At 34.3% G+C, this 57,671-nt stretch carries 57 protein-coding genes, 1 rRNA gene and 1 other annotated feature; of the genes, 46 read left to right on the plus strand and 12 right to left on the minus strand.

All coding sequences use genetic code 11. From position 1 onward, the window contains the following. Positions 1-91 precede the first annotated feature (91 nt). From rrf to B2G86_RS13520, 3 genes are all read left to right on the plus strand, one after another. Positions 92-206: ribosomal RNA gene (gene rrf, locus B2G86_RS08910) — 5S ribosomal RNA — on the plus strand. Positions 207-295: 89 nt separating this feature from the next. Continuing rightward, positions 296-1,222 carry a hypothetical protein gene (locus B2G86_RS13515; RefSeq protein ID WP_241837743.1) on the plus strand — a complete coding sequence of 309 codons (927 nt, stop codon included), beginning with the start codon at positions 296-298 and terminating at the stop codon, positions 1,220-1,222. A gap of 69 nt (positions 1,223-1,291) precedes the next feature. Then, on the plus strand, positions 1,292-2,182 hold the full coding sequence (locus B2G86_RS13520) for an FUSC family protein (protein WP_241837744.1): 891 nt from the start codon (positions 1,292-1,294) through the stop codon (positions 2,180-2,182). A gap of 36 nt (positions 2,183-2,218) precedes the next feature. On the opposite strand, the gene pdxR is transcribed toward B2G86_RS13520, so the two are convergent. Further along, the gene (gene pdxR / locus B2G86_RS08920; RefSeq protein WP_078357753.1) at positions 2,219-3,604 is read right to left on the minus strand and encodes a MocR-like pyridoxine biosynthesis transcription factor PdxR; all 1,386 of its coding nucleotides are present in this window, start codon (positions 3,602-3,604) and stop codon (positions 2,219-2,221) included. A 110-nt stretch (positions 3,605-3,714) separates the two neighbouring features. On the opposite strand from pdxR, the gene pdxS reads away from it, so the two are divergent. Beyond that, positions 3,715-4,602 (plus strand): pyridoxal 5'-phosphate synthase lyase subunit PdxS, encoded by an 888-nt coding sequence (gene pdxS, locus B2G86_RS08925; RefSeq protein WP_078357754.1) that lies wholly within the window; start codon positions 3,715-3,717, stop codon positions 4,600-4,602. Between the two features lies 1 nt (position 4,603). After that, on the plus strand, positions 4,604-5,182 hold the full coding sequence (pdxT, locus tag B2G86_RS08930) for a pyridoxal 5'-phosphate synthase glutaminase subunit PdxT (protein WP_078357755.1): 579 nt from the start codon (positions 4,604-4,606) through the stop codon (positions 5,180-5,182). Positions 5,183-5,947: 765 nt separating this feature from the next. Here the strand turns inward: pdxT and B2G86_RS08935 are convergent. Further along, the gene (locus B2G86_RS08935) at positions 5,948-7,168 is read right to left on the minus strand and encodes a NupC/NupG family nucleoside CNT transporter (RefSeq protein WP_078357756.1); all 1,221 of its coding nucleotides are present in this window, start codon (positions 7,166-7,168) and stop codon (positions 5,948-5,950) included. A 174-nt stretch (positions 7,169-7,342) separates the two neighbouring features. Here B2G86_RS08935 and B2G86_RS08940 point away from each other — a divergent pair, with 174 nt between their 5' ends. The 30 genes from B2G86_RS08940 to tuf all read left to right on the plus strand — a co-directional run bounded on the left by B2G86_RS08940 (position 7,343) and on the right by tuf (position 38,356). Continuing rightward, positions 7,343-7,804, plus strand: coding sequence for a CtsR family transcriptional regulator (locus B2G86_RS08940; RefSeq protein WP_078357757.1), 462 nt, complete (start codon positions 7,343-7,345; stop codon positions 7,802-7,804). 14 nt (positions 7,805-7,818) lie between these two features. After that, positions 7,819-8,355 carry an excinuclease ABC subunit B gene (locus tag B2G86_RS08945; protein WP_078357758.1) on the plus strand — a complete coding sequence of 179 codons (537 nt, stop codon included), beginning with the start codon at positions 7,819-7,821 and terminating at the stop codon, positions 8,353-8,355. Then, complete coding sequence (locus tag B2G86_RS08950; RefSeq protein ID WP_078357759.1) at positions 8,356-9,360, plus strand: protein arginine kinase; 1,005 nt, start codon at positions 8,356-8,358, stop codon at positions 9,358-9,360. Between the two features lie 19 nt (positions 9,361-9,379). Continuing rightward, complete coding sequence (locus B2G86_RS08955) at positions 9,380-11,842, plus strand: ATP-dependent Clp protease ATP-binding subunit (protein WP_078357760.1); 2,463 nt, start codon at positions 9,380-9,382, stop codon at positions 11,840-11,842. Positions 11,843-11,996: 154 nt separating this feature from the next. Continuing rightward, the gene (gene radA, locus B2G86_RS08960) at positions 11,997-13,367 is read left to right on the plus strand and encodes a DNA repair protein RadA (RefSeq protein ID WP_078357761.1); all 1,371 of its coding nucleotides are present in this window, start codon (positions 11,997-11,999) and stop codon (positions 13,365-13,367) included. A 22-nt stretch (positions 13,368-13,389) separates the two neighbouring features. Beyond that, complete coding sequence (locus B2G86_RS08965; RefSeq protein WP_078357762.1) at positions 13,390-14,448, plus strand: PIN/TRAM domain-containing protein; 1,059 nt, start codon at positions 13,390-13,392, stop codon at positions 14,446-14,448. A gap of 1 nt (position 14,449) precedes the next feature. Further along, complete coding sequence (gene ispD / locus B2G86_RS08970) at positions 14,450-15,136, plus strand: 2-C-methyl-D-erythritol 4-phosphate cytidylyltransferase (RefSeq protein WP_078357763.1); 687 nt, start codon at positions 14,450-14,452, stop codon at positions 15,134-15,136. Beyond that, on the plus strand, positions 15,129-15,608 hold the full coding sequence (gene ispF / locus B2G86_RS08975) for a 2-C-methyl-D-erythritol 2,4-cyclodiphosphate synthase (protein WP_078357764.1): 480 nt from the start codon (positions 15,129-15,131) through the stop codon (positions 15,606-15,608). Before ispD ends, ispF begins: the two co-directional genes overlap by 8 nt. Before the next feature lie 15 nt (positions 15,609-15,623). After that, the gene (gene gltX, locus B2G86_RS08980; protein ID WP_078357765.1) at positions 15,624-17,078 is read left to right on the plus strand and encodes a glutamate--tRNA ligase; all 1,455 of its coding nucleotides are present in this window, start codon (positions 15,624-15,626) and stop codon (positions 17,076-17,078) included. A gap of 255 nt (positions 17,079-17,333) precedes the next feature. Beyond that, positions 17,334-17,975, plus strand: a complete 642-nt coding sequence (cysE, locus tag B2G86_RS08985) for a serine O-acetyltransferase (RefSeq protein ID WP_078357766.1) — start codon at positions 17,334-17,336, stop codon at positions 17,973-17,975. Further along, positions 17,959-19,362 carry a cysteine--tRNA ligase gene (gene cysS, locus B2G86_RS08990; RefSeq protein WP_078357767.1) on the plus strand — a complete coding sequence of 468 codons (1,404 nt, stop codon included), beginning with the start codon at positions 17,959-17,961 and terminating at the stop codon, positions 19,360-19,362. The genes cysE and cysS overlap by 17 nt, the downstream gene beginning before the upstream one ends. A gap of 13 nt (positions 19,363-19,375) precedes the next feature. After that, the gene (locus B2G86_RS08995; protein ID WP_237687753.1) at positions 19,376-19,765 is read left to right on the plus strand and encodes a Mini-ribonuclease 3; all 390 of its coding nucleotides are present in this window, start codon (positions 19,376-19,378) and stop codon (positions 19,763-19,765) included. After that, the gene (gene rlmB, locus B2G86_RS09000; RefSeq protein WP_078357769.1) at positions 19,758-20,504 is read left to right on the plus strand and encodes a 23S rRNA (guanosine(2251)-2'-O)-methyltransferase RlmB; all 747 of its coding nucleotides are present in this window, start codon (positions 19,758-19,760) and stop codon (positions 20,502-20,504) included. Before B2G86_RS08995 ends, rlmB begins: the two co-directional genes overlap by 8 nt. Further along, a complete protein-coding gene (locus tag B2G86_RS09005; RefSeq protein ID WP_078357770.1) occupies positions 20,504-21,022 on the plus strand; it encodes an NYN domain-containing protein in 519 nt (172 codons plus the stop codon). The genes rlmB and B2G86_RS09005 overlap by 1 nt, the downstream gene beginning before the upstream one ends. A 79-nt stretch (positions 21,023-21,101) precedes the next feature. Further along, the gene (locus B2G86_RS09010; RefSeq protein ID WP_078357771.1) at positions 21,102-21,716 is read left to right on the plus strand and encodes a hypothetical protein; all 615 of its coding nucleotides are present in this window, start codon (positions 21,102-21,104) and stop codon (positions 21,714-21,716) included. A 50-nt stretch (positions 21,717-21,766) separates the two neighbouring features. Beyond that, a complete protein-coding gene (gene rpmG / locus B2G86_RS09015) occupies positions 21,767-21,907 on the plus strand; it encodes a 50S ribosomal protein L33 (protein WP_078357772.1) in 141 nt (46 codons plus the stop codon). Positions 21,908-21,921: 14 nt separating this feature from the next. Continuing rightward, positions 21,922-22,101: a preprotein translocase subunit SecE gene (secE, locus tag B2G86_RS09020; RefSeq protein ID WP_025904856.1), complete on the plus strand. Its 180-nt coding sequence runs from the start codon at positions 21,922-21,924 to the stop codon at positions 22,099-22,101. Positions 22,102-22,115: 14 nt separating this feature from the next. Then, on the plus strand, positions 22,116-22,664 hold the full coding sequence (gene nusG, locus B2G86_RS09025; RefSeq protein WP_078357773.1) for a transcription termination/antitermination protein NusG: 549 nt from the start codon (positions 22,116-22,118) through the stop codon (positions 22,662-22,664). Between the two features lie 147 nt (positions 22,665-22,811). Beyond that, positions 22,812-23,234, plus strand: a complete 423-nt coding sequence (rplK, locus tag B2G86_RS09030; protein WP_025904858.1) for a 50S ribosomal protein L11 — start codon at positions 22,812-22,814, stop codon at positions 23,232-23,234. 115 nt (positions 23,235-23,349) lie between these two features. Next, complete coding sequence (gene rplA, locus B2G86_RS09035) at positions 23,350-24,042, plus strand: 50S ribosomal protein L1 (RefSeq protein WP_078357774.1); 693 nt, start codon at positions 23,350-23,352, stop codon at positions 24,040-24,042. Positions 24,043-24,083: 41 nt separating this feature from the next. Beyond that, positions 24,084-24,224 (plus strand) — a sequence feature (ribosomal protein L10 leader region). A gap of 43 nt (positions 24,225-24,267) precedes the next feature. After that, positions 24,268-24,774 carry a 50S ribosomal protein L10 gene (gene rplJ / locus B2G86_RS09040; protein WP_078357775.1) on the plus strand — a complete coding sequence of 169 codons (507 nt, stop codon included), beginning with the start codon at positions 24,268-24,270 and terminating at the stop codon, positions 24,772-24,774. Between the two features lie 40 nt (positions 24,775-24,814). Further along, a complete protein-coding gene (gene rplL / locus B2G86_RS09045; protein WP_237687749.1) occupies positions 24,815-25,177 on the plus strand; it encodes a 50S ribosomal protein L7/L12 in 363 nt (120 codons plus the stop codon). Between the two features lie 82 nt (positions 25,178-25,259). Then, on the plus strand, positions 25,260-25,868 hold the full coding sequence (locus tag B2G86_RS09050; protein ID WP_078357777.1) for a class I SAM-dependent methyltransferase: 609 nt from the start codon (positions 25,260-25,262) through the stop codon (positions 25,866-25,868). Positions 25,869-26,074: 206 nt separating this feature from the next. Further along, complete coding sequence (gene rpoB, locus B2G86_RS09055; RefSeq protein WP_078357778.1) at positions 26,075-29,629, plus strand: DNA-directed RNA polymerase subunit beta; 3,555 nt, start codon at positions 26,075-26,077, stop codon at positions 29,627-29,629. A gap of 100 nt (positions 29,630-29,729) precedes the next feature. Further along, entirely contained in the window at positions 29,730-33,347 is a 3,618-nt protein-coding gene (gene rpoC / locus B2G86_RS09060) for a DNA-directed RNA polymerase subunit beta' (RefSeq protein ID WP_078357779.1), read from the plus strand. 135 nt (positions 33,348-33,482) lie between these two features. Then, positions 33,483-33,737 carry a ribosomal L7Ae/L30e/S12e/Gadd45 family protein gene (locus B2G86_RS09065; RefSeq protein ID WP_078357780.1) on the plus strand — a complete coding sequence of 85 codons (255 nt, stop codon included), beginning with the start codon at positions 33,483-33,485 and terminating at the stop codon, positions 33,735-33,737. A 91-nt stretch (positions 33,738-33,828) separates the two neighbouring features. Next, positions 33,829-34,251, plus strand: a complete 423-nt coding sequence (gene rpsL, locus B2G86_RS09070; RefSeq protein WP_078357781.1) for a 30S ribosomal protein S12 — start codon at positions 33,829-33,831, stop codon at positions 34,249-34,251. Positions 34,252-34,336: 85 nt separating this feature from the next. After that, positions 34,337-34,807, plus strand: a complete 471-nt coding sequence (gene rpsG / locus B2G86_RS09075; RefSeq protein ID WP_078357782.1) for a 30S ribosomal protein S7 — start codon at positions 34,337-34,339, stop codon at positions 34,805-34,807. Between the two features lie 142 nt (positions 34,808-34,949). Further along, positions 34,950-37,031 carry an elongation factor G gene (fusA, locus tag B2G86_RS09080; protein ID WP_078357783.1) on the plus strand — a complete coding sequence of 694 codons (2,082 nt, stop codon included), beginning with the start codon at positions 34,950-34,952 and terminating at the stop codon, positions 37,029-37,031. Between the two features lie 134 nt (positions 37,032-37,165). Continuing rightward, entirely contained in the window at positions 37,166-38,356 is a 1,191-nt protein-coding gene (gene tuf, locus B2G86_RS09085) for an elongation factor Tu (RefSeq protein WP_078357784.1), read from the plus strand. Between the two features lie 120 nt (positions 38,357-38,476). On the opposite strand, the gene B2G86_RS09090 is transcribed toward tuf, so the two are convergent. The 3 genes from B2G86_RS09090 to B2G86_RS09100 are packed head-to-tail and all read right to left on the minus strand — an operon-like array spanning position 38,477 to position 42,006. After that, positions 38,477-39,652, minus strand: coding sequence for a M20 metallopeptidase family protein (locus B2G86_RS09090; protein WP_078357785.1), 1,176 nt, complete (start codon positions 39,650-39,652; stop codon positions 38,477-38,479). Then, the gene (locus B2G86_RS09095; RefSeq protein WP_078357786.1) at positions 39,636-40,835 is read right to left on the minus strand and encodes an amidohydrolase; all 1,200 of its coding nucleotides are present in this window, start codon (positions 40,833-40,835) and stop codon (positions 39,636-39,638) included. Before B2G86_RS09095 ends, B2G86_RS09090 begins: the two co-directional genes overlap by 17 nt. A 1-nt stretch (position 40,836) precedes the next feature. Beyond that, entirely contained in the window at positions 40,837-42,006 is a 1,170-nt protein-coding gene (locus B2G86_RS09100; RefSeq protein ID WP_078357787.1) for an amidohydrolase, read from the minus strand. 153 nt (positions 42,007-42,159) lie between these two features. Between B2G86_RS09100 and B2G86_RS09105 the strand changes: the two genes are divergently transcribed. From B2G86_RS09105 to B2G86_RS09120, 4 genes are all read left to right on the plus strand, one after another. Continuing rightward, a complete protein-coding gene (locus B2G86_RS09105; protein WP_078357788.1) occupies positions 42,160-43,347 on the plus strand; it encodes a glycine C-acetyltransferase in 1,188 nt (395 codons plus the stop codon). 298 nt (positions 43,348-43,645) lie between these two features. Next, a complete protein-coding gene (locus B2G86_RS09110) occupies positions 43,646-44,608 on the plus strand; it encodes an L-threonine 3-dehydrogenase (RefSeq protein ID WP_078357789.1) in 963 nt (320 codons plus the stop codon). A 106-nt stretch (positions 44,609-44,714) separates the two neighbouring features. Further along, the gene (locus B2G86_RS09115; protein WP_078357790.1) at positions 44,715-45,809 is read left to right on the plus strand and encodes a branched-chain amino acid aminotransferase; all 1,095 of its coding nucleotides are present in this window, start codon (positions 44,715-44,717) and stop codon (positions 45,807-45,809) included. A 63-nt stretch (positions 45,810-45,872) separates the two neighbouring features. Further along, positions 45,873-46,583: an HAD family hydrolase gene (locus B2G86_RS09120; RefSeq protein ID WP_078357791.1), complete on the plus strand. Its 711-nt coding sequence runs from the start codon at positions 45,873-45,875 to the stop codon at positions 46,581-46,583. A gap of 57 nt (positions 46,584-46,640) precedes the next feature. Here B2G86_RS09120 and B2G86_RS09125 read toward each other — a convergent pair whose 3' ends face one another. Together B2G86_RS09125 and B2G86_RS09130 are read right to left on the minus strand one after the other, a co-directional pair. Further along, the gene (locus tag B2G86_RS09125) at positions 46,641-47,309 is read right to left on the minus strand and encodes a deoxynucleoside kinase (protein ID WP_078357792.1); all 669 of its coding nucleotides are present in this window, start codon (positions 47,307-47,309) and stop codon (positions 46,641-46,643) included. Next, entirely contained in the window at positions 47,299-47,913 is a 615-nt protein-coding gene (locus B2G86_RS09130; protein WP_078357793.1) for a deoxynucleoside kinase, read from the minus strand. Before B2G86_RS09130 ends, B2G86_RS09125 begins: the two co-directional genes overlap by 11 nt. 68 nt (positions 47,914-47,981) lie before the next feature. Between B2G86_RS09130 and tadA the strand changes: the two genes are divergently transcribed. The 3 genes from tadA (at position 47,982) to B2G86_RS09145 (ending at position 50,081) form a co-directional block, all read left to right on the plus strand. Beyond that, a complete protein-coding gene (tadA, locus tag B2G86_RS09135) occupies positions 47,982-48,464 on the plus strand; it encodes a tRNA adenosine(34) deaminase TadA (RefSeq protein ID WP_088369000.1) in 483 nt (160 codons plus the stop codon). Positions 48,465-48,523: 59 nt separating this feature from the next. Continuing rightward, positions 48,524-49,393, plus strand: coding sequence for a Cof-type HAD-IIB family hydrolase (locus B2G86_RS09140; RefSeq protein ID WP_078357794.1), 870 nt, complete (start codon positions 48,524-48,526; stop codon positions 49,391-49,393). 106 nt (positions 49,394-49,499) lie between these two features. Next, complete coding sequence (locus B2G86_RS09145) at positions 49,500-50,081, plus strand: NADPH-dependent FMN reductase (RefSeq protein WP_078357795.1); 582 nt, start codon at positions 49,500-49,502, stop codon at positions 50,079-50,081. Between the two features lie 270 nt (positions 50,082-50,351). On the opposite strand, the gene folE2 is transcribed toward B2G86_RS09145, so the two are convergent. The 4 genes from folE2 to B2G86_RS09165 all read right to left on the minus strand — a co-directional run bounded on the left by folE2 (position 50,352) and on the right by B2G86_RS09165 (position 53,173). After that, complete coding sequence (gene folE2 / locus B2G86_RS09150) at positions 50,352-51,230, minus strand: GTP cyclohydrolase FolE2 (RefSeq protein ID WP_078357796.1); 879 nt, start codon at positions 51,228-51,230, stop codon at positions 50,352-50,354. A gap of 18 nt (positions 51,231-51,248) precedes the next feature. After that, positions 51,249-51,917: a bacillithiol biosynthesis deacetylase BshB2 gene (gene bshB2 / locus B2G86_RS09155; RefSeq protein WP_078357797.1), complete on the minus strand. Its 669-nt coding sequence runs from the start codon at positions 51,915-51,917 to the stop codon at positions 51,249-51,251. 12 nt (positions 51,918-51,929) lie between these two features. Next, positions 51,930-52,289: a YojF family protein gene (locus tag B2G86_RS09160; protein WP_078357798.1), complete on the minus strand. Its 360-nt coding sequence runs from the start codon at positions 52,287-52,289 to the stop codon at positions 51,930-51,932. A gap of 77 nt (positions 52,290-52,366) precedes the next feature. Beyond that, positions 52,367-53,173 (minus strand): MurR/RpiR family transcriptional regulator, encoded by an 807-nt coding sequence (locus tag B2G86_RS09165; protein ID WP_078357799.1) that lies wholly within the window; start codon positions 53,171-53,173, stop codon positions 52,367-52,369. A gap of 123 nt (positions 53,174-53,296) precedes the next feature. Here B2G86_RS09165 and ptsG point away from each other — a divergent pair, with 123 nt between their 5' ends. The 4 genes from ptsG (at position 53,297) to B2G86_RS09185 (ending at position 56,698) form a co-directional block, all read left to right on the plus strand. Continuing rightward, positions 53,297-54,832 carry a glucose-specific PTS transporter subunit IIBC gene (gene ptsG / locus B2G86_RS09170; protein WP_078357800.1) on the plus strand — a complete coding sequence of 512 codons (1,536 nt, stop codon included), beginning with the start codon at positions 53,297-53,299 and terminating at the stop codon, positions 54,830-54,832. A 14-nt stretch (positions 54,833-54,846) separates the two neighbouring features. Next, positions 54,847-55,515 carry an N-acetylmannosamine-6-phosphate 2-epimerase gene (locus tag B2G86_RS09175; protein ID WP_078357801.1) on the plus strand — a complete coding sequence of 223 codons (669 nt, stop codon included), beginning with the start codon at positions 54,847-54,849 and terminating at the stop codon, positions 55,513-55,515. A 3-nt stretch (positions 55,516-55,518) separates the two neighbouring features. Continuing rightward, positions 55,519-56,259 (plus strand): glucosamine-6-phosphate deaminase, encoded by a 741-nt coding sequence (gene nagB, locus B2G86_RS09180; protein WP_078357802.1) that lies wholly within the window; start codon positions 55,519-55,521, stop codon positions 56,257-56,259. 103 nt (positions 56,260-56,362) lie between these two features. Next, a complete protein-coding gene (locus B2G86_RS09185) occupies positions 56,363-56,698 on the plus strand; it encodes a hypothetical protein (protein WP_237687752.1) in 336 nt (111 codons plus the stop codon). A gap of 52 nt (positions 56,699-56,750) precedes the next feature. On the opposite strand, the gene thiD is transcribed toward B2G86_RS09185, so the two are convergent. Continuing rightward, the gene (gene thiD, locus B2G86_RS09190; RefSeq protein ID WP_078357804.1) at positions 56,751-57,581 is read right to left on the minus strand and encodes a bifunctional hydroxymethylpyrimidine kinase/phosphomethylpyrimidine kinase; all 831 of its coding nucleotides are present in this window, start codon (positions 57,579-57,581) and stop codon (positions 56,751-56,753) included. Positions 57,582-57,671 lie beyond the last annotated feature (90 nt).

A 57,671-nucleotide genomic window follows, 5' to 3' on the forward strand; every position in this document is an offset into this window, starting at 1 on the left:
TCAAAATTTTTAACTCGGTTTAACGCCGTAAAATCTGCTTACTATCTAGTTTTGAATGTGCAATACATTCTAATAGTGTTTTTACTATTTGTCTGGTGACGATAGCAAAGAGGTCACACCTGTTCCCATGCCGAACACAGAAGTTAAGCTCTTTAGCGCCGATGGTAGTTGGGCTTACGTTCCGCGAGAGTAGGACGTTGCCGGGCAAATATTTATAAATGGATGCGATGAGCCGCACTCGAGACCTGTTAGGTCTCTTTTTTTTGTTTAAAAATTCTAGGAGGGAGATAATAAAATGAAAAAGTATTTTGAAGTTATGTTTAAAGTAGATAAGAAGAAATTAGGAACCAAAAAAGCCATTTTGCAAGCTATTATTGTGTTTATTATTTTAGCAAGCAGTGTGCTTTTTGGGAGATTTGATCTTGGTCTAACCGCAGTGTTAGGATCCTTTAGTAATATTTATGTATTTAATGGCTCTTATCCCTCTAGAATAAGAAAAGTTATTGTTGTTTCGATTATGTTAAGTGTTTGTTTAATGTTAGGTACATTAACTATTACTATTCCGTTTTTATATGCATTAGTTTTAGGCTTAATTGGTATGATTGCTCACTTTATTTTAAAAGCATTTCAAATACCAGGACCATCTTCAGTGTTCTTTGTTTTGACATACAGTGTTGCTTCAATTATGCCTATTATGCCAGAAGATTTTCTTAATAGAGGTTTACTTGTATTATGTGGGGGACTTGTAAGTACTCTAGTTATTATAGTTGATGCTATTTTTAATCATAAGAAGCCTGAAATAGAAAGTGTATTAAATATTTATAAAAATCTAGCATATTTAACTAAAAATTTTAATGGTAAGACATTTGATGATGCTCGAAGTGACACATTGAGTTCTATACATTACGCAACTAATACATTAACAACAGCTAATGCGTTTTGGAATAAAAATAAAGATTATAATCGCTTGTTGCAGTTAAAAGGTAGAGCTGAAGCAATGTGGTCTAGTTGTTTAGAATTATCATCTAAAGGTTATGAGGTTTTGCCGGTTGAAATAAGCGAATCTTTAGAATACATTTGTAACAGAATTGAAGGAAAGAATACATTGGAATACAGCTCAATTGTTTATGATGGAGATGACGTTTACTTAAGTGAGTTGGCTGATTTGATAAATAATACAGTTAAGATGCTAAACGAATCTGATTTGCAGATAGATAAATAAATTAATTATAAAAAACCTATGTATTCAAGAATTATTCAAGAAAATTTATCTAAAGATTCTCTAGTACTTATGTCATCAATGCAATACGGCATTATACTATTTACTTCAGTAATCATAGCATTTGGTTTAGGCTTTGAAAGAGCTTATTGGATACCAATTTCTTGTTGTTCAGTGTTGTTAGGGTCATCTTCTTTATCAACTATACAAAGAGCACTTCAAAGAACTGTAGGTACAATTTTAGGAATGCTTGGTGCAGTTATAATCTTAGCCTTTGAACCAAATGCATGGACAATCGTTATATTAATGACAATATTAATGGCCACAGCTGAATTGTTAATCGCATTTAATTATACGTTCGCTATAATGTTCATTACACCAAATGTACTATTAATGTCAGCAGCAATAACAAATCAATTTGATACGTATTTAGTTGTCCCAAGAATTACAGATGTTATTATCGGGTCAGCTATAGGTTTAATAGGTGTATTAATAGTAGGAAGAAATCATGCTTCTAAAAAATTACCTAAATCAATAAATAACACTTTAAGATTACAAGCAGATATATTACACACTCTATTTTCATCAAATAAATATCATGATAATATTGTAGGTCCAACGATTATTACAGAAATGCATACAGAAATCATGAATACTAAAGCGATGTATCAAGCTGCTTTAAATGAAATGGATAACGACATAAAAAAAATAGAATATGTATATCCAATCATATTTACTGTAGAACAATTAGCATTTACATTAGAAAGAGCATTTGAGCACGGTAATATTAGTACTTTATCAGATAGAGATATAGGACTTTACTTAACTACTTATGAAAACATATGTAAAAAGGTATTATTTGATACAAGTTATAAACCAATTGAATTGCCATATTTAAAGGAATTCACTAGTATTCGAGCTGAACTAATGAAATTACAAAGTTTAAGTAGCGATAAATCATAAGAGGATGAGACGATTAATTTGTCCCATCCTCTTAATTTACGTTAAACAAGTGATTAATGCATTAATATGATCTTTTGCATCCTCGATATTTATGCCTCCGAAACCTAATACAAAGTTCGGTGTGTTATCTGTTTTTTTGAAATGATAGTGAGAGAGGGGTTTGATATCTATATCAAAGTCTTTTGTTTTATTGATACATTCTTCTAATGTTAACCCATTTATGACAGTTAAAATAAAATGCATGCCGGTCATCTCTCCTGAGATAACAAAAGTTTCTGGATGTTGTCTCAGTTCTTCCAAAATAATGTCTCTTTTATTTCTATATATCTTCCTCATGCGATTAAGATGTCTCTCAAAGTGTCCTTCGTTCATAAACTTACTTAATATATATTGAGTATGTCTTGGTACAGTACCGCCTTCTATATTCGTTTTCTTTTGATATACTGATACCAAACTTTTAGGAAGAACGGCATATGCTACACGTAAAGAAGGTGTGATTGATTTAGAGAAAGTACTAACATAAATTACACTGTCTGAGTTATCTAAACTTTGAAGTGCTGGTATGGGTCTTCCACTATATCTGAATTCTGAGTCATAGTCATCTTCAATTATGTATCGATTGGATTTCTCTGACGCCCATTTTATGAGTTGCGTTCGTCTTTTTAAATCCATTATCACACCAGTTGGAAATTGGTGACTTGGTGTAATGTAGACAACATCATAATCAATCTTCTTAATTTGTTCTATATCTATTCCATTCTCAGTAACGGGTATAAATTCAAATGGAACGTGTTTTCTTTTAAGCAAATTCCTTACTTGTTTATAGAGAGGATCTTCTATCATATATTTAGAGCCTGAAATAATATCAGTGATGATAGATAATAGTTGCTCGGTAGATGACCCTACAATAATTTGTTGTGGTGAACAATTTACACCTCGACTATGGAATATATAATGCCCAATTTCTTTTCTTAAATTAATATCTCCTTGTTTATGACCACTGTCTAAAAGATGAATTTGTTGTTCATCGAATGCTTCTTTCGCATATTTTCTAAAAAGATCATTTGGAAAATGCACTTTATCTATTGCACCTAGTTTAAAATTATATTGATAGCTTATTTCATCTTGCACGTTTTCGTCAGGGACTTTAGATTTATAAGTTACAGGCAAGTTTACAATATCATTTATATAATAGCCTGATCGATTTTTACTGTAAATATAACCTTCATCGCTTAGAAGTTGATATGCATGTTCAATGGTTGTTTGACTAACAGACAAATAGTTACTTAGTTGTCTTTTTGAAGGTAGTTTTTCATCACGTCTCATCACATCATTTATAATATTTTGTTTAATATTTTCATAAAGTTGTTGGTAAATTGGAAGAGAAATATTTCTATTAATATTAAACATAAGCATTTCCATTTTGTTAACCTCAAATCTGACCACTTATTTTTTGGTAAATCTGACTCTTTTACCGGTTCAGAATTTAGTATAACCTACTAATAAGCGATTTAAAAGGAGGAATTTTTAAGATGTCAAAGATTACTGGTTCAGATAAAGTTAAAAGAGGTATGGCAGAAATGCAAAAAGGTGGCGTGATCATGGATGTGGTGAACGCTGAACAAGCTAAGTTAGCTGAAGAAGCTGGTGCTGTTGCTGTAATGGCATTAGAACGAGTTCCATCTGATATTAGAGCTGCTGGTGGCGTAGCAAGAATGGCTGATCCACGTATAGTAGAAGAAGTAATGAATGCAGTTTCAATTCCCGTTATGGCAAAAGGTAGAATCGGTCATATAACAGAAGCACGCGTTCTAGAATCAATGGGCGTGGATTACATAGATGAGTCAGAAGTGTTAACACCTGCTGACGAAGAGTATCACTTAAAAAAAGATGATTTTACAGTACCATTTGTATGTGGTTGCCGTAACTTAGGTGAAGCTGCTCGTAGAATTGGTGAAGGTGCAGCAATGTTACGTACAAAAGGTGAACCGGGTACAGGTAATATTGTAGAAGCTGTTCGTCATATGAGACAAGTTAAATCTGAAGTGCGCAAATTAGTGGTCATGAGTGATGATGAGATTATGACTGAAGCGAAAAATATTGGTGCACCATATGAAATCTTAAAAGAAATTAAAGACTTAGGTCGTCTACCAGTTGTAAACTTTGCTGCAGGAGGCGTTGCAACACCAGCTGATGCGGCATTAATGATGGAGCTTGGAGCTGATGGTGTATTCGTAGGTTCAGGTATTTTTAAATCAGAAGCACCTGAAAAATTTGCAAAAGCTATCGTTCAAGCAACTACACATTATCAAGATTATAAATTGATTGCTGAACTATCAAAAGAATTAGGGCCAGCTATGAAAGGTTTAGATATCAATCAATTATCATTAGAAGAACGTATGCAAGAGCGTGGATGGTAATATGAGAATAGGTGTTTTAGGCTTACAAGGTGCAGTAAGAGAGCATATTAAGCATATAGAACAAGCTGGACATGAAGGTATTATAATTAAGACTGTAAACCAGTTAAATGAAATAGATGGTCTTGTATTACCAGGTGGAGAATCAACGACTATGCGAAGATTAATGGATTTATATCATTTCACTGAAACACTCAGGAATAGTGACTTACCAATGTATGGTACATGTGCAGGACTTATACTGTTAGCGAAGGAAGTAGTAGGTCAGGAAAGTCATTTGAATAAATTAAATGTAGTTGTTGAAAGAAATTCCTTTGGTAGACAGGTGGATAGCTTTGAACAGAAATTAGATGTAGAAGGTATAGAAGAAGCGGTTAATGCTGTCTTTATACGTGCTCCTCATATACAATCAGCTCGTGAAGGAGTAGAAGTATTATCTACAGTTGAAGATAGAATTGTAGCCGTCAGACAAAATCAATACTTAGGTATATCTTTCCACCCAGAACTTACAGATGATTATAAGATTATGAAATATTTCATAGAAGAAATTGTTGAACAGTATCAAGTAAAACAACCACATTAAAATAAAAATCATTTTGGTAACTCTTAGACTTTGTTGGCATTTTTTTGCGCATGCTTTCCTCGGGCATATAAGAGTTGAGTTAAAAGTAGTACTAGGCAAAGTTGCTGATAAGGGTAGCGTTAAAAGCAGTACTGGGCAAAACTGCTGATAAGGTTAGTGTTAAAAGCAGTTCTAGGTAAAATTGCTGATAAGGTTAGTGTTAAAAGCAGTTCTAGGTAAAATTGCTTATAAGGTTAGTGTTAAAAGCAATTCTAGGCAAAACTGCTGATAAGAGTTGAGTTAAAAGCAGTACTAGGCAAAGTTGCTGATAAGGGTAGTGTTAAAAGCAGTACTAGGTAAAATTGCTGATAAGGTTAGTGTTAAAAGCAGTTCTAGGCAAAGTTGCTGATAAGGGTAGTGTTAAAAGCAGTACGAGGTAAAATTGCTGATAAGAGTATCTATAAAAGCAGATTTGATTACAAAATAGAGCTTAAGACATAAATATCCTAAAACTTTAAAAAGAGCAGAAATTCATTATTAAAATTGAATTTCTGCTCTTATTTTTATATAAATAGATATTGTTAGCGATTTTGTAAGTGCTGACGCCTGAGGGAATAGTATGAGTGAGAGACTACAGGCTCGAGCCATACCCCTAGGCAAGCATGCACGAACAAAATCGTAAACTCCATAAAAAAATAAGCATATCACTGTAAACTTTAAAAAATCAGTTCAGTGACATGCTTATTTATTTTGTGTTGGGATTTATGTCCCAACCTCCTTACTTTATTATAAGAAGAATCCAGCGATTGTTGCTGATAAGAATGATACAAGCGTAGCACCGTATAATAATTTTATACCAAAGCGTGCAACGTTATCCCCTTGTTTATCATTTAATGATTTTACAGCACCAGCGATGATACCAATTGATCCAAAGTTTGCAAATGAAACTAAGAATACAGAAATGATACCATTTGCTCTTTCAGAAATATCTGCCTCAGGTAAAATACCCATTGCTACGAATTCGTTTGAAAGAACTTTTGTTGCCATGATACTACCAGATTGTACTGCATCTGCCCATGGAATACCTGCTAAGAAAGCAAATGGTGCAAATACAAATCCAATTAAAGTTTGGAAGTCCCAAGAAACTGAACCACCAGAAACAAATGAGAAGATATTAGATGTAACACCATTTAAAAGACCAATTAATGCTACATAACCGATTAACATAGCTGCAACGATAACAGCTACTTTGAAACCGTCTAAAATATATTCTCCTAACATTTCGAAGAAGGACTGTTTTTCTTCTGATTCTTGAATCATAATGTCATCTTCTTTAGGATCTACTGTATATGGATTAATGATTGAAGCCATAATAAATCCACCAAATAAGTTTAATACAATTGCTGTTACAACATATCTTGGTTCAACCATTGTAAAGTACGCTCCGATAATGGATGCAGAAACTGTTGACATAGCTGAAGCAGTTAATGTGTACATACGATGTTTAGGAATTAAAGGAAGTTGTTTCTTAATTGAAATAAACACTTCTGATTGACCTAAAATCGCAGATGCAACTGCATTATATGATTCTAATTTTCCCATACCATTTATTTTAGAAATAACTAATCCTAAATATTTAATGATAAGCGGTAATACTTTAATATATTGTAAGATACCAATAAGTGCTGAAACAAATACGATTGGCATCAATACATTAAGGAAATAAACTGAAACAGGTTTGTCGGACTTTGGATCAATATTTGCCATACCGTCAAACACAAAATTTATCCCTTCCATAGCTTTTGCTATGATATAACTAAATCCATTCGAAATGCCACCTATGATAGTTAATCCACCTGTTGTTTTTAATAATAAGAAAGCAAATATAAACTGGATTACAATCATTAATCCTATATACTGCCATCTGACACGCATTTTATCTGAACTTACAATCCATGCTAGAAATAGGAATAATAAGATACCGATAATCCCGATAATATAATGCATAATTGACACACCTTTCCCCTAAAATTCTCTCTTTGATAACCTACTTTACATGATAACTCATTTCTTTTGAAAGCGGTATATTTTTTTGAATATTTTTAGAGAAACAAATTAATTGAAATAATAAAGTACAAAACATATAATATAGTCAAAGAAGGTCAAAAGAGGTGATGATTAATGCACAATATGTCGGATATCATTGAGCAATACTTAAAGCAATTGCTGGAAGAGGCTCAAGGTGATGTCGTTGAAATAAAACGTGCGCATATTGCTGAAAAGTTTGATTGTGTACCTTCCCAGTTAAACTATGTTATAAAAACAAGATTTACTAATGAGCACGGTTACGCTATTGAAAGTAAAAGAGGCGGTGGAGGTTATATTCGTATTTCAAAAGTCGAGACGAATAATCAATCAGCATTTATTAGACATTTAATAGATTTGACAGGTGATCAAATATCACAAGCAAATGCATTTAGAATCGTTGACGGATTATTTCAAAATGACTTAATTACGGATAGAGAGAAAAAAATGATTGTTCAAACGCTTCATAGAGATACATTACAAATAGAAATACCATATAGAGACATCATTCGAGCAAATATATTGAAACGTATACTTGCCGTTATACATTATAGTTAAAAAGGAGTGACAGTATGCTTTGTGAAATTTGTGGTAAAGAAGAAGCAACAATTCAATTAACATCGGCTGGTAAGAAACATAAAACTGAACAGTGGATTTGTAAAAACTGTGCTTCAGAACATTTTTATTTCCAAGATGATCAAATGAATGACCAAAATTTAGATCAGGAATTTGTAGTGAATCAATTTTTACAATATCTTGTAGGGAAGCACGGTATTAACTTTAAACAAGTTCAACCACAAGAAGAAAAGCACTGTCCTACTTGTGGTATGACGTTAACTGATATTGCTAAAGTAGGTAAGTTCGGTTGTCATGACTGTTATGAAACATTTAAAGATGATGTACCTCAAATTATTAGAAGAGTTCAAGCAGGAAGTGGTGAACATACAGGTAAAATACCTGTTTCATCAAGAAGTAAAATTCAACTTAAGCAACAAATAGCTGAAAAAGAAAAAATCTTACAAGGTCTAATTGAAGAACAAGCTTTTGAAGATGCTGCTATTGTGAGAGATGAAATTAAAGCTTTGAAAGCAGAAGGTGAGGTCAAGTAGATGGAAGAACATGTTAATGAACATATTAGCGATTGGATGAAAGGTACAGACGATACGCCAATTGTAATGAGTTCCAGAATAAGACTTGCTCGAAACCTTCAAGACGAAGTTCATCCGCTCAAATATGAAGATGACGAAACAGGAAGTCATGTAATTGATAAAGTTAGTAAGGCATTATCAAATTTAAAACTTACAAAGTTATCTGATTTAAGTGAACTTGAGCAAAGTAAGTTAGTATTTAAACATTTAATTAGCCCAGCACTTATGAAACAGAAATTTGGTGCAGTATTATTAAATGAAGATGAATCAACAAGTGTCATGATTAATGAAGAAGACCATGTAAGGATACAAGTAATGGGCAACAATCTTGTGTTAAATGAGCTTTATGACACAGCATCTAAATTAGATGATGAGTTAGACAAACATTTAACTATTTCATATGATGAGCAACATGGATTTTTAACAACATGTCCAACTAACATTGGGACAGGCTTAAGAGCAAGTGTAATGTTGCATTTACCTGGACTCAGCATTATGAAACGTATGAAAAGAATTGGCCAAGCAATAAATCGATTTGGTTATACAATTAGGGGTATATATGGAGAAGGAACTGGTGCCTTAGGTCATGTATATCAAATATCAAATCAATTAACACTCGGTAAGACTGAGGAAGAAATCATTGAAGATTTAACACAAATTGTTGAACAGATTATTAGCGAGGAAGAACAAATTCGACAAAGACTTGATAGATTTAACTATATGGAAACGAAAGATAGAGTACATCGTGCCAAAGGTATCTTAAAGTCAGCTCGGTTAATATCTGTTGAAGAAGCGTCACTTAGGTTAAGTGAAATGAAACTTGGTATCGATTTAGGTCATATCGAGAGCAATAACTTTAATTTTGATAATTTAATGGTTACAATACAAACACCATTCTTTGAAGGTGAAGACTCGAAACAATCAATAGATGAAAAGCGAGCAACCTTTTTAAGAGAACACATATAAAAAAATAGGAGGTTAGTTTATGCTATTTGGTAGATTAACAGAACGTGCACAACGCGTATTAGCACATGCACAAGAAGAAGCAATGAGATTGAATCATTCAAATATAGGAACAGAACATTTATTATTAGGCTTAATGAAAGAACCAGAAGGCATTGCAGCTAAAGTATTAGATGCATTTGGAATTACTGAAGAAAAAGTAACTAAAGAAGTTGAAAATTTAATTGGTCAAGGACAAGAGCAAGTAGGTGCTATTCATTATACACCTAGAGCTAAAAAAGTAATCGAATTGTCTATGGATGAAGCAAGAAAGCTTAATCATACATTTGTAGGAACAGAACATCTTTTATTAGGACTTATTCGTGAAAATGAAGGTGTCGCAGCTCGTGTATTTGCTAACTTAGACTTGAATATCACAAAAGCAAGAGCACAAGTTGTAAAATCTTTAGGTAGTCCAGAGCAAGGATCTAAAAATGCACAAACGACTAAAAACCAAGCAACACCTACTTTAGATAGTTTAGCAAGAGATTTAACAGTTATTGCTGAAGATGGCACTTTAGACCCAGTTATTGGACGTTCAGACGAAATAACAAGAGTTATAGAAGTGTTAAGTAGAAGAACGAAGAACAATCCAGTCCTAATCGGGGAACCTGGTGTAGGTAAGACAGCAATTGTCGAAGGTTTAGCACAAGCTATCGTACAAAATGAAGTGCCTGAAACATTAAAAGGTAAAAGAGTAATGTCACTTGATATGGGTACAGTAGTTGCAGGTACTAAATATCGTGGTGAATTTGAAGAAAGATTGAAAAAAGTAATGGAAGAAATTCATCAAGCTGGTAACATCGTGTTATTCATTGATGAGTTACACACACTTATTGGTGCTGGTGGTGCAGAAGGTGCTATTGATGCATCGAATATCTTGAAACCTGCATTAGCGCGTGGTGAACTTCAATGTATAGGTGCTACAACTTTAGATGAGTATCGTAAATATATTGAAAAAGATGCAGCTTTAGAAAGACGTTTCCAACCAGTTAAAGTTGTTGAGCCAAATACTGAGGATTCAATTTCAATCTTAAAAGGTTTAAGAGATCGCTATGAAGCTCATCACCGTATCAATATTTCAGATGAAGCAATTGAAGCGGCTGTTAATATGAGTGATAGATATATTTCTGATAGATTTTTACCAGACAAAGCAATCGATTTAATTGATGAAGCAAGTTCTAAAGTGAGACTTAGAAATTATACGACACCACCAAGTCTTAAAGAACTTGAGTCAGAATTAGAAACAGTTAAGAAAGAAAAAGATGCAGCTGTACATTCTCAAGAGTTTGAAAATGCTGCTAACTTAAGAGATAAACAAACTAAACTTGAAAAACAGTTAGAAGATACGAAAAACGAATGGAAAAAAGCACAAGGTGAGAAAAACACTTGTGTAACTGCTGAAGACATTGCTGTAGTAGTAGCAAACTGGACAGGTGTTCCAATTACGAAATTGAATGAAACTGAATCAGAACGATTATTAAACTTGGAATCTATACTTCATGGACGTGTAATTGGTCAAAATGATGCAGTCGAATCTATTTCTAAAGCAGTAAGACGTGCAAGAGCAGGATTGAAAGATCCTAAGAGACCTATTGGTAGCTTTATATTCTTAGGCCCAACAGGTGTAGGTAAAACTGAACTTGCCCGCACATTAGCAGATGCAATGTTTGGCGAAGAAGATGCAATGATAAGAGTTGATATGAGTGAGTTTATGGAGAAACACTCTGTCAGTCGATTAGTAGGTTCTCCTCCAGGTTATGTTGGACATGATGATGGTGGCCAATTAACTGAAAATGTAAGACGTAAACCTTACTCAGTGATATTATTTGATGAAATTGAAAAAGCTCATCCAGATGTATTTAATATCTTATTACAAGTGTTGGATGACGGTCACTTAACTGACTCTAAAGGTCGTAAAGTAGACTTTAGAAATACTGTTATTATCATGACTTCAAACGTTGGTGCTCAAGAACTACAAAATGCTAAATTTGTAGGCTTTGGTGCAAAAGAAAGTGGTCCTGATTATGAAACAATTAGAAAAACAATGATGGATGAATTGAAACAACAATTCAGACCAGAATTCTTAAACCGTGTGGATGATATCATTGTATTCCACAAACTAGAAAAATCACATCTTAAAGAAATTGTTGCTAAGATGGCAGGTAACTTAACTAAACGCTTATCTGAACAAGGTATTCACATTACACTTTCAGATTCAGCACAAGATAAAATTGCTGATGAAGGATTTGACCCTGAATATGGTGCAAGACCATTAACTCGTGCTATTCAGAAAAATGTAGAAGATAACTTGAGTGAGTTGATTTTATCTGGTCAAGACTTAGTTGGTAAAGATGTTCTTGTGGATTATAGAGATGACGAATTCAAATTTGATTTATCAGACCATAAAGAAAATGAAGCAAAAGAAGAAACTTCAAAAGCATAAAAATTAAAATATATTTTTAATATTATAATGAGTCCGCAGACTATTAATATCAATAGTTTGCGGACTTTTAAATTTGTTTGAAAGTATATTAATTTGTTTTTACAGTCAGTCAAGTTTAAAATATAACTATTCAATTAATACGGAGGTAACATGGATGGCAAAAAAGAAAGTAGTATTTGAATGTTTAGCCTGCGGATATCAATCTCCTAAATGGATGGGGAAATGTCCAAATTGTGGGACATGGAATCAAATGGAAGAATCTATAGAACATAAAGAAACTAAAGGACCTAAAAATACATTTAAGTCAGATGTTCCGGCTCAGAAAATAGAAAAATTAAAAGATGTTAAAGAAGAAAACACACCTAGAATAAAGACTAAAATTAATGAATTTAATCGTGTATTAGGTGGAGGAGTCGTAGAAGGTTCGCTTGTATTAATAGGTGGTGACCCTGGGATTGGGAAATCTACATTACTATTACAAATTAGTGCTGCATTATCTCAACAAAAAAATGTACTATATGTGTCAGGTGAAGAATCTGTAAGACAGACTAAATTAAGAGCAGAACGTTTAGTAGAAGATTCAGGTGAATTAAATGTTTATGCTGAAACGAATTTAGAGATTATACATAGTATGGTTCAAAAAGTAAAACCAGACTTATTAATTATTGATTCTATTCAAACAGTTTATCATCCTGAAGTAACTTCAGCGCCAGGTTCGGTATCTCAAGTTAGAGAATGTACACAGAATTTAATGCATATTGCTAAACAGATGAATATCGCAACATTTATAGTTGGACATGTAACTAAAGATGGACAAATAGCTGGTCCAAGATTATTGGAACATATGGTTGATACAGTTTTATACTTTGAAGGTGATACGCATCATGCATATCGTATATTAAGAGCAGTTAAAAACCGTTTTGGCTCAACAAACGAAATGGGTATTTTTGAAATGAAACAAACTGGTCTGAATGAAGTAACAAACCCTTCAGAAATGTTTTTAGAAGAAAGAACGAAACACGTATCAGGTTCAACGATTGTTGCTACAATGGAAGGTACGCGACCTATATTAGTTGAGGTGCAAGCACTTGTCACGCCTACAACATTTCATAATCCTAGAAGAATGGCTACTGGCATAGATCATAATAGATTAAGTTTATTAATGGCAGTACTTGAAAAGAAAGAGAATTTTTTATTACAACAACAAGACGCATATATTAAAATTGCTGGAGGCGTAAAGCTAAGTGAGCCTGCAGTAGACTTAAGTATTATAATAGCGATAGCATCAAGTTTCCAAGACAAGCCAACAAAAGGAGACGATTGTTTCGTAGGTGAAGTCGGTTTGACTGGTGAAGTGAGAAGAGTCGCAAGAATTGATCAAAGGGTCCAAGAAGCGGCTAAATTAGGATTTAAACGCATTATAATACCGAAAAATAATATCAAAGGTTTAGAATTTCCTGAAGGCACTGAAGTAATTGGTGTATCAACTACAAGAGAAGCATTGAAAATTGCTTTTAATGCATAATTAACCATAAGGAGGTTACCGTATGAAAATTTTAAAGGGATTAATTATATTATGTTACTTAGTCATAGGTTCCTCACTTGGTATCATGGTAATTCCAGAACTGATTAATGCATTTAGTATTCAACCTGAACAAGTATTAACTAATCCATACATTGATGGCTTAATTGGAGCAGTCGCTGTTTTCTTATTGTTTGGATTTTTAATAGACAAAATAGTATACATGGCCGATCAAGGAGAAAAGTATTTATTAAAAAGGAGTATTCTTGAAATATTTTTCGCTACTGTTGGTGTCATGATTGGTTTAATGATTGCGGTTATGGTTTCATTCATATTAGAAATGATTGGTGCACCAGTCTTGAAACATATTTTACCAATAATTATTGCTGCTTTTTTATGTTATTTAGGTTTTCAGATTGGGTTGCAAAAACGTGAAGAAATACTGCGATTATTTCCAGAAAGTATATCAAATTCATTAACGCGACAAACAACTTCAAGATATGCAAAAATTTTAGACACAAGCGCTATTATAGATGGTCGTATTTTAGATGTTGTAAAATGTCATTTCATAGATGGCGAAATACTTGTTCCACAAGGCGTTATTGAAGAATTGCAAGTAATTGCTGACGCTAAAGATAGTGTTAAGCGAGATAAAGGACAACGTGGGTTAGATATTCTTAATGCACTTAAAGAGACGGATTTTTCAATTTCAATTATTGAACCGACTTCAACACATAAAGATGTTGATGCTTTATTAATTACTTTGGCTAAACGTTATCAAGCTAGTATTATTACAACAGATTATAATTTAAATAAAGTCTGTGCTGTGCAAGGTATAAAAGTGCTTAATGTTAACGATTTGTCTGAAGCTATTAAACCAGTCATACATCAAGGAGATATCTTCGATTTATTGATTACGAAGATTGGTAAAGAAGATGATCAAGGTGTTGGGTATTTAGATGATGGCACAATGGTTGTCATTGAAAAAGGTAGAGAATATATTGGCAAAACAATTGCTGTAGAAGTGATGAGTTTATTACAAACTTCCTCGGGTAGAATCATATTTGCGAAGAAGGTGTCATAATTTGGGATTTACAACGATTATACCAGCTGCTGGACAAGGTAAAAGAATGGGAGCTGAGATAAATAAATTATTCCTAGAAATCAATGGAGAAACAATTATTAGAAGAACGGTTTCAGTTTTCCAAGAAATAGAGGAATGTGAACAAATTTTTATCGCCGCACATCCAGAAGAAGTTCATTTAATGGAAGCACATTTGAAAGACTTTAATAAAGTTGCTGGTGTTATCCCTGGTGGTAAAGAAAGACAGCATAGCATCAATGAAGTATTGAAAGTGTTAATCGATACAGAAGTTGTTATGGTTCATGATGGTGCACGACCATTTATTACACAAGAGAAAGTTAAGCAGCTTTATCAAGAAACTTTAAAAAATAATGCTGTTATTTTAGCTGTACAAGCTAAAGACACAATCAAGAAAGTGATCGATGGTGTTGTAGAAGAAACATATGATCGATCGACTTTGTGGCAAGTACAAACGCCACAATCATTCAGTAGGCATGTCATTTTAAAAGCATATAATTTAGCTGAAGAACATGATTTTGTAGGTACTGATGATGCTTCATTGGTAGAGAGAGCAGGTTATAAAGTACATATTACAAATGGTGATTACGATAATATCAAAATTACAACTCACGAAGACTTGATAATTGCAGATTCAATATTAGAAAGACGAGGTATTTGTGATGTATAGAATAGGTTATGGTTACGATGTTCATGAATTTGACCAAACACGTCCGCTTATTATAGGTGGTATTGAATTAGAACATTCGCATGGGTTAAAGGGACATAGTGATGCTGATGTATTGCTTCATGCAATTACGGATGCTATTCTCGGTGCTGCAAGTCTTGGTGATATAGGTAAACTGTTCCCTGATACCGATCCAACATTTAAAAATGCAGATTCAAAGTTGTTATTAAGAGAAGCTTATAAACAAGTTTTGAAAAAGGGATATAAACTTGGAAATGTAGATGCTACAATTATAGCTGAACAACCAAAATTTAGACCCCACATTGATAGAATGCGAGATGTCATTGCTTCAATATTTGAAGTGTCTATTGAAGATGTAAATGTGAAAGCGACTACTAATGAAAAATTAGGATTTCTAGGAAGAGAAGAAGGCATACAAGCGCAAGCTGTGGTATTATTAACAAGTAAAGAATAAAACAGGAGTGAGACGATGAGTAACAAAGTAAGAGTAAGATACGCGCCAAGTCCGACTGGTTACTTACACATCGGTAACGCAAGAACCGCATTATTTAACTATTTATTTGCTAAACATTATGATGGGGACTTTGTTATACGTATTGAAGATACAGACATAGCCAGAAATTTAGAAGACGGAGAAGCGTCACAATTTTCTAATCTTGAATGGTTAGGTTTAGGTTGGGATGAATCTGTTGATAAAGATGGAGGATACGGTCCATATCGTCAATCAGAACGCGGGCACATATATAAACCACTGATAGAGCAACTATTAGCTGAAGATAAAGCTTATAAATGTTATATGACTTCAGAAGAATTAGAAGCTGAACGTGAAGAACAAATTGCTAGAGGAGAAATGCCTCGATATGGTGGGAAACACGCACATTTAACTAAAGAAGAACAAGAAGCATTTGAAGCTGAAGGCAGACAACCAAGTATTCGTTTCAGAGTACCACAAAATACTGAATACAAATTTGATGATATCGTTAAAGGCGAAGTTGCTTTTGACTCAAATGGTATTGGTGACTGGGTAATCGTTAAAAAAGATGGTATACCAACTTACAACTTTGCTGTTGCAATTGATGATTATTATATGGAAATTTCTCACGTTATTCGTGGTGATGATCATATTTCAAATACACCTAAACAGCTGATGATATATGAAGCGTTAGGCTTTGCACCACCAAAATTTGCACACATGACGTTAATCGTTAATGAAGACCGCAAAAAATTAAGTAAACGTGATGGACAAATTCTACAGTTTATTGAACAATATAAAGATTTAGGTTATTTACCTGAAGCAATCTTTAACTTTATTGGATTATTAGGATGGTCTCCAGAAGGTGAAGAAGAAATCTTCTCTAAAGAAGAATTTATTAAAATATTCGACGAAAAACGTCTTTCTAAATCACCTGCATTCTTTGATAAGAAAAAATTAGAGTGGATTAATAACCAATACATGAAAGAAAAAGATTCTGAAACAGTATTCGAAATGACAATTCCACATATGGTTAAAGCTGGTATGTTATCAGAAAGTCCTTCAGAAGCTGAATTAACTTGGGCAAGAGATTTAGTAGGTTTATATCAACAACAAATGAGCTATGCAGGTGAAATTGTTCCGTTATCTGAACTATTCTTCAGAGAACATCTTGATTTCACAGAGGAAGCGCAAGAAGTCTTAGATGGTGAACAAGTACCAACTGTAATGGCTGAGCTTGCAAAACAACTTGAAACTTTAGAGCCATTTGAACCAGCTGAAATAAAAAAATCTATTAAAGCAGTACAAAAAGAAACAGGAATAAAAGGTAAGCAATTATTTATGCCGATTCGTGTTGCTGTTTCAGGTCAAACACATGGCCCAGAGTTACCTAATACAATTGCATTATTAGGTAGAGATAAAGTACTAGCAAGATTAAAACGTTTCGTTTGATTTTTTTAGAATAAGAATATATTATAAAAATGACTTAAAGGACAAGTAGTTTGGATAATGTGAAATTAGAGAGTACATGGTTGCTGAAAATGTGCCACATTATATAATCGAATGCACCTTTATTACACAAGCATAATATATTGATATTTAAATGAGTGAGCATTTTCTAATGCTAAAAAGAGTGGAACCGTGCAAAAAGGCACCTCTAGCAATTATTGTTAGAGGCGCCTTTTTGTTATCTGAGGGGGGATTTAAATGTTTAAAAGAGTCAAAGATGATATTCAAATGGTATTCGATCAAGACCCAGCAGCAAGATCTTCATTTGAAATCGTTATGACTTACTCAGGACTACATGCTATATGGAGTTATTTAATCGCGAATTGGTTTTTTAAGAAAAAAATGTATTTTATTGCAAGATCGATATCGCAAATATCTCGTTTTTTTACTGGTGTAGAAATTCATCCAGGAGCAACTATAGGTAGTAGATTGTTTATCGACCATGGTATGGGAATTGTAATAGGTGAAACATGTAACATTGGAAATAATGTGACGATATACCAAGGTGTGACACTTGGAGGGACAGGTAAAGAGCGAGGTAAGAGACACCCTGATATAGGTGATAATGTCTTAATTGCTGCAGGAGCAAAAGTACTTGGCAACATAGAAGTAGGAAGTAATGTGAACATTGGAGCGAACTCAGTCGTGTTGAAAGATGTTCCGGATTACTCAACAGTTGTTGGTATACCAGGTAGAATCGTTAAACAAGATGGATTGAAAGTCGGTAAAAACTTTAATCATACGAAGTTACCAGACCCTATATACGAACAATTAAAAGAATTAGAACGTCAACTTGAAAAGACGAAGAATGGAGAGATTGTTGATGATTACGTTATATAATACGTTAACGAGGCAAAAGGAAGAATTTATTCCCATTGAAGAAGGAAAAGTAAAAATGTATGTGTGTGGCCCAACTGTTTATAACTACATTCATATTGGAAATGCGAGAGCGACAGTTGCATTTGATGTAGTAAGAAGATATTTAGAATATCGTGGGTATGATGTTCAATACGTATCTAATTTCACTGATGTTGATGATAAGTTGATCAAGACAGCCAATGAATTAGGTGAAACTGTACCTGAAATTGCAGATCGATTTATAGAAGCATTCTATGAAGATACAGGCGCACTAAACTGTAAACGAGGCACAGCTAACCCTAGAGTTATGGATCATATGGACGATATCATTGCTTTTATAAATGTACTTGTGGAAAAAGGATATGCATATGAAAGTGGCGGAGACGTATATTATCGTACACGACGTTTTGATGGATATGGTAAGTTAAGTCATCAATCCATAGATGATTTAAAAGTTGGTGCAAGAATTGAAACAGGTGAACAAAAAGAAGACGAATTAGATTTCACGCTATGGAAACAAGCTAAACCTGGTGAAATTAAATGGGATAGTCCATGGGGAGCAGGTAGACCAGGGTGGCATATAGAATGTTCTGTAATGGCTCAAGTTCATTTAGGTGATACGATTGATATTCATGCTGGTGGAACAGACTTGCAATTCCCGCATCATGAGAATGAAATAGCACAATCTGAAGCACATAATGATAAGACGTTTGCTAATTATTGGATGCATAATGGATTTGTAAACATAAATAACGAAAAAATGAGTAAATCATTAGGAAACTTTATTTTAGTTCATGACATCATTAAAGAAATTGATCCTGATGTATTAAGATTCTTTATGGTTGGTGCACATTATAGAAACCCAATTAACTATGATTTAGATCTTGTTCAAGCAGCGAATAAAGGTTTAGAGCGAATTCGTAATAGTTATAAATCTTTAGTAGACAGAGAAAAATTCGCACTACAAGATAAAGATGAAACAAATCAATATATGGAAAGCATCAATCAAACGTTGAAAGATTTTGAAACGTATATGGATGATGATTTCAACACTGCTAATGCTATGACTGCATGGTATGATTTGAATAAATTGGCGAATAAATACTTGTTAGAAAATACGACATCAACTCAAACGATTCAACATTTTAAAGAAGTTTATCAAATTTTCAGCGATGTATTGGGCGTGCCTTTAGTTGGTAAAGAGCAAAATGAACTACTAGACGAAGAAATCGAAGCTTTAATCGAAGAACGTAATGAAGCGAGAAAAGCTAAGAACTTCCAAAGAGCTGATGAAATTAGAGATGCTTTAAAAGAACAAAATATTATTCTTGAAGATACAGCACAAGGTGTGAGGTTTAAACGTGGATAAATTAACAGTGAAAATGTTAAATCCTTTATCTTTAGCTTATATGGGAGATTCTATTTTAGACACTTATGTTAGAAAACATATTATCCTTAAAATTAAAGGCAAGCCGAATCGTCTCCATCAATTGTCAAAACAATATGTTTCAGCAAAAGGACAAGCATATGTACTTAATGTATTGATAGAAGAATCATTCTTTAATGAAGAAGAGTTAGAAATCATACAACGTGGTCGAAATGCGAAAAGTCATACTAAAGCTAAAAATACCGACATTCAAACTTATAGAAAAAGTTCGGCAATTGAAGCGGTTATTGGATATTTGTTTTTGATAGATGAAATAGAGCGTCTAGAAGAATTAGTTAATAAAATGATTGAAATTACAGAAGAAAGGGTGAGTACAAATGGATGAATCAGTTATTGTTGGTAGACATGCAGTAAAAGAAGCGATAACTTCAGGGCACACAATTAATAAAGTGCTTATTCAAGAAGGCATCAATAAGAAACAAATCGGTGAGATTTTAAAACTTGCAAAATCTGAAAAAATTGTTGTTCAGACTGTTCCTAAATCAAAAATTGATTATTTAACAGATGTTCCTCATCAAGGTATTGCGGCACAGATTGCACCGTATCCTTATAAGGAATTGGAAGATTTTATTTCAGAAACGAAAGATATTGACCACCAACCTTGTCTATTAATGTTAGATGGTTTGGAAGATCCACATAATTTAGGGTCAATTATGAGAACTGCTGATGCTATCGGTATTGATGGAATTATCATACCGAAAAGAAGGTCAGTTCAATTAAATGCAACTGTAGCTAAAGCATCAACTGGTGCTATTCAACATGTTCCAGTGATTCGAGTTACGAATTTGCCACAAACAATTGAACGTCTTCAAGAAGTAGGATATTGGGTTGCAGGTACGGATGCACAGAATGCAACAGATTATCGTCAAATGGATGCTGGAATGCCGCTATTGATTGTTATTGGTAGTGAAGGTGAAGGCATGAGTCGATTAGTTAAAGAAAAGTGTGATTTTTATATTAAATTACCAATGGTTGGTCATGTTAACAGCCTTAATGCATCAGTTGCAGCAAGTCTATTAATGTATGAAGTTTACCGAAAAAGGCACCCTATAGGTCAGTCGTAATGAAAGATATCTATTTAATTATCGATGGCTATAATTTAATAGGACAGTCAAACGAATTATCTTCAATTGCTCAAGTTTCTTTAGAAGAAGCAAGAGATAAACTGTTAATCACACTTATTAATTACAATACACAACATGATGGTGAAATGATTGTTGTTTTTGATGCTTATGGAGTAGAGGGTACAGAATCTATTGAAATTAAACACGGCGTAAAAGTTGTTTACACAAAAGGTAAAGAAACTGCGGACAGCTACATTGAAAAATTAACATACGAACTATATCGTAAGCACATTACACATATAACCGTCGTAACAAGTGATATGAGTGAGCAACATGCTATTTTCGGTTCAGGAGCATATAGAATTTCTTCAAGAGAAATGTGGTCAACGATTGCTAACCAAGAATCTGTAATTACGAAGCGGTTATCCGAAATAGAAACAAAAACACCTAGAAACAGGTTGGACTTACCAGATGAAGTATTAGAACAATTTGAAAAATGGCGACGAAATCACAAGTAAACTTTATTTTTTGAAGTTTGATTAAAAAGTATAGCGCTCTGTAAAATATGGTCAACACCTATGATAAGGAATGAACATCATGAATGACATATTTACAGATAAGCAACTTCTAAAATGGATTCATGCTATACAACAAGGGAATACAGAAGTGTTTAGCCAGTTGTTAAACGTTTTTGAAAAAGACATTACTAAAAGGTTGAATACTTTAAGTTTAACTCATGAAGATAAAGAAGATATCGCGCAAGTTATCAGATATAAAATATATAAACAAGTACTGACTTTTGATTGCCAACAAGATGATTCTTTTGTGCATTGTGTGAACGTTATTATTAAAAATGCTAAGATTGATTATATACGTAAAATGAAAAGCGAAAAGTATAAACTGCATACAGAGTCGCTCAGTATAGATGAAAATAAAAAAGAAGCGTATAGTTTAGTAGAGCGTATTTATGATACTAAAGCTCAGTCATTTGAAGAGATGCTGTTAACAGAAAGTACACTAATATATTTAATGGAACGAAAAAAGTTAACTAAAATGGAAGAAAGCGTAGTAAAATTAACTTTGCAAGGAAGAACGAAAAAAGAAATCTCAAATGAACTCGATGTACCTGTGAAACATATATATAACGCACAATACCGATTAAAAAAGAAGTTCAATAGAGCTGAATTTAATTCAGCTCTGTTTGACAATTAGGTGTTTTGTTTTGTATATTAATCTAGGATTAGAATGAATTAGGTGATAAGATGAGAAAAGTCCCTTTAAATTGCGAAAAATGCGGAGCTAGGAATTATACAGTCCCAAAAAAAGATACAGATAACCGTTTAGAGCTAAAAAAGTTTTGTAAAACTTGTAATACGCATACATTGCATAAAGAATCCATCTAAAAGGAGGAAAATCAATGGCTAAAAAAGAAAACTTCTTTCAAGGCGTAAAATCAGAAATGCAGAAAACAAGTTGGCCAACAGGCAAAGAACTTGTTAAATATACAACAATAGTAGTGTGCACAGTAATCTTTTTCTTAATCTTTTTCTATGCACTAGATTTAGGAATTACAGAATTAATTAATTTGATTAGATAGTAAGGAGTGGCAAAATGTCAGAAGATACAGGCGCTAAACGATGGTACGCAGTCCACACTTATTCAGGTTATGAAAACAAAGTAAAAACTAACCTTGAAAAACGTGTTGATACAATGAACATGCAAGAACAAATCTTTAGAGTTGTAATTCCAGAAGAGGAAGAAACTTCTATTAAAGATGGTAAAGCCAAAACACAAATTAAGAAGACATTTCCAGGTTATGTATTAGTAGAACTAATTATGACTGATGAATCATGGTATATTGTTAGAAACACACCAGGTGTTACAGGATTTGTTGGATCTGCTGGTGCAGGTTCTAAACCTAATCCATTGTTACATGATGAAGCGAAATTCATTTTAAAACAAATGGGTATGTCAGAAAAAACAGTCGATGTTGAAGTTGAACTAGGAGAACAAGTTCGTGTAACAAGCGGTCCATTCAATAACCAAGTTGGCGAAATAAAAGAAATAGATGTTGAAAAGTATAAACTAACTGTACTTGTTGACATGTTCGGTAGAGAAACGCCGGTTGAAGTAGAATTCGACCAAATTGAAAAGTTGTAAAAAAACACTTGAAATTCCTAATTTTCAATGTTATTATTTAAAGGTCGCGCTCGGACTATGCGCAACCATTTCATTATGAAATGAAGAGTGGGAGGGTAAAATATCATTACCCCATGACCACATCACGATATCAAGGAGGTGCACATCGTGGCTAAAAAAGTAGTTAAAGTAGTTAAATTGCAAATTCCTGCAGGTAAAGCAAACCCAGCACCACCAGTTGGTCCTGCATTAGGTCAAGCCGGTGTGAATATTATGGGATTCTGTAAAGAATTCAACGCTCGTACACAAGAGCAAGCAGGTTTAATCATTCCAGTTGAAATTACAGTATTTGAAGATCGTTCATTTACTTTCATCACTAAGACACCACCTGCAGCAGTATTACTTAAAAAAGCAGCTAAAGTAGAAAAAGGTTCAGGTGAACCTAACAAAACTAAAGTTGCAACAGTAACTCAAGATCAAGTACGTGAAATTGCTAACACTAAAATGCCTGACTTAAACGCGGCATCTGAAGAAGCAGCTATGCGTATCGTTGAAGGTACTGCACGTAGCATGGGTATTGTCGTAGAATAATTAAGTATTGAAGTTTAAGCAGGCGGCTATTTCGCTGTCTGCTATTGCATTGTCTTGATGGCAATGCACGTGGGAGGTAACATTCCGCTAAAACCACTAAAGGAGGAAAAACAATATGGCTAAAAAAGGTAAAAAGTATCAAGAAGCAATTGCTAAAGTTGATCGTACTTCAGCTTACGCTGTAGAAGAAGCAATCAAATTAGCAAAAGAAACAAGTACTGTTAACTTTGATGCATCTGTTGAAGTTGCATTTCGTTTAGGTATTGATACTCGTAAAAATGACCAACAAATCCGTGGTGCTGTAGTATTACCACACGGAACTGGTAAAACTCAACGTGTATTAGTATTCGCTAAAGGCGATAAAATCAAAGAAGCAGAAGAAGCTGGAGCAGATTATGTAGGTGAAGAGTACATTAATAAAATCAACCAAGGTTGGTTCGACTTTGATGTAATCGTTGCTACACCTGATATGATGGGTGAAGTTGGTAAACTTGGTCGTGTATTAGGACCTAAAGGTTTAATGCCAAACCCTAAAACTGGTACAGTTACTATGGATATCAAAAAAGCAGTAGCAGAAATTAAAGCAGGTAAAGTAGAATACCGTGCTGAAAAATCTGGTATTGTTCATGCTTCTATTGGTAAAGTATCATTTGATGAACAACAATTAGTTGATAACTTCAAAACAATTCAAGATACATTAACAAAAGCTAAACCAGCATCATCTAAAGGTACTTACTTCAAGTCTGTTGCTGTTACAACAACAATGGGCCCTGGTATCAAAGTTGATACTTCTAGCTTTAAATTATAATATAAATATATTGACTTCACGTCCAAAACGCGTTATAGTTTTGGATGTGTAATATTTAACCTAAGACAGTAGGAGTTCATTTTTGGACTTAAAAGTTAATCCTACCGAGGCCTAAATTGACTTGAACGTATAAATTTCAAGCACTTTTTGCCGTGGGTAAAAAGTGCTTTTTTGTTGAGATACCTCATCATAAAAGCACGTGATAAATAATATGGAGGTGTAAAGATGTCTAACTCAAAAATCGTTGAAGTGAAACAACAAAAAGTTGATTTAATTACTGAACAATTTAAAAATTCTGTTTCAACAATTGTTGTGGATTACCGTGGTTTAACAGTTGCACAAGTTACTGAATTACGTAAACAATTACGTGAAGCTGGAATCGAATATAAAGTTTACAAAAATACTTTAGTTCGTCGTGCTGCTGAAGCTGCTGGAATCGAAGGTTTAGAAGAATCACTAACTGGTCCTAACGCAATTGCTTTTTCAAATGAAGAAGTAGTTGAACCAGCGAAAATTCTTGCTGACTTCGCTAAACAAAACGAAGCTTTAGAAATCAAAGCAGGTGTTATTGAAGGACAAGTTGTTACTGCAGAAGAAGTTAACACAATCGGTTCATTACCATCAAAAGATGGTCTTGTATCAATGTTACTATCTGTATTACAAGCTCCAGTTCGTAACTTTGCTTATGCAGTTAAAGCTGTTGGAGAACAAAAAGAAGAAAGTGCTGAATAATTCAGCAACAAATAAAATTAATTAATGGAGGATATATATCATGTCTAATGAAAAAATTATCGAAGCAATTAAAGAAATGTCAGTATTAGAATTAAATGACTTAGTAAAAGCTATTGAAGAAGAATTTGGTGTAACAGCAGCAGCTCCTGTAGCAGCAGCTGGCGCAGCTGGTGGAGACGCAGCAGCTGAACAAACTGAATTTGACGTTGAATTAACTTCAGCTGGAGATTCAAAAATTAAAGTTGTTAAAGCAGTTAAAGAAGTAACTGGTTTAGGCTTAAAAGAAGCTAAAGAAATCGTAGACAACGCTCCTAAAGTTGTTAAAGAAGGTTTATCTAAAGAAGACGCTGAAGCTTTAAAAGAAAAATTAGAAGAAGTTGGCGCATCTGTAGAAGTAAAATAATTTCTGTATTAAATCAAAAACCCGTTATTATCATGATAACGGGTTTTTCTTTACTCATTAAATGCGATAAAGAGGTGGCGTAATGAGTCATTATTTTGATAATGATCCAAATGTGAAGTCGGAACGAGAAAATTTCGATTATTTCTATCGCGACAACAAACTCTCACTTCAAACGGATCATGGTGTATTTTCGAAAGGGAAAATAGATTTTGGATCTGATTTGTTGATTTCTACTTTTTTAAATGCAAATCCCCCTGGTCCTAAAAAGAAAATATTGGATGTAGGTTGTGGTTATGGTCCGATAGGTTTAATGTGTGCAAAAGTACTTCCATACAGCGAAATAACGTTAGTGGATGTTAATGAACGTGCATTAGATTTAGCGAAAGATAACCAAAAATCTAATAAAATAAGTAATGCAAATATACAAGTTAGTAATTGTTTAGATGCTGTCTTAGATTTAAAATTCGATTGTGTATTAACAAATCCTCCAATAAGAGCTGGAAAAGAAATTGTGCATCAAATACTTGAACAAAGTAATGACGTATTATCTAGTGGTGGAGAGCTTTGGGTCGTAATTCAAAAGAAACAAGGCATGCCTTCTGCAAAGAAGAAAATGCAAGATCTTTATGGTAATGCAGAAACAATAGAAAAAAGCAAGGGTTATTACATTTTAAAAAGTGTAAAAGCTTGATTTTGCTGTTTTGTTCTGATATAGTAATAGAATGTTAAAAATTATATTCAATAAGTGTGTACTTTTGCGTCGCCCTTAATTGAATGTTAGGAATAAGTCGTACGAAATAGAAAATGGAATCATTGACTTTCCGTTTTCTTTTTGTCTTATTATATTTATTTTGTAAGACGCAAAGTTATATTCACAATATTTGAGGGGTGAATCTGTTGACAGGTCAACTTATCCAGTATGGAAGACATCGTGTTCGTAGAAGTTATGCGAGAATTTCCGAGATTTTAGAACTACCTAACTTAATCGAGATTCAAACGAAATCATATGAATGGTTTCTTAAAGAAGGTTTACTTGAAATGTTCCGAGACATTTCTCCAATTGATGACTTTACAGGTAACCTATCTTTAGAATTCGTAGATTACCGTTTAGGTGAACCGAAGTATGATTTAGAGGAGTCTAAAAACCGTGATGCGACATACGCTGCGCCATTACGTGTTAAAGTCCGTTTAATCAATAAAGAAACAGGCGAAGTAAAAGACCAAGAAGTATTTATGGGTGATTTCCCATTAATGACTGACACAGGTACTTTTGTAATTAATGGTGCAGAACGTGTTATTGTATCTCAACTTGTACGTTCACCTTCCGTTTATTTCAATGAAAAAGTTGATAAAAACGGTAAAGTGAGTTTTGGAACTACTGTAATTCCTAACCGTGGTGCATGGTTGGAGTATGAAACAGATGCAAAAGATGTTCCTTACGTAAGAATAGACAGAACTCGTAAATTACCAATCACAGTATTAGTCCGTGCATTAGGCTTCTCATCAGATCAAGAAATCATTGATTTACTTGGTGACAATGAATACCTTAGAAATGCTTTGAACAAAGATAATACTGAAACAACGGATCAAGCATTGCTTGAAATCTATGAGCGTTTACGTCCAGGAGAACCACCAACAGTAGAAAACGCTAAAAGTTTATTATATTCACGTTTCTTCGACCCAAAACGTTATGACTTAGCAAGCGTTGGTCGTTATAAAATGAACAAAAAATTACACCTTAAACATCGTTTATTCAATCAAACTTTAGCTGAGCCTATTGTTGATGTTGAAACAGGTGAAATTGCAGCTGAAGAAGGTACTGTACTAGACCGTCGTAACTTAGATAAAATTATCGACGTTTTAGAATCTAACGCTAATATTCATGTATATGAATTAAATAGCGGTGTATTAGATGAACCAGTTGAAGTACAAGCTGTTAAAATATATATCCCTGGTGATGAAGAAAAACGTACAACAACAGTAATCGGTAATGCATTCCCTGATGAAGCTGTTAAGTGTATTACGCCAGCAGATATAATTTCTTCATTATCATATTTCTTTAACTTGTTACATGGTGTAGGTTATACAGATGATATTGACCATTTAGGTAACCGTCGTTTACGTTCAGTAGGCGAATTATTACAAAACCAATTCAGAATTGGTTTATCACGTATGGAACGTGTAGTACGTGAACGTATGTCAATTCAAGATACTGATTCAATCACACCTCAACAATTAATAAATATTCGTCCAGTAATTGCATCTATTAAAGAATTCTTTGGTAGCTCTCAATTATCACAATTCATGGACCAAGCAAACCCATTAGCCGAGTTGACGCATAAACGTCGTCTATCAGCTCTTGGACCCGGCGGTTTAACTCGTGAACGTGCTGGTATGGAAGTACGTGACGTTCACTACTCTCACTATGGTCGTATGTGTCCTATCGAGACACCTGAGGGACCAAACATTGGTTTAATTAACTCTTTATCAAGTTATGCGAGAGTAAATGAATTTGGATTTATTGAAACACCTTATCGTAAGGTTAATATAGAAACAAACCAAGTTACTGACAGAATTGACTATTTAACAGCTGACGAAGAAGATAGTTATGTTGTTGCGCAAGCAAACTCAGTATTAGATGAAACTGGTAAATTCGTTGATGATGAAGTACTTTGTCGTTTCCGTGGGGATAATACTACGAAACCGAAAGAACGTATGGATTACATGGACGTTTCACCTAAACAAGTTGTTTCTGCTGCGACAGCATGTATTCCTTTCTTAGAAAACGATGACTCTAACCGTGCGCTTATGGGTGCAAACATGCAACGTCAAGCAGTACCTTTAATGAATCCAGAAGCACCATTTGTTGGTACTGGTATGGAACACGTAACTGCTCGTGACTCCGGTGCAGCTGTTGTTGCGAAATATAAAGGTAGAGTTGAACACGTTGAAGCTAAAGAAATTCTTGTTAGACGTATTGTTGAAGAAAATGGTAAAGAAATTGAAACGGAATTAGACCGTTATCCATTATCTAAATTCAAACGTAGTAACTCTGGTACTTGTTATAACCAACGTCCAATTATTGCTAGTGGCGATATCGTTACTAAAGGTGAAATTTTAGCTGATGGTCCTTCAATGGAACTAGGTGAAATGGCACTTGGTCGTAACGTAGTTGTTGGTTTCATGACTTGGGATGGTTATAACTACGAGGATGCTGTAATCATGAGTGAACGTTTAGTTAAAGATGACGTTTACACTTCAATTCACGTTGAAGAATATGAATCAGAGGCTCGTGATACTAAATTAGGACCTGAAGAAATTACACGTGATATTCCAAACGTTTCTGACAATGCACTTAAAAACTTAGACGATCGAGGTATTATCTATGTTGGTGCAGAAGTTAAAGACGGAGATATTCTAGTTGGTAAAGTAACGCCTAAAGGTGTAACAGAACTAACTGCTGAAGAAAGATTATTACATGCAATCTTTGGTGAAAAAGCTCGTGAAGTTCGTGATACTTCATTACGTGTACCTCATGGTGCAGGTGGTATTGTATTAGATGTTAAAGTGTTCAATAGAGAAGAAGGCGATGATTCATTATCTCCTGGTGTTAACCAATTAGTACGTGTATACATCGTTCAAAAACGTAAAATACATGTCGGAGATAAAATGTGTGGTCGACATGGTAACAAAGGTGTTATTTCTCGTATCTTACCTGAAGAAGATATGCCTTATTTACCAGACGGAACACCAATTGATATCATGTTAAACCCATTAGGTGTACCTTCTCGTATGAATATCGGACAAGTGTTAGAACTTCATCTTGGAATGGCAGCTAAGAATTTAGGTATTCATGTTGCTTCACCAGTATTTGATGGTGCAAACGATGATGATGTTTGGTCAACTATTGAAGAAGCAGGTATGGCTCGTGATGGTAAAACTGTACTTTACGATGGTCGTACTGGTGAACCGTTTGATAACCGTGTATCTGTAGGTGTTATGTATATGCTTAAACTTGCACACATGGTAGATGACAAATTACACGCACGTTCTACTGGACCATACTCACTAGTTACACAACAACCACTTGGCGGTAAAGCTCAGTTTGGTGGACAACGTTTTGGTGAGATGGAGGTATGGGCACTTGAAGCATATGGTGCTGCATATACTTTACAAGAGATTTTAACTTATAAATCTGATGATACTGTAGGTCGTGTTAAAACTTATGAATCCATTGTTAAAGGTGAAAACATCCCTAAACCGGGTGTTCCTGAATCGTTCCGCGTATTAATGAAAGAATTACAAAGTTTAGGTCTAGACGTTAAAGTTATGGACGAACATGATAATGAAATCGAAATGCGTGATTTAGAAGATGAAGAAATGATGGACAAAAAAGTTGATTTAGGTGTTTCACAAGATGCAGCAATAGAAGGACAACAAGTAACTGATTAAAAGTTAATAAAGCGCATTTGGTATTACCTTTGCGCTTTTCATTTGTTATACATTATCAATCAACCGGCACAACTAATTTAAATTGAAGGAGGTAGGCTCCTTGATTGATGTAAATAATTTCCATTACATGAAAATAGGACTTGCTTCACCTGAAAAGATTCGTTCTTGGTCATTTGGTGAAGTGAAGAAACCAGAAACAATTAACTACCGTACGTTAAAACCTGAAAGAGATGGTTTATTCTGTGAGAAAATTTTTGGTCCAACTAAGGACTGGGAATGTAGTTGTGGTAAATATAAAAGAGTACGTTATAAAGGCATGGTTTGTGACAGATGTGGTGTAGAAGTTACTAAATCAAAAGTGCGTCGTGAAAGAATGGGGCACATTGAATTAGCAGCACCAGTTTCTCATATTTGGTACTTCAAAGGTATCCCTAGTCGTATGGGACTATTACTTGATATGTCACCACGTTCACTTGAAGAAGTTATATATTTTGCTTCTTATACAGTAATTGATCCAGGTCCAACTGGATTAGATAAGAAACAATTATTAACTGAAGGTGAATTCCGTGAATACTACGATAAATATCCTGGTAAATTTACAGCAAAAATGGGTGCAGAAGCCATTCGTGATTTACTAAATGATATTGATTTAGAAAAAGAACTGAAAGTGTTACGTGAAGAATTAGAATCAGCAACTGGACAAAGATTAACTAGAGCAATCAAACGTTTAGAAGTTGTTGAATCATTCCGTCACTCTGGTAATGATCCATCATGGATGATTTTAGATGTGTTACCAATTATCCCACCTGAAATTCGTCCAATGGTTCAATTAGATGGTGGCCGTTTTGCTACAAGTGATTTAAATGATTTATACCGTCGTGTCATCAACCGTAATAATCGTTTGAAACGTTTATTAGACTTAGGTGCACCTGGTATTATCGTACAAAATGAAAAGCGTATGTTACAAGAAGCTGTAGATGCGTTAATCGACAATGGTCGTCGTGGTCGTCCTGTTACAGGTCCAGGTAACCGTCCGTTGAAATCACTATCACATATGTTAAAAGGTAAACAAGGTCGTTTCCGTCAAAACTTACTAGGTAAACGTGTTGACTATTCAGGTCGTTCAGTTATCGTAGTAGGACCAAGCCTTAAAATGTACCAATGTGGTTTACCAAAAGAAATGGCGCTTGAATTGTTCAAACCTTTCATTATGAAAGAACTTGTTGAACGTGAAATCGCTACTAACATCAAAAATGCAAAAGGTAAAATCGAAAGAATGGAAGAAGAAGTTTGGGACGTACTTGAAGATGTTATTAAAGAACATCCTGTATTACTAAACCGTGCGCCAACACTTCACCGTTTAGGTATTCAAGCATTTGAACCTACATTGGTAGAAGGTCGTGCGATTAGACTTCATCCACTTGTTACAACAGCTTATAACGCTGACTTTGATGGTGACCAAATGGCTGTCCATGTTCCATTATCAAAAGAAGCACAAGCAGAAGCTCGTATGTTAATGCTTGCGGCACAAAACATTTTAAACCCTAAAGATGGTAAACCAGTTGTTACACCTTCTCAAGATATGGTATTAGGTAACTATTACTTAACTCTAGAGCGTAAAGGTGCAATAGGAGCTGGAGATATCTTTAGTGAAACAGATGAAGTTATTAAAGCTTATGTAAATGGCTATGTACATTTACATTCTCGTATAGCTGTTCATGCAAAATCATTAAAGAACCCAACATTTACTGAAGAACAAAATAGCAAATTATTAATTACATCTGTTGGTAAAGTTATCTTTAATGAAATTATGCCGGAATCATTCCCTTATATAAATGAACCGACTAATTTCAATTTAGAAAAATCAACACCAGATAAATACTTTGTTTCACCTACTGATATTCCAGAAGGTGGCTTGATTGAATACCTAGAAGATGTTGAACTTGTTAAACCATTCAACAAAAAATTCTTAGGTCAAATCATTGCTGAAATCTTCAATAAATTCCATATTACAGATACTTCAATGATGCTAGATAAGATGAAGGATTTAGGATTTAAATACTCATCTCGTGCTGGTATTACAGTTGGTGTTTCTGATATTGTGGTTCTTCCTGAGAAACAAGAAATTATCGGAGAAGCAGAAATTAAAGTAGATAAAGTACAAAAACAATTCAGCCGTGGTTTAATTACTGAAAGCGAACGTTATGCAGCTGTTATCGAGATTTGGACTAGAGCGAAAGATGATATTCAAGCTAAATTAATGATGTCATTAGATAGCTTAAACCCAATCTTTATGATGAGTGACTCAGGAGCGCGTGGTAACGCATCTAACTTCACTCAGTTAGCTGGTATGCGTGGTTTGATGGCCAATCCATCTGGTAGAATTATCGAGTTACCTATTAAATCTTCATTCCGTGAAGGTTTAACAGTACTTGAATACTTCATCTCTACTCACGGTGCTCGTAAAGGTCTTGCCGATACAGCGCTGAAAACTGCCGATTCAGGTTACTTAACACGTCGTCTAGTTGACGTAGCACAAGATGTTATCGTTAGAGAAGAAGATTGTGGTACTGACCGAGGATTACTAGTTTCTGATATAAGAGAAGGTTCAGAACTAATTGAACCATTTATTGAACGTATAGAAGGTCGTTACTCTAAAGAAACGTTACGTCATCCTGAAACGGACGAAGTAATTATTAAAGTGAACGAACTTATTACAGCAGAAATTGCTAAAATAATCGTTGATGCTGGTATTACTGAAATGCATATCCGTTCAGCATTTACTTGTAACACACGTCATGGTGTATGTGAAAAATGTTATGGTAAGAACTTAGCAACTGGTGAACAAGTTGAAGTTGGTGAAGCAGTTGGTACAATTGCTGCACAATCAATCGGTGAACCAGGTACTCAGCTTACAATGCGTACATTCCATACCGGTGGTGTTGCAGGAGCCGATATTACTCAAGGTTTACCTCGTATTCAAGAGTTATTTGAAGCGCGTAATCCTAAAGGTCAAGCGGTAATTTCTGAAATTAACGGTGAAGTAACTGAAATAACAATCGTTAAAGATCGTCAACAAGAAATTAAAGTTAAAGGCGAAAATGAAATCCGTACTTATAACGCTCCTGGTACTTCTCGACTTAAAGTTGAAGAAGGACAATACGTTGAACGTGGTGAAGTCATGACTGAAGGTTCAATTGAGCCTAAAGGATTATTAGCAGTTGCAGGCTTAAATGCTACTCAAAAATATCTACTTAAAGAAGTTCAAAAAGTTTACCGTATGCAAGGTGTTGAAATTTCAGATAAACACGTTGAAGTTATGGTTAGACAAATGCTTCGTAAAGTTAGAATTATTGAAGCAGGGGATACTAAATTATTACCAGGTGCATTAGTTGATATTCATACATTTACTGATGCTAACAGAGAAGTATTTGCTACGCGTAAGCGTCCAGCAACTGCAAAACCTGTATTACTTGGTATTACTAAAGCATCTCTAGAAACAGAAAGTTTCTTATCTGCAGCTTCATTCCAAGAAACAACAAGAGTTCTTACAGATGCTGCTATTAAAGGTAAGCGTGATAACTTACTTGGACTTAAAGAAAATGTTATCATCGGTAAATTAATTCCTGCTGGTACAGGTATGAGAAGATATACTGGTGTTGACTTTGAAAAAGTTGAAAAGAAAGTTTCACCTGAAGAACCAGTCGTTACTGACTAATATATATAGGCTGTTCTAGGTGTCTAGAACAGCTTATATTTTATTATAAAAACGGCATGAAATATATTGACTTTAAAACTGTACGATGTTATTATTGTTAAGGTTGATGAAAGCAGACGCTTTGGAGGATATCAAATGTCTAATGAAAAAGCCTTAAGCTTAAATCAAGACAGTTATGTCATTGGTTTAAAACAAACCACTAAAGCATTATTGAAGCATGAGGTACGTAAAGTAATTATTGCTCAAGATGTCAATATTCATATTTTGTCTAGGGTGTTAACTTTAGCATTTGAGACAGGCGTTCCGTTAAGTTATAGTCCTAGTAGACAAGAACTTGGATCGCACTATGGAATAGAAGTTAATGCGACAGTTGTTGCATTGCTTAAATAAATTTGTAAGCTGTGCTTACTATTTTTATTTGCCTTAAAATGAACCACCTGGATGTGTGGAATTAAGAAATGAAGAGAGGAGGACATTAAAGATGCCTACTATTAACCAATTAGTACGTAAACCTCGTACTAGTAAATCACAAAAATCAAACTCACCAGCGTTAAACAGAGGTTACAATAGCATGAAGAAAAAAATGACTACTGTATACTCTCCACAAAAACGTGGTGTTTGTACGCGTGTGGGAACTATGACACCTAAAAAACCTAACTCAGCTTTACGTAAATATGCTCGTGTTCGTTTATCAAACAACATCGAAGTTAACGCGTATATCCCTGGTATCGGCCATAACTTACAAGAACACAGTGTTGTACTTATTCGTGGTGGACGTGTAAAAGACTTACCTGGTGTGCGTTATCATATCGTACGTGGTGCTTTAGATACTTCTGGTGTTGACGGTCGTATGCAAAGCCGTTCACTTTATGGTGCTAAAAAACCAAAAGCTGCAAAAAAATAATCTAACGTTAAATTTCTGTAAATAACAGTTTTTTAAATGACGATAAATCAAATAAACTTTATAATAAGGAAGGAGGATTACGATTATGCCTCGTAAAGGTCCAGTTGCAAAAAGAGATGTATTACCAGATCCAATTCACAACTCAAAATTAGTAACAAAATTAATCAACAAAATCATGCTTGATGGTAAACGTGGTACTGCTCAAAGAATTCTTTATTCAGCATTTGAACTTGTTCAAGAACGTTCAGGTAAAGATGCAATCGAAGTATTCGATGAAGCTATCAGCAACATCATGCCTGTACTTGAAGTTAAAGCTCGCCGTGTAGGTGGTTCAAACTATCAAGTACCTGTTGAAGTACGTCCAGAGCGTCGTACAACTTTAGGTTTACGTTGGTTAGTTAACTATGCTCGTCTTCGTGGTGAAAAAACTATGGAAGAGCGTTTAGCTAATGAAATCTTAGATGCTGCCAACAATACTGGTGGCGCAGTTAAGAAACGTGAAGATACTCACAAAATGGCAGAAGCTAACAAAGCATTTGCTCATTACCGTTGGTAAGATAGAACTTAGGACCCTAAGCGTTAAAATCATAAAGATTCCTTTTTTAAGGTCATCTCTAGTTTTTTAAACACTTAGGGTATCAAAGTATCTATACGAACAACAACCAAATATCCAATATTTTGGAAGGAGTAAGAATACTATGGCAAGAGATTTTTCTTTGAAAAACACTCGTAATATCGGTATCATGGCACACATCGATGCTGGTAAAACAACGACTACTGAACGTATTCTTTATTACACAGGCCGTATCCATAAAATTGGTGAAACACATGAAGGTGCTTCACAAATGGACTGGATGGAACAAGAGCAAGAGCGTGGTATTACAATCACTTCTGCTGCGACTACTGCACAATGGGATGGTCACCGTGTAAACATCATCGATACACCAGGACACGTAGACTTCACTGTTGAAGTTGAACGTTCATTACGTGTACTTGATGGTGCAGTAACTGTACTTGATGCACAATCAGGTGTTGAACCTCAAACTGAAACAGTTTGGCGTCAAGCTACAACTTACGGAGTACCACGTATTGTATTCATTAATAAAATGGATAAAATGGGTGCGAACTTTGAATATTCAGTTGGTACATTACATGATCGTTTGCAAGCAAATGCTCACCCAATTCAATTACCAATCGGTGCGGAAGATGATTTCAGCGCTATTATTGATTTAGTAGAAATGAAATGTTTCCAATACAATAACGATTTAGGTACTGAAATTGAAGAAGTTGAAATTCCTGAATCTCATAAGCAACAAGCTGAAGAAGCTCGTGAAGCTTTAATTGAAGCTGTAGCTGAATCAAATGACGAATTAATGGAAAAATATTTAGGTGGAGAAGAAATTTCAATCGAAGAGCTTAAAGCGGCTATCCGTAAAGCTACTTGTGACGTTGAATTCTACCCAGTACTTTGTGGTACTGCATTCAAAAACAAAGGTGTTCAATTAATGTTGAACTCAGTTATTGATTACCTACCATCTCCATTAGATGTTAAACCAATTGTTGGACATAGAGCTGACGATGACGAAGAAGAAGTAATTGCTAAACCTGATGACTCAGCACCTTTTGCTGCATTAGCGTTCAAAGTAATGACTGACCCATTCGTAGGTAAATTAACATTCTTCCGTGTTTATTCAGGTACAATGGAATCAGGTTCATACGTAAGAAACTCTACTAAAGGTAAACGTGAACGTGTAGGTCGTATCCTACAAATGCACGCTAACTCTCGTGAAGAGATTTCTACTGTATATTCTGGTGACATTGCTGGTGCTGTAGGTCTTAAAGATACTGCAACTGGTGATACTTTATGTGATGAAAAAGATAACATTATCTTAGAATCAATGGAATTCCCAGAACCAGTTATCCACTTGTCAGTTGAACCTAAATCTAAAGCTGACCAAGATAAAATGACTAACGCGTTAGTTAAATTACAAGAAGAAGACCCAACATTCCATGCACACACTGACCATGAAACTGGACAAGTTATCATCGGTGGTATGGGTGAATTACATCTTGATATCTTAGTAGACCGTATGAAACGTGAATTCAAAGTTGAGTGTACTGTTGGTGCGCCAATGGTATCTTACCGTGAAACGTTCAAAACACCTGCTCAAGTACAAGGTAAATTCTCTCGTCAATCAGGTGGACGTGGACAATATGGTGATGTTCATATCGAATTCACACCTAACGAACAAGGTGGCGGTTTCGAATTCGAAAACGCTGTTGTCGGTGGTGTAGTTCCTCGTGAATACATTCCATCAGTTGAAGCTGGTCTTAAAGATGCTATGGAAAACGGTGTATTAGCTGGTTATCCATTAGTTGATGTTAAAGCTAAACTTTATGACGGTTCATACCATGATGTCGATTCATCAGAAATGGCCTTCAAAGTAGCAGCATCATTAGCACTTAGAGAAGCAGCTAAAAAATGTGATCCAGTAATCTTAGAGCCAATGATGAAAGTTGAAATCGTTATGCCTGAAGAGTACATGGGTGACATTATGGGTGACGTAACAAGTCGTCGTGGACGTGTTGAAGGTATGGAAGCACGCGGTAACGCTCAAGTTGTTCGTGCATTTGTTCCACTTTCAGAAATGTTCGGTTACGCTACAAACTTACGTTCTAACACTCAAGGTCGTGGTACTTATACTATGGTATTTGATCACTACGAAGAAGTTCCTAAATCAATTTCAGAAGAAATTATCAAGAAAAACAAAGGTGAATAATAAATTCGCTTTAATAAATTGATTTTTTCATCAAAATGATTTATAAAGTAAATATATGTATCCTCATGATGGTGAGTAACCATCATGAGGCTTAAATAAAAAATAATTTTAATATGAATAGGAGAGATTTCATAATGGCTAAAGAAAAATTTGATCGCTCAAAAACACATGCCAATATTGGTACTATCGGTCACGTTGACCATGGTAAAACTACTTTAACAGCTGCAATCGCAACTGTATTATCAAAACGTTCTGGTGACGGAGAAGCTCGTTCTTACGACCAAATCGATAACGCTCCAGAAGAAAAAGAACGTGGTATTACAATTAATACTTCACACATCGAATATGAAACTGAAAAACGTCACTATGCTCACGTTGACTGCCCAGGACACGCTGACTATGTTAAAAACATGATCACTGGTGCTGCTCAAATGGACGGCGGTATCTTAGTAGTATCTGCTGCTGACGGCCCAATGCCTCAAACTCGTGAACACATTCTTTTATCACGTAACGTAGGTGTTCCTGCATTAGTAGTATTCTTAAACAAAGTTGACATGGTTGACGATGAAGAATTATTAGAATTAGTTGAAATGGAAGTTCGTGACTTATTATCTGAATATGACTTCCCTGGCGACGATGTTCCTGTAATCGCTGGTTCAGCATTAAAAGCTTTAGAAGGCGACGAAGCTTATGAAGACAAAATCATGGAATTAATGGAAGCTGTAGATACTTTCATTCCAACTCCAGAACGTGATTCTGACAAACCATTCATGATGCCAGTTGAGGACGTATTCTCAATCACTGGTCGTGGTACTGTTGCTACAGGCCGTGTTGAACGTGGTCAAATCAAAGTTGGTGAAGAGATTGAAATCATCGGTTTAACTGAAGAATCTTCTAAAACAACTGTAACTGGTGTTGAAATGTTCCGTAAATTATTAGACTTCGCTGAAGCTGGAGATAACATCGGTGCTTTATTACGTGGTGTTGCTCGTGAAGACGTTAACCGTGGTCAAGTATTAGCTAAACCAGGTTCAATCACTCCTCACACTAAATTCAAAGCGGAAGTTTATGTATTATCAAAAGAAGAAGGTGGACGTCATACTCCATTCTTCACTAACTACCGCCCACAATTCTATTTCCGTACAACTGACGTAACTGGTGTAGTAAACTTACCAGAAGGCATTGAAATGGTTATGCCTGGCGACAACGTTGAAATGGACGTTGAATTAATTTCACCAATCGCTATTGAAGACGGTACTCGTTTCTCAATTCGTGAAGGTGGACGTACAGTTGGATCAGGCGTTGTTACAATCATCGAAGCTTAATTTTCGATATTGAACACGATTGATTAAACTTATAAAATAGAAAGAGCTATCATGCTCTTTCTCAAAATAAACCTCCCAATCCGTTAGTATTAACTTTCGGTTTGGGAGGTTTTTTAATATTTATTTTACTAAGTCCGAACTATGTTCAATTATTGATAAAAATAGCTTCACACTGTTTTGTAGTGATTGCTCATCCAAATCGAATTTTGGATGGTGATGTGGATAATTAGCTTTAAGTGCTTCGTTTCCGACACCTGTAAAGAAATAAGTGCCAGGTACATGTTGTAAGAAATAACCTACATCTTCTCCTCCAAGTGAAGGTGGGAAATCGAATGCTTCTTCAATTGTATCAATTTCTGATGCAAGACTTTTAGCCCATTCTGTTTCTTTTTCGTGATTAACAACTGGAGGATAACCATCATGATAATTCAAATGGCACTTCACGCCATAACTTGATTCAATACCGTTTAAAATGCCGTTTAAACGTTCTTTAATTTGATCTTTCACAGTAGGTAAGTATGTTCTGATTGTACCAGTAAGTTGTACTGTATCAGCTATAACATTGAATGCATTACCACCTTTAAATGTACCAAATGTTACCACAGCAGATTCTAATGGATCTATCGTTCTAGAGACAATGCTTTGTGCTTGAACGATAAGTGAAGATGCAGCAACGATAGGGTCTTTAGCTAATTGAGGCATTGCTCCGTGGCCACCTGAACCTTGAATATCTATTTCAAATGAATCAGCTGCTGCATATGCTGGTCCTGAACAAAAGCCAACTTTATTTGCTTCTATATGACTTGCTGTATGTGTACCAAAAATATAATCTACACCATCAAGTGCGCCAGCTGCTACCATGGATTTTGCTCCTCCTGGAAGTGATTCTTCGGCATGTTGATGGATTAATACGACATTGCCATGAATTTCAGCTTCGTGTTGTTTTAGGATTTTAGCTGTAATTAATAAGCTTGCTGTGTGAGCATCATGACCACATGCATGCATAACACCATCCACTGTAGATTTATAAGGTACATCTTTCTCATCTTGAATTGGCAAAGCATCAAAGTCAGCTCTTAAAGCAATCGTAGGTCCGGCATTACCGCCTTTAATATAACCTAGGAGCCCGTTACCACCGACATCTTTTTTAACTTCTATACCTAAATTCTCAAGGTAATCAGCTATATATTTTTTTGTATTTTCTTCTTGGAAAGATAGTTCTGGATTTTGATGCAAATGTCTTCTGATATCTATTAATTCATCCATATATTGATTAACTTCAGTCGTTAAATTCATTATTATAATTCCTTTCCATAAACTTAAATGTAGTTAATAAGAATATTCGAACAGCGTTGATTAGTCCTTGCTCATCTATATCAAATTTCGGATGATGATGTGGATAATCCGCTTTGAAATGTTCATTTCTTGTTCCTGTATAGAAAAATGCACCAGGTACACGTTGCTGATAATAAGAAAAGTCTTCTCCACCTAAACTTGCTTCTAATTCAACTAATTCTTGAACACTAGCTATTTCTTTAGTAGCTTCTAATATTAGGTCTGTTTCTTTTTCAGTATTTATAACAGGTGGGTAACCTTTACTGTATTTTAAATCGTAAGTGACATCAGTAGAAGTAGCGATACCTTCTAGTACTTTTTTAAATCCTTCAATTACACTTATTTGAGTATCTGAGTCGAATGTTCTGATCGTACCTCCAATTTTACAAGTATCAGGTATGACGTTGTTGGTTTCTCCAGCATTAAACATCGTTATGGATAATACAGCAGGTGATAATGCACTTGTTTTACGTGAAACAATATACTGTAAATCATTACATAATTGAATACCTGCAGCTAGTGGATCAATAAGTTGATCTGGGTGAGCTGCATGTCCACCTCGTCCTTTTAAAGTAATCCAAAAATCATCAGGGATACCTGTCGTTGTACCGTATTTGTAGCCTATTTTACCGACATCTAAACTACTTGATACATGTTGTCCAATGATAGCGTCAACACCCGTTAAACAGCCGTCAGCGATCATTTGTATAGCACCACCAGGATCCACTTCTTCAGCGTGTTGATGAATAAACACTACACGACCATTTATTTCATCTTTATGCTCGGATAATATTTTTGCAGTCATTAAGAGAACAGCCGTATGTGCATCATGTCCACAAGCATGCATAACGCCATCAACTGTTGATTTGTAAGGTACTTCTTTTTCATCTTGTATAGGTAAAGCGTCAAAGTCGGCTCTTATAGCTAATGTTGGACCGTCTTTCTCTTTATTAAGTGTGCCTACTACACCTCGTCCACCAACACCTTCTCTAACATCTATACCTAGATTTTTTAAATAATTAGCGATATAGGCAGGCGTTTTAACTTCTTCAAAAGATAATTCAGGATTCATATGTAAGTGTCTTCTAATTTCTATCATTTCATCATAATAATGATCAACTTTTTGTAGTAATATATTTTTCATCTTATAGAACACCTTCAATCTCAAGAACTTTTATGAACATTTCAGTTGTTGTTTTCATTGCATCTTCATCTAAATCAAACATAGGATGATGATGAGGTACTGTTGAAGCTTTACCCTCATTACCACTACCAGTTAAGAAGAAACAGCCAGGGCGATTGAGAAGGTAATATGAGAAGTCTTCACCAATCATCATTGGCGGTATATCTTCGTATGTTAAATGTAAGGACTCAGCTGCTTCTTTTACAACGTTATATTGTTCTTCATGGTTAACAACAGTAGGGTATCCTCTGCGATAATTGAATTCATAAGTAGCATTATTGGCAATACAAATGCCTTTTAATAATCGTTCTAGCTCTTCTTCAATCGTGTCTTTTACTTCAGGTTTGAAAGTTCTAACTGTACCTTCGATGGTAGCTGTATCACTTATAACATTAAAAGCACTTCCTGCATCTATCTTACCAACTGTTATGACACCTCTATCTATAGGATCAATATGTCGAGATATAATTTTTTGTAAACTAGAAATGTATTCAGCAACAATTACAATCGGATCAATCGATGTATGTGGTTTAGCACCGTGTCCACCTTTACCTTGAATCGTAATATCAAAATAGTCCGGTGAAGCCATCATATCAGCAGGCTTTGTCTTAATTGAAGATGTTTCATGACCGCTCCAAAAATGATTTCCGTACACTTTATCAACGCCTTCTAACGCCCCATCATTTATCATAGGACTTGCACCACCAGGACTTAACTCCTCAGCGTATTGAAAAATAAAAACAACATTCCCTTTAAGTAAATGTTGATGTTCATGAAGTAATTCGCAAAATGTTAAAAGTGTCGCTGTATGACCGTCATGTCCACAAGCATGCATAACACCGTCGACAGTAGATTTATATGGAACGTCTTTTTCGTCTTGAATAGGTAAAGCATCGAAATCAGCACGGAATGCGATTGTTTGACCAGGTTGATTACCTTCTAGCTTTGCAACAATTCCACGCTCTCCAACGCGCTCTCTAATCGTCAATTTATCTAGCTTTTTTAATTCAGATAAAAGAAAATCATGAGTTTTTTCCTCATGAAATGAAAGTTCTGGGTTCTTATGCATATATCGTCTAATTTCGACTAAACGATCAAATTTATTTGCTACTTTTTCTTTCCAATTTATCATTAATAAACCTTCTTTCAATTCCATCAAAATATAGTATGACTATTGTAGCAAAGTTTATAGAAAATTTAAACAATTCAATTTACTATGATAACGCTTAATTCTTTGATTTTGATGTGTTATGATAAATAAAAAGTGCTAAAGGAGAAAGTGTATATGGTACAAACATTAGATACATTCTTAACAACAAATTTAAATGAATTGAAAGACAATGGTTTGTATAATGAAATTGATATCGTTGAAGGTGCAAATGGCGCTGAAATAACAATTGGCGGTAAAAATTATATCAACTTATCATCAAATAACTATCTTGGATTAGCTACAGACGAAGACTTGAAAAAAGCAGCTAAAGATGCAATAGATTCACATGGTGTAGGTGCTGGTGCAGTACGTACTATAAATGGAACATTAGATTTGCATAGAGAGTTAGAAGAAACATTAGCACAATTTAAAGGTACGGAAAGCGCTATTGCTTATCAATCAGGATTTAACTGTAACATGGCAGCTATTTCAGCAGTCATGAATAAAAATGATGCAATATTATCTGATGAATTAAATCATGCTTCAATTATTGATGGTTGTCGTTTATCAAAAGCAAAAATCATTCGAGTAAATCACTCAGACATGGAAGACTTAAGAGCAAAAGCGAAAGAAGCGGTTGAATCAGGTCAATATAATAAAGTCATGTACATCACTGATGGTGTGTTCTCAATGGATGGGGACGTAGCTTTATTACCTGAAATCGTTGAAATAGCTGAAGAATTTGGTTTAATCACTTATGTTGATGACGCACATGGTTCAGGTGTAATGGGTAAAGGTGCTGGAACTGTTAAGCATTTTGGTTTACAAGATAAAATTGATTTCCAAATTGGTACACTTTCTAAAGCGATTGGTGTAGTAGGCGGTTATGTGGCAGGTACTAAAGATTTAATTGATTGGTTAAAAGTCGCTTCAAGACCATTTTTATTCTCAACATCTTTAGCTCCTGGAGATACTAAAGCAATTACAGAATCCGTTAAAAAATTAATGGCCTCAACAGAATTACATGATAAATTATGGGATAATGCTAATTATTTAAAAGAAGGCTTAAAAGCAAAAGGTTTCGATATAGGTCATTCTGAAACACCAATCACACCGGTCATTATCGGTGAAGAGAAAAAAGCACAAACATTTAGTAAACGACTTATGGATGAAGGTGTATATGCAAAAGCAATCGTATTCCCAACAGTTCCTAGAGGTACAGGTCGTGTTAGAAATATGCCAACAGCTGCACATACTAAAGAACAACTAGATGATGCAATTGAAGCATATGAAAAAATTGGTAAAGAATTAGGATTATTATAAATAGAATAACTATAAAAAAGCAGTAGAAATTCATTGTATCAATTGAATTTCTACTGCTTTTTCTCATATTTATGAAATGAGTATGTTGTTAAGTGTTAGCTAATTGGCAGTATTGAGAATAATGTCCCTAAGTATCTCTTATACAATTGGTTTTTGTATTAAGTAACTTATTTATTCTTGCTATGTACTTCTGAAGTATACAAATTGGATGAAATATAGTAAAATATCATTAAAGAAAGCGTTTTTGTTTTTCTCAAGAGTACAAATGAACGTTTCAACAATACAGGAGGATTTTATAATGAAAAAAATCATGATCACTGGGGCGCTAGGGCAAATCGGGACAGAATTAGTTATGAAATTAAGAAAGAAATATGGTAATGAAAATGTTTTAGCAACAGATATAAGACAACCAGAAAGTGAAAGTGAAATAAATAATGGTCCATTTGAAATTTTAGATGTAACCGATCAAGATAGATTCCATTCATTAGTTAAGAATTTTGAAGCGGATACTTTAATGCATATGGCAGCACTTCTTTCAGCTACTGCTGAAAAAAATCCATTATTCGCATGGAATCTGAATATGGGTGGACTAGTAAATGCTCTTGAAGTAGCTCGAGAATTTGATATGCAGTTCTTTACACCAAGTTCAATCGGTGCGTTTGGTCCAAATACACCTAAAGATATGACACCTCAAGTTACAATTCAAAGACCAACTTCAATGTATGGTGTTAATAAAGTAGCGGGTGAATTGTTATGTGATTATTACTACACTAAATTTGGTGTTGATACGAGAAGTATGAGATTTCCTGGTTTAATTTCTTATATAAAAGAACCAGGTGGAGGTACTACAGATTACGCAGTTGAAATTTACTTCAAAGCAATTCGTGAAGGCAAATACGACAGTTATATTGCGAAAGATACGTATATGGATATGATGTTCATGGACGATGCCATCGATGCAATCATTCAGTTAATGGAAGCAGACAGTGAACGATTGATTAACCGTAATGCATATAATGTGAGTGCAATGAGCGTTGATCCAGAAACAATTAAAACAGCTATTCAAAAGAAAATGCCTAACTTTGAACTAGGATATGATGTTGATCCAGATCGTCAAGCAATTGCCGAGAGTTGGCCAAACGCTATCGATTCATCTTGTGCTAAAGAAGAATGGGGATTTTCTCCAAGTTATAATTTAGATAGTATGACTGAATTAATGCTTAAAGCAATTGAAGAAAAAGATAACTTAGCCAAAAGTTAACTTTAATGTGTATATTTTTTAAATTTTCCAAAAATTCATTGAATAACACCTCTATGACTGATATACTTGTTAACATTAATTATTAATTAGCCTAGGGGGAATCATTATGTCAGAAACATTTTACGTAGAAAAGCGTGAGCAGCTTAAAGAGAAACCGGACTTTCAAAATTTAGTCTTTGGTGAAATCTTTACTGATTATATGCTGTCTATGTCATATAAACAAGGTGAAGGCTGGTCAGAGCCTAAAATAATTCCATATGGGCCGATTACTTTGTCACCAAGTGCACAAGGACTTCATTACGGACAAACAGTATTTGAAGGTATGAAAGCTTATAAAGATGGTGATGATGTTGCACTATTCAGACCAGACCAAAATTTCAAGAGAATTAATTTATCTTTAAAAAGACTTGAAATGCCTCAAATCGATGAAGAAAAAGTATTAGATGGTCTATTACAACTTATAGATTTAGAACGTGAATGGATCCCAAGTGGTGAAGGACAATCTTTATATGTTAGACCATTTGTATATGCTACTGAACCTTACTTAGGTGTACGTTCTTCAACAGACTATGAATTTTTAGTGATTCTTTCTCCAGTAGGCGCTTATTATGGTGATGAACAAATGAAACCTACTAGCATTTATGTAGAAGATGAATTTGTACGTGCAGTAAGAGGCGGCGTTGGCTTTGCTAAATGTGGTGGTAACTATGCGGCTAGTTTAATTGCACAAACACGTGCTAATGAATTAGGTTTCGATCAAGTATTGTGGTTAGATGGTGTAGAACAAAAATATATCGAAGAAGTAGGAAGCATGAATATTTTCTTCGTTATTGATGGAAAAGTAGTAACACCGGAATTAAACGGCAGTATTTTACCAGGTATTACGCGTAAAACTGTACTCGAACTTGCTCAAGAAATGGGCTATGAAACTGAAGAAAAACGATTATCTATTGATGATATTATTAATGCACATCACGATGGTCGTTTAACAGAAATTTTCGGTACAGGAACTGCAGCAGTTATTTCTCCAGTAGGATTCTTAAAATACGAAGAGGCAGAAATTACAATCAATAATAATGAGATTGGTCCAATTACTCAAGCGTTATTTGATGAATATACAGCAATTCAAACTGGTAAAAAAGAAGATAAAAATGGTTGGAGAGTTGTAGTAGGACAAGAAAGTCATATCGAAATAGTATAATTGAAAAACAATAAAGAGCGGCCTACTAAATGTAGTGCCGCTCTTTTTAAAGGAGTACAAATAATGATTAAATGGTTATTGTTCGATAAAGATGGTACATTACTCAAATTTGATGAAACATGGTCAGAGATTTCATTAGTTATGATAGATCGATTTGTAGAACAGTACCAAGTTGATAATAAGCAAGCCTTACAAGAAAAACTAGGATACGTAAATGATAGATTTTTATCTAGTGGCATACTTGCTTCAGGTACATTGTCAGATATTATAGATGTCTTCTCTGAATACGCACCAACTATAGATAAAAAAGAAATTGAAAAATGGACGGTAAAAATAAGCAAAGACTTAATAAGTGAATATAAACCTGAGACTATCGTCATTGAAGGATTAATAGAAACTTTAACAGCTTTTAAAGACAAAAAATATAATATTGGCATCATCACAAGTGATGATATAGACGGTACAGAACGATTTATTAAAGACGCAAAAGTAGAACATTTGATTGATGAAAAAATTACAGCATCTATAAATGGCTATCAAAAGCCAAACCCTAAAATGGTAGAAAAATTTTATGAAAAATGGGACGTAGCACCTGATGAAATCGCAATAATAGGAGATACACCCACTGATATACAAATGGGCAAAAATGCTCATTTCAAAGTAGTTGTTGGCGTACTTAGTGGTACAGGAGATGAGGCAGATTTAACAGGTGCAGATTATATTTATAAAGATATTAACGAGTTTTATGAAAAAGAAGCGGAATGGAATAAATAATATAATTTAAAAAATGCTCCAAACCATTTGAAATAATTAATGGTTTAGAGCATTTTTTTATTTTACTCGTGTATCGATTGAACGGTGTGTTTCTATAACATGTGCAATCTTGTCGATAATGTGATTGATTGATTCTGGATCTTCGTATAAGTCATAATCATTTATATTTACACGTACTACAGGGCATTCTGTGAAATTGTTAACCCAATTATCATAACGTGCGAAAAGTTTTTTCCAGTATGCTTCGTCTGTTTCGATTTCCATTTGGCGACCTCTATTTTTGATGCGTTGTATAACGTCTTCGTAGTCGCATTCTAAATAAATTAATGCATCAGGTTTAGGGAAGTATGGTGTCATAACCATTGCTTCAAATAGATCTCTATAAGTTGCATAGTCTTCTTTTGTCATTGTTCCTTGTTCTTCATGCATTTTTGCGAAAATATCAACATCTTCATAGATTGAGCGGTCTTGTATAAATCCTCCGCCATATTCAAACATTCTTTTTTGTTCTTTAAAACGTTCCGCTAAAAAGTATATTTGTAGGTGGAAACTCCAACGTTCGAAATCATGATAAAATTTTTCTAAATACGGGTTATTGTCGACTTTTTCAAAAGAAGTCTTAAAGTTTAAACGTTCGCTAAGTGCTTGTGTTAAAGATGATTTTCCAACACCAACAGTACCAGCAATTGTGATAATAGCATCACTTGGTATGACTTTATTTGTCATGTGTAATCTCTCCAATCAAAGGTTGTAATAATTTTAAAATTTGTTGATAATCTGCGGTGTTATTTACGAAATCTAAATGAGAAGTATCAATTTGAATAGCATCGATTTCACTTTTCACTTCTTCGTAGAATTGATTATAATCACTTTTTAGTTGTGCTAAGTAATTATTTTCTATTTGTGATTCATATGATCTATTACGATGGGCAATACGTTGTTGTAGGACTTCTAATGAGGCATCGAGAAAGATAATTTGATCAGGCATACGAATATCTTCAGTTAAAATATCATAAATTCGACTAAATTTATCAAATTCACTATCGTTTAAAGTGTTTTTTGCAAAAATCTTATTTTTAAAAATATGATAATCACTTACGATTCCTTTAATATTCTTTAAATCTGTTAGCTGTTTGTAACGATGACATAAGAAGAACATCTCCGTTTGAAAACTCCATTTAGAAATATCATCATAAAAATCACTTAAGAAAGGATTTTCGTCAACAATTTCAAATTCTTCAGTATAATTTAAAGCTTCAGCAAGCTTTTTAGTTAAGGAGCTTTTCCCGACTCCAATAGGTCCTTCGATTGCAATAAAGGTTTTTTTCATATATATCTCCCTAGATGTTAAAATAGACATACTTATTCTATCATAAATTAAACGGAGTGAAATATAGCGTGCATGAAAATTATATGAAACTTGCAATTGAAGAAGCAAAAAAAGCTTGGGAAATGGATGAAGTACCAATTGGTGCAATTGTTGTATATAAAGGAGAAGTGATTGGAAGAGGTCATAACTTAAGAGAGAATGATCAAGATCCAATTGCACATGCTGAAATGATTGCGATACAAGAGGCAGCCAAGTATCTGAAATCGTGGAGACTAGAAGAAACTACTTTATATGCTACTTTAGAGCCCTGTGTCATGTGTTCGGGCGCGATTGTGATGAGTAGAATACCGCATGTCGTTTATGGTGCAACAGATCCTAAAGGTGGCTGTAGTGGTAGCTTAATAAATTTAATAGAAGATACTCGGTTTAATCACCGTGCTACAGTTGAAAGAGGGATACTTGAGCAAGAATGCGGTGAGATGTTACGAACGTTTTTTAGAGAGAAAAGAAGCCTAAAAAAACAAATTAAGCAGAATAATACAGATTTATAGAGATTATTACTTTTATTTGTTAAAATTTATGTTGAATATAAAGAAAAGAGGTTACTTTCATGATAAAGTTAATCGCAACAGATATGGACGGCACTTTGCTGAACGCAGCACATGAAGTTTCAAATGAAAATTATGAAGCAATAAAATTTGCACAATCAAAAGGTATCTCGGTAGTTATTGCTACTGGAAGAGCATTTTACGAGGCACATAGCCCAATTGAAAAAACAGATTTATCATTACCATACATTTGTTTAAATGGAGCAGAAGTAAGAGATGAAGAATTTAATATCGTCCATACTTCTAAATTAACACGACCTTTAATCAATAAAATTACGGGAATTTTGAACAAGGAAGATATTTATTATCAAGTTTATACGAACTTTGGTATTTATACCGAAGATCCTGAGAAAGACTTGGAAATTTATGTCGATATAGCAGAAAAAGCTGGTCAAAAAGCTGATGTCAAAAAAATCCGTGCCAATATTCAAAGTAGAATTGATAACGGAACTTTAAAAACAGTAGATAGTTACGATGAAATTGAAAGTCGTCCAGGGGAAATTATATTGAAAATTTTAGCATTTGCGAGTGATTTATCTAAAATTGATAGAGCTAAAGCTGAAATTTCAGAATCACAAAGTTTAGCAGTTTCATCATCTTCAAGAGGGAATATTGAAATCACACATTCTGATGCGCAAAAGGGAATTGCATTAGAAGCAATAGCAAATCAATTAAACATTCCAATGTCAGATGTGATGGCAATTGGTGATAACTTAAATGATGTTTCAATGTTAGAAAAAGCCGGGTATGCTGTTGCAATGGAAAACGGAGCACCTGAAGTGAAAGAATTAGCTGATTACGTTACGGATACTAATGAGCATAGTGGTGTAGGAAAAGCGATTATTCATGCATTGAAAAATTATGACCGTTAATATACATCGTCCATAAGAATGATTTTTAATGAAAATTAAATTCTTAGTTTCTCAGTATGCTATAATGATACGTAATTAATATCATTAAAATTTTGAGGTGACAACAGTGAAAGTATTACTTATTGTAGGTAGCGCTAAGCAATATTCACATACACACGCCCTTGCACAATTTGTTCGTGGGAACTTAGAAGACCAAGGTGCAGAGGTAACTTTGTTTGATTTATATGACAAACCAATACCGTTCTTAGACGTATCAGGTCAACATTTAAACGATGAACGAATTAAAGTTAATGTAAATGAATTACGCGAAAAAGCTGAAGAAGCAGATGCGATTATAATTGGTACGCCAAATTACCACGGTTCATATTCTGGTATTTTAAAAAATGCTTTAGACCATTTAACAATGGATCAATTTAAAATGAAACCAGTAGGCTTAATATGTAATAGTGGTGGGATGAGAAGTACAGAGCCATTATCACATTTGAGAATTATTATGAGAAACTTATTAGGAATTGCAGTTCCTGTCCAAATTTCAACACAAGATGCTGACTTCGGTAAAACAGAAGATGGCACATATTATATTGATGTAGATGACATTAAATTACGTGTTAAATTGTTTACAGAGCAAATTACAAAACTAATTAAAAACAATCCTTGGATAGAAGCAGAAGAACAAGTGAATTCATAAAGAGGATAGAGGGCAACAGCAGAGGCTGTTGCCTTCTTTTTGTTCTATATAAGAAAATATGGACCGATAAATAAAATTACCGGTCCAGAAACGGGAAATACGGACCGATAAATAAAATTACCGGTCCAGAAATGAGAAATACGGACCGATAAATAAAATTACCGGTCCAGAAATGAGAAATACGGACCGATAAAATCAATTATCGACCCGAAAACGCGAAACACATAAAAATACAGACCGGCTCATGGAGGCGGTCTGTTCATATTTAGATTACTTTGTATATTTTAGTCTTGCGAATGCATCGTGTTGGTGTATAGATTCTTCGTTACGACATTCTATTTCGAATCCTTGTATCCACTCAAGATCTACTAAATCAGCAGCTACTAATCTAATTAAGTCTTCTACAAATCTTGGATTCTCATATGCTCTTTCTGTAACGGCTTTTTCGTCTGTACGTTTCAATATTGGATACAACATTGAACTTGCGTTAGCCTCCATACCGTCTAATACGATGTCTTTGTAGTTATCAGGTAGGTCTATTTCAGGATCTAAGTCAATGAGTACTGTTATGATGCCACGTTGGTTATGTGCTGAATATTCACTGATTTCTTTAGAACATGGGCATAACGTTGTAACAGGTACTTCGATGCCTAAAGATTTTTTAGTCACTTTATCATCTGAAACAGAAAGTATATATCTAATGTCTGCATGTCCGACTGCTTTTTGGTTAGTCACAGGACTAAAACGGTTAAAGAACCATTTAGCTGTAACATCTAATGATGCAGTGTTTTGGAGCATAACAGATTGAAGTGTATTCAATAATGTTGTTAAATGGTCAAATTCTAATTTCACGCCGTTATCATAATGCTTTTCAACACTTTCTATAATACGGCTCATATTGATGCCTTTTTCATCTTGATTTAAACTAGTTGAAAATTCGAAGTTTCCAACTGTTTGAAAATCATCTATTCTGACAGGGTAAATTAAGTTTTTGATACCAACATGTTCAATTTCGAATAGGAAATCTTTTTTAGAGCTTTGCAAATCTGGCATCTTTTCTTTTTCGGTAGGTTTATTTCCTTTTATAGGATCAACTGAACCGAAATATTTCCATCTCGCTTCACGTGTTGATAAATCTAATTGTGTCATACACATTGCCTCCACTATCTATTCAATATGATATGTCCAGAAATGTTCTGTCTTCAACCACATATCTTTAGCCGCTTCACTTTCTTGTGTATTTGAAGCGAGATTTTGTAACATTGGACCGGTTTGAGACGCATGAGCTTGAAGGACCTTCATCTTGCGTTCTTCATAACCAGTAATATCTATATTTATATCTGGTTCTCCTAAATCGCTGTATGTGTCATTACTAAACGCTACTAAATGTAGTTTAGGTCTAGATGATTCATCCATGCGACTAACTGTTCTTACTACTGATTCTGCTGTTGCTTCATGATCTGGATGAACAGAATAACCAGGATAGAATGAAATAATAAGTGATGGATTAAGTTCATCTATTAATGATTTTACCATACTATCTATTTCATCTTTAGGTTCAAATTCAATTGTTTTATCTCTATATCCCATTTTTCTTAAATCTGTTATACCAATTGCTTCAGCAGCTGCATCCAATTCACGTTCTCTAATATGTGGTAAAGATTCACGTGTAGCAAAAGGTGGGTTACCAAGATTACGCCCCATCTGACCTAAAGTTAAACATGCATACGTTACAGGGGTACCATCATCTACAAATTTACTAAGTGTGCCAGATGTACCGAATGCTTCGTCGTCAGGATGTGGAAAAATAACTAATACTTGTCTTTCATCATTCATTGTATTCACCTCTTAATCCTTGAAAGGATTGCTACTTATTTCTAATGTCGCAGCAAGTTGTCCTTCATAATTTAGTCCTGCTAATAATAGTTCTTTATCTTCAGTTACCTCAAAGTGTGTTAAACCTTGTACATAGACCCAACCATTGTTGTCTAATTTTAATCCAACACGATAAGGCTCTTTATTCCCACCAGTTAAATGTGCATGGGTAAATGTGACTTGGATATTTCTTAAAAATGTACCAGCATTAAATACTTTGTTGTCGAAATGGTTAGCATAAGCTCCATTTGTCGTTTCTACATGGAGATATACTGGCTTATTTTCATATTCTGATATTAGTGTTTGTACTTGATCTACTTGAATTAATTCCATGCCTTTCACTCCTCATAGTATATACTTTACTATTCTACTAAATTCTTGAGTAAATTTATATACAATCTGCTCACAACCTATGATTTATTATCTTTTAATATTACATCTCTAGTGTGTTGATATTGATTCATATTATTTTGGTATTCTAACAACATATAACTCACTACATCAATTAGAAAATGAGCTGAAATTTGTGTATTAATAAATTGTTTGTCGTTCACTCTTGTTTGATCAATTGTCATGATCACAATGTCAGAGTTTGCGGTAAGTTCACTTCCAGCATAATTGGTTATAGCGATAACTGTAGCATTTTGTGATTTGGCGATTTTTGCAGCATTTATGAGTTCATCCGTCTTCCCACTATTTGAAAATGCTATAAGTACATCCTTCTCAGATAATAATGATGCGCCAATTTTCATTTGATGCGCATCTGTTACGGCACTACCATTTATGCCCATTCTCATTGTTCTATAGTAAAACTCAGTTGCAGTTAATCCAGAACTTCCTAAACCTGCAAAAAGTGTTTGTTCACTATTAGATAATGTACTAATAAGTTGATTGATTTTCTCATTAGATATAAATTCACCTGTTTGTTGAATAATTGTTTGATGATATTCATGAATTCTTTTAATAAGTGGAACATTTTGAATATCTGTTTTTTCATAAGTTTGTTGAATGTTAAATTTCATATCTTGAAAGTGTTGATAATTCAATTTATGACTGAACCTTGTAATACTTGAAGTAGAAACATCGATAGCGTATGCCAATGAAGTAATAGTTGAAAAATGGTCTCCTACAGGATGATCTAATATGTATCTAGCAATTTTTTCGTCAGCTTTTGTGAAAAGGTATGAAAATTGCTGAATACGATTTTCAAAATTCATAATTTACACCTCTATTTAATTAGTAATTATGAGTATATATGAAAATGTTTTTCAAAACAAATAATAGTATTGACTATAATTTTCATGATGTTATATTTAGGATAAATAGGAGGTGCGTATTTTATGAGTAAAATTTTTGATAAAGCGCAACAATTCGGGAAATCATTTATGTTACCAATCGCCATTCTACCAGCAGCAGGTTTGCTATTAGGTATTGGTGGTGCATTAAGCAATCCAAATACAATTAAAGCATATCCAATTTTGGATATAGATTTTTTGCAATATATATTTATCTTAATGTCTTCAGCGGGTAATATCGTTTTTGCTAACTTGCCAGTGCTATTTGCAATCGGGGTGGCTATAGGTTTGGCGAAAAGTGATAAAGGAACAGCAGGATTAGCAGCAATGTTAGGTTTCTTAATCATGAATGCTACAATGAACGCATTATTAACCATTACTGATGATGTCGCAGCACAAGAAGAATTAGCTAAAGCTGGACAAGGCATGGTCTTAGGGATTCAGACTGTTGAAACAGGTGTGTTTGGCGGGATTATTGTAGGTATTATGACAGCAATGCTACACAATAAGTACAATAAAATTTCATTACCACCATTTTTAGGGTTCTTTGGTGGATCTAGGTTTATACCAATTGTGACTTCAGTGGCTTCTATAGGATTAGGCGTTATCCTATTCTTTATTTGGCCAACGATTCAAGGTTGGATATTCAATGCGGGTGGACTTGTAAATAAAACAGGTGTAATTGGTACATTTATTTATGGGTTTGTATTACGTATGCTTGGACCATTTGGTTTACATCACATATTCTATTTACCATTCTGGCAAACTGCTTTAGGTGGAACAATGGAAATCAATGGCAAAATTGTACAAGGTACACAAAACATCTTCTTTGCACAATTAGGAGATGCAAATGTAACGCAATATTATTCAGGTATTTCTAGATATATGTCAGGTCGATTTATTACGATGATGTTTGGACTATTAGGTGCAGCTTTAGCAATTTATCATACAGCTAAACCAGAAAAGAAAAAAGTAGTCGGTGGTTTAATGCTGTCAGCAGCATTGACATCATTTTTAACGGGTATAACAGAACCATTAGAATTTAGTTTCTTATTTATAGCTCCAGTGTTATATGTTATTCATGCCATATTTGATGGATTAGCATTTATGATGGCAGATATATTTAATATTACAATTGGACAAACATTTAGCGGTGGCTTTATTGATTACATTCTATTTGGTGTGTTACAAGGAAACAGCAAGACTAACTTCTTACTTGTCATTCCAATAGGTATAGTTTGGTTCTTATTGTATTATGTAACATTTAGATTCTTAATTACGAAGTTTAACTTTAAGACGCCTGGCCGTGAAGATGAAGATTCAGTCAAATCTGTTGATGTGAGTGATCGCGCAAAGACAATCATCGAAGGCTTAGGTGGCAAAGACAATATAGATACAGTTGATTGTTGTGCAACACGTCTTAGAGTAACAATCAATGATGAAAAACTTTTCAATGAAGATGTTATTAAGACAACTGAATCGAGAGGTGTTGTACAAAAAGGAACAGGTGTTCAAATCATTTACGGTCCACATGTTACAACAATAAAAAATGAAGTAGAAGAAGCATTAGAAAATAAATAAGGAGTGCTTAATAAATGTTACCACAAGGATTAATTGTTTCATGTCAAGCTTTACCAGAGGAGCCTTTGCATTCATCATTTATAATGAGTAAGATGGCATTAGCAGCATATCAAGCAGGTGCAAAAGGAATTCGAGCAAATACGAAAGAAGATATCATTGCAATAAAAGAAGAAATCAGTTTACCAGTAATAGGTATTGTAAAGCGTGATTATGAAGGTTCTAAAGTCTTTATTACAGCTACATCTAAAGAAGTCGATGAGTTAATTGAAAGTGGTTGTGAAGTGATCGCTTTAGATGCAACGAAACAAGAAAGACCTAAAGAATCACTTGAGGAACTTGTTTCATATATTAGAGAGCATGCACCAAATGTTGAGATTATGGCAGATGTATCTGATTTAGAAGAAGCGGTTAATGCTGATAAACTAGGGTTTGATTACGTTGGAACAACATTAAGAGGATACACAGAATATACTAAAGGGCATGTTTTATACGAAAATGATTTTCAATTTTTAAAAGACGTGTTAAGCAATGTTAATGCAAAAGTAATAGCAGAGGGAAATGTTATTACACCAGAAATGTTTAAACGTGTTACGGATTTAGGCGTGCATTGTACAGTAGTTGGAGGAGCCATCACAAGACCTTTAGAAATAGCAAAACGATTTATTAAAGAAATAGAGGGATAAATAATGAAAATTATTAACTTAGGTTCTAAAGAGGAAGCGTGTCATTACGTAGCAAATGAGTTGTTAAAACAAATTATTTCAAATAAAAAGAGTGTGCTAGGTTTAGCTACAGGCGGAACGATGGTTCGAGTATATGAGCAACTTGTTAATTTAATTAGAATTAATGAAATTGATTTAAGTGAAATTACGACATTTAACTTAGATGAGTATATTGGAATAGATTATGACCATCCGGAAAGTTATTACACATATATGCATGACGTGTTGTTCAATCACTTACCAACTTGGAACGAAGAGAAAATACATTTGCCAAACGGGTCAGCTGAAAATCTTCAAGAAGAAATAAAACGTTACGAAGATTTATTAGATAAAGAAGGACCGATAGATGTACAAATATTAGGAATTGGTGAAAATGGGCATATCGGTTTTAATGAACCAGGGACATCATTTGATAGTTTAACAAGTATCGTAGGATTAACACAGTCTACAATAGAAGCAAACAGCAGATACTTTGAAACAAAAGAAGAAGTGCCTGAACAAGCAATATCAATGGGAATTCACTCTATATTGAAAGCAAAACGTATTATTTTATTAGCATATGGACCTAAAAAAACTGATGCAATTCGTAAATTATTAACTGGTGAAATCACAACTGATTTACCAGCATCAGCTTTATACAATCATCCAAATGTGGAAGTAATATTAGATAATAACGCATATTTAAGTGAACAAGAAGAAATTTAGAACATTGCATTGTTTTTAAATTCACTTGAATGATTATTAGCTTTAAAGTACAATTACTACTGAGATTAGCCTCAAGAAATGGCGGGTGGAAGTAGTGGAAACAATGCGTATTTCATTTAATGATGAAGCGGTATTGGATTATTGCAATATAATGGGGTACCAATATTTTGAAGAAGTACCTGTTCAATATTTGTTAAGTATTCTTCGGGAGTTTAATAGTTTTAAGCCTTTTATGGGGAGTAAGACGAAACTCAGACAAATTAAAAGTGAGTTCGAACAAACAGAACGTATTATGACATTAGAAAATTACAACGCAGAATTAGAATGTCTTAAAGAAAATAAAGATGGAGATAATGCATTTTACCAATATCAAATGACATTATTTAAGAATCGCAAAGTTGTAGCTAAAGTTACAGCAGAATTTAGCATAATGTACTAGTAAATATAAAAAAACTGCCTACAAAGTCGGAAACCTTTGTAGGCAGTTTTTATTATACTTCTTCAGTATATACTTCGATTTTTTCAATTCGATTTGAAGCACCGTGATCTACTGGTCCTACAAAATCATTCATTTTCCAGCCATTTTTAATTGCAGATGCTACAAATGCTTTTGCATGTTTAACCGCTTCTTCTGGTGTTTCACCATTTGCTAAATTAGCTGTTGTTGCTGCGGCGAATGTACATCCTGCACCGTGATTATAACTAGATTGGAATTTGTCTGTTGAAAGCAGAACGTGCTTTTGACCATTGTAGTATAAGTCATAGGCTTTATCTGATTCTAAAGCTTTTCCACCTTTAATGACGATATATTGTGCACCAAGTTCGTGGATTTTTTCTGCTGCTTTTTTCATATCATCAATTGTTGTAAGTTTACCTAAGCCTGAAAGTTGACCAGCTTCAAATAAGTTTGGTGTTACGACAGTAGCTTTTGGTAATAGTTCTTTAATCATTGCTTCAGTATTTCCTGGGTTAAGTACTTCATCGTCACCTTTACATACCATTACAGGGTCAACTACAAAAATTTCAGATCCTGATTCATCATATGCTTGACGTGCACGTTTAATGACTTCTTCTGAACCGAGCATACCCGTTTTAATTGCATCAGGGCCAATTGAAATAGCAGTGTTTAACTGTTTATCTAATAAATCAAGAGGTAATGGCGTTACATCATGTGCCCATGTTTTTGGGTCCATAGTAACGACTGCTGCTAATGCTACCATTCCGTATGTGTCGTGTTCTTGGAATGTTTTTAAATCAGCTTGCATTCCAGCTCCAGCACTTGTGTCAGATCCTGCTATTGTTAAGACTTTTTTTAATGCCATTGATGATTCCTCCCAATATTTCATATGTTACATCATATCATGTTTTTTAATTGTAAAAAATAGTTATGACCTTTTCATTAGTGCTATGTT

It is taken from the genome of Mammaliicoccus fleurettii, from assembly GCF_002018435.1.
In the GTDB taxonomy this organism is placed as follows: Bacteria; Bacillota; Bacilli; order Staphylococcales; family Staphylococcaceae; genus Mammaliicoccus; species Mammaliicoccus fleurettii.

What these genes read in the sequence shown, in the direction of transcription:
- B2G86_RS13515 (WP_241837743.1), top strand. Translation starts at nt 296, where the DNA reads ATGAAAAAGTATTTTGAAGTTATGTTTAAAGTAGATAAGAAGAAATTA.
- bshB2 (WP_078357797.1), bottom strand. Translation starts at nt 51,917, where the DNA reads ATGAATGATGAAAGACAAGTATTAGTTATTTTTCCACATCCTGACGAC.
- B2G86_RS09130 (WP_078357793.1), bottom strand. Translation starts at nt 47,913, where the DNA reads ATGAAAAAAACCTTTATTGCAATCGAAGGACCTATTGGAGTCGGGAAA.
- radA (WP_078357761.1), top strand. Translation starts at nt 11,997, where the DNA reads ATGGCAAAAAAGAAAGTAGTATTTGAATGTTTAGCCTGCGGATATCAA.
- B2G86_RS08940 (WP_078357757.1), top strand. Translation starts at nt 7,343, where the DNA reads ATGCACAATATGTCGGATATCATTGAGCAATACTTAAAGCAATTGCTG.
- rplJ (WP_078357775.1), top strand. Translation starts at nt 24,268, where the DNA reads ATGTCTAACTCAAAAATCGTTGAAGTGAAACAACAAAAAGTTGATTTA.
- nusG (WP_078357773.1), top strand. Translation starts at nt 22,116, where the DNA reads ATGTCAGAAGATACAGGCGCTAAACGATGGTACGCAGTCCACACTTAT.
- B2G86_RS08945 (WP_078357758.1), top strand. Translation starts at nt 7,819, where the DNA reads ATGCTTTGTGAAATTTGTGGTAAAGAAGAAGCAACAATTCAATTAACA.
- B2G86_RS09125 (WP_078357792.1), bottom strand. Translation starts at nt 47,309, where the DNA reads ATGACAAATAAAGTCATACCAAGTGATGCTATTATCACAATTGCTGGT.
- ispF (WP_078357764.1), top strand. Translation starts at nt 15,129, where the DNA reads ATGTATAGAATAGGTTATGGTTACGATGTTCATGAATTTGACCAAACA.
- cysE (WP_078357766.1), top strand. Translation starts at nt 17,334, where the DNA reads ATGTTTAAAAGAGTCAAAGATGATATTCAAATGGTATTCGATCAAGAC.
- pdxS (WP_078357754.1), top strand. Translation starts at nt 3,715, where the DNA reads ATGTCAAAGATTACTGGTTCAGATAAAGTTAAAAGAGGTATGGCAGAA.
- B2G86_RS09140 (WP_078357794.1), top strand. Translation starts at nt 48,524, where the DNA reads ATGATAAAGTTAATCGCAACAGATATGGACGGCACTTTGCTGAACGCA.
- B2G86_RS09160 (WP_078357798.1), bottom strand. Translation starts at nt 52,289, where the DNA reads ATGGAATTAATTCAAGTAGATCAAGTACAAACACTAATATCAGAATAT.
- ptsG (WP_078357800.1), top strand. Translation starts at nt 53,297, where the DNA reads ATGAGTAAAATTTTTGATAAAGCGCAACAATTCGGGAAATCATTTATG.
- rplL (WP_237687749.1), top strand. Translation starts at nt 24,815, where the DNA reads ATGTCTAATGAAAAAATTATCGAAGCAATTAAAGAAATGTCAGTATTA.
- secE (WP_025904856.1), top strand. Translation starts at nt 21,922, where the DNA reads ATGGCTAAAAAAGAAAACTTCTTTCAAGGCGTAAAATCAGAAATGCAG.
- B2G86_RS09010 (WP_078357771.1), top strand. Translation starts at nt 21,102, where the DNA reads ATGAATGACATATTTACAGATAAGCAACTTCTAAAATGGATTCATGCT.
- B2G86_RS08935 (WP_078357756.1), bottom strand. Translation starts at nt 7,168, where the DNA reads ATGCATTATATTATCGGGATTATCGGTATCTTATTATTCCTATTTCTA.
- B2G86_RS09120 (WP_078357791.1), top strand. Translation starts at nt 45,873, where the DNA reads ATGATTAAATGGTTATTGTTCGATAAAGATGGTACATTACTCAAATTT.
- B2G86_RS09005 (WP_078357770.1), top strand. Translation starts at nt 20,504, where the DNA reads ATGAAAGATATCTATTTAATTATCGATGGCTATAATTTAATAGGACAG.
- B2G86_RS08965 (WP_078357762.1), top strand. Translation starts at nt 13,390, where the DNA reads ATGAAAATTTTAAAGGGATTAATTATATTATGTTACTTAGTCATAGGT.
- B2G86_RS09185 (WP_237687752.1), top strand. Translation starts at nt 56,363, where the DNA reads ATGCGTATTTCATTTAATGATGAAGCGGTATTGGATTATTGCAATATA.
- cysS (WP_078357767.1), top strand. Translation starts at nt 17,959, where the DNA reads ATGATTACGTTATATAATACGTTAACGAGGCAAAAGGAAGAATTTATT.
- B2G86_RS09110 (WP_078357789.1), top strand. Translation starts at nt 43,646, where the DNA reads ATGAAAAAAATCATGATCACTGGGGCGCTAGGGCAAATCGGGACAGAA.
- B2G86_RS08995 (WP_237687753.1), top strand. Translation starts at nt 19,376, where the DNA reads ATGTTAAATCCTTTATCTTTAGCTTATATGGGAGATTCTATTTTAGAC.
- B2G86_RS09175 (WP_078357801.1), top strand. Translation starts at nt 54,847, where the DNA reads ATGTTACCACAAGGATTAATTGTTTCATGTCAAGCTTTACCAGAGGAG.
- B2G86_RS08950 (WP_078357759.1), top strand. Translation starts at nt 8,356, where the DNA reads ATGGAAGAACATGTTAATGAACATATTAGCGATTGGATGAAAGGTACA.
- B2G86_RS09115 (WP_078357790.1), top strand. Translation starts at nt 44,715, where the DNA reads ATGTCAGAAACATTTTACGTAGAAAAGCGTGAGCAGCTTAAAGAGAAA.
- gltX (WP_078357765.1), top strand. Translation starts at nt 15,624, where the DNA reads ATGAGTAACAAAGTAAGAGTAAGATACGCGCCAAGTCCGACTGGTTAC.
- rpsL (WP_078357781.1), top strand. Translation starts at nt 33,829, where the DNA reads ATGCCTACTATTAACCAATTAGTACGTAAACCTCGTACTAGTAAATCA.
- B2G86_RS09100 (WP_078357787.1), bottom strand. Translation starts at nt 42,006, where the DNA reads ATGATAAATTGGAAAGAAAAAGTAGCAAATAAATTTGATCGTTTAGTC.
- B2G86_RS09165 (WP_078357799.1), bottom strand. Translation starts at nt 53,173, where the DNA reads ATGAATTTTGAAAATCGTATTCAGCAATTTTCATACCTTTTCACAAAA.
- tuf (WP_078357784.1), top strand. Translation starts at nt 37,166, where the DNA reads ATGGCTAAAGAAAAATTTGATCGCTCAAAAACACATGCCAATATTGGT.
- pdxR (WP_078357753.1), bottom strand. Translation starts at nt 3,604, where the DNA reads ATGGAAATGCTTATGTTTAATATTAATAGAAATATTTCTCTTCCAATT.
- fusA (WP_078357783.1), top strand. Translation starts at nt 34,950, where the DNA reads ATGGCAAGAGATTTTTCTTTGAAAAACACTCGTAATATCGGTATCATG.
- B2G86_RS09105 (WP_078357788.1), top strand. Translation starts at nt 42,160, where the DNA reads ATGGTACAAACATTAGATACATTCTTAACAACAAATTTAAATGAATTG.
- B2G86_RS13520 (WP_241837744.1), top strand. Translation starts at nt 1,292, where the DNA reads ATGTCATCAATGCAATACGGCATTATACTATTTACTTCAGTAATCATA.
- B2G86_RS08955 (WP_078357760.1), top strand. Translation starts at nt 9,380, where the DNA reads ATGCTATTTGGTAGATTAACAGAACGTGCACAACGCGTATTAGCACAT.
- B2G86_RS09050 (WP_078357777.1), top strand. Translation starts at nt 25,260, where the DNA reads ATGAGTCATTATTTTGATAATGATCCAAATGTGAAGTCGGAACGAGAA.
- B2G86_RS09090 (WP_078357785.1), bottom strand. Translation starts at nt 39,652, where the DNA reads ATGAATTTAACGACTGAAGTTAATCAATATATGGATGAATTAATAGAT.
- nagB (WP_078357802.1), top strand. Translation starts at nt 55,519, where the DNA reads ATGAAAATTATTAACTTAGGTTCTAAAGAGGAAGCGTGTCATTACGTA.
- pdxT (WP_078357755.1), top strand. Translation starts at nt 4,604, where the DNA reads ATGAGAATAGGTGTTTTAGGCTTACAAGGTGCAGTAAGAGAGCATATT.
- rlmB (WP_078357769.1), top strand. Translation starts at nt 19,758, where the DNA reads ATGGATGAATCAGTTATTGTTGGTAGACATGCAGTAAAAGAAGCGATA.
- folE2 (WP_078357796.1), bottom strand. Translation starts at nt 51,230, where the DNA reads ATGACACAATTAGATTTATCAACACGTGAAGCGAGATGGAAATATTTC.
- rpsG (WP_078357782.1), top strand. Translation starts at nt 34,337, where the DNA reads ATGCCTCGTAAAGGTCCAGTTGCAAAAAGAGATGTATTACCAGATCCA.
- rplA (WP_078357774.1), top strand. Translation starts at nt 23,350, where the DNA reads ATGGCTAAAAAAGGTAAAAAGTATCAAGAAGCAATTGCTAAAGTTGAT.
- B2G86_RS09065 (WP_078357780.1), top strand. Translation starts at nt 33,483, where the DNA reads ATGTCTAATGAAAAAGCCTTAAGCTTAAATCAAGACAGTTATGTCATT.
- B2G86_RS09095 (WP_078357786.1), bottom strand. Translation starts at nt 40,835, where the DNA reads ATGAAAAATATATTACTACAAAAAGTTGATCATTATTATGATGAAATG.
- rpmG (WP_078357772.1), top strand. Translation starts at nt 21,767, where the DNA reads ATGAGAAAAGTCCCTTTAAATTGCGAAAAATGCGGAGCTAGGAATTAT.
- thiD (WP_078357804.1), bottom strand. Translation starts at nt 57,581, where the DNA reads ATGGCATTAAAAAAAGTCTTAACAATAGCAGGATCTGACACAAGTGCT.